The organism is Micromonospora cynarisoli, from assembly GCF_030518815.1.
Taxonomy (GTDB): domain Bacteria; phylum Actinomycetota; class Actinomycetes; order Mycobacteriales; family Micromonosporaceae; genus Micromonospora; species Micromonospora wenchangensis.
This window is the reverse complement of sequence record NZ_CP130426.1, coordinates 5833415-5889154: the sequence shown is the minus strand read 5'-3', so window position 1 is coordinate 5889154 and position 55740 is coordinate 5833415. Positions and strand designations below refer to the sequence as shown.

Genomic DNA, 55740 nt, shown 5'->3' with positions numbered 1-55740 from the left:
TGGTGTCGTGCAGGTGCGCCTGGCCGGTGAACAGGGCGTCCAGCAGATCCCGTTCGGCGATCGAGCCGGCCACCTCACCGGTCACCACAGGCGGCTCGGCCTTGAGCACCGGGAGCTGGGAGACGCCGTACTCGCGCATGTAGTCGATGGCGTCGCGGACCGTCTCGGTCGGGTGCACGTGCACCAGTTCGGGCAGGCCGCCCGGCTTGCCCGCCAGCGCGTCGGCGACGGTCGGCTCGGTGCCGGAGTGGTCGAGGAAGCCGTACCGGGCCATCCACCGGTCGTTGAAGATCTTGGACAGGTAGCCCTTGCCGCTGTCCGGCAGCAGCACCACGACCACGTCGTCCGGGCCGGCGGCACGGGCCACCTCCAGCGCCGCCACCACGGCCATCCCGCAGGAGCCGCCGACCAGCAGGCCCTCCTCCCGGGCCAGCCGCCGGGTCATCTCGAAGGACGCCTTGTCGGAGACCTCGACGATCTCGTCGGCGATTCCCCTGTCGTACGTCTCGGGCCAGAAGTCCTCACCGACCCCCTCGACCAGGTACGGCCGGCCGGTGCCGCCGGAGTAGACCGAACCCTCCGGGTCCGCCCCGATCACCCTGACCCGTCCCTCGGACGCCTCCTTGAGGTAGCGCCCGATGCCGGAGATGGTGCCACCGGTGCCGACCCCGGCCACGAAGTGGGTGAGCGCGCCCCCGGTCTGCTTCCACAGCTCCGGGCCGGTGGTCTCGTAGTGCGAGCGCGGGTTGGCCGGGTTGCTGTACTGGTCGGGCTTCCACGCGCCGGGGATCTCCCGGGCCAGCCGGTCGGAGACGTTGTAGTACGACCGGGGGTCCTCCGGGGCGACGGCGGTCGGGCAGACCACCACCTCGGCCCCGTACGCCCGCAGCACGTCCTGCTTGTCCTGGCTGACCTTGTCGGGGCAGACGAAGACGCAGTGGTAGCCCTTGAGCTGGGCCACCAGGGCCAGCCCGACACCGGTGTTGCCGCTGGTCGGCTCGACGATGGTGCCACCGGGCCGGAGAATCCCGGCGGCCTCGGCGTCCTCCACCATCCGCAGCGCGATCCGGTCCTTCACCGAGCCGCCCGGGTTGAGGTACTCCACCTTGGCCAGCACGGTCGCCCGGATGCCCGCGGTGACGTTGCGCAGCCGCACCAGCGGGGTGTTACCGATCAGGTCGACGACGTTGTCGTAGTACTGCACCTCGTTGTGCCCTTCGTTGCGGCGCCGGCGACGGCGGCCTGGCAGACGGTCCTTCGTCGCTCAGCGTACGTGCCCTCAGAGCGCCACATGACCGGGGATGACGGAGGCCCGGCGGGCCTCCCACTCCAGGAAACGCTCGGTCTCCGACAGCACGCTGCCGGCCAACCAGGTGACCATGACCGCGTCGTCCACCAGACCGAGGACGGTCAGGAACAGCTCCGGGACCAGGTCGACAGGCGACACGACGTAGACCGTCGCCGCCGTCATCATCGCCAGCCGGAGGCCGCCGTCGTACTCGCCCCGGGCGGTGGCCCGGATCATCCGGGGCAGCGCCGCCAGCCGGGTGCCCAACGACGGACCGCCCCGGGCGCCGGCCGCCAGCGACCGGGCCAGCGCCGTGAAGGCCGCGGTGCGCTTCAATGTCCTACCCATCTCATCCAGCCCCTCTCCACCGACCAGCGTGACTGGCCCGCGCAAGCCGTCGCCACCTGCGGCGGGGCGCTCACGGGTGACCCCGCCACCCGACCAGGTACCCAGAACCGTCGCCGCCCAGCCCGAAAACCGGCCGTCCTGACGGAGGCGGGGTGACGCTGCGGCGCGATAATGTCGCTGTATGGGGGTGGCAGGTTCCGTCGTACCGGTCGGTCCGCGCTGGCACCGCGCCCGGCAGGTGGTCCGGCTGGCGGCGATCGGCACGGGTGCCACCGCGGCGGCCGTCGCCGCGACCGGCGGCGTGCTGCTCGGGCAGGCCCGGCAGGCCCGACGCACCATTCCGATGGCGGAGGCCCCGCCCCCGCGATGCGACGGCGTCTACGGCGCCAAGATCCCCGGCCCGCCGCTGACCATGGTGATCCTCGGTGACTCCTCCGCCGCCAGCTACGGGGCGGCGCGGCGACGCGAGACCCTGGGCGCGCTGCTGGCCACCGGGCTGTCCCGGCGGCTGCACCGGGCCGTACGGGTGCACCGCTTCGCCGTGGTCGGCGCGCTCTCCGCCGGGCTGCGCCCGCAGGTCGAGGCGGCCCTGGACTGCGCACCGGACGTCGCGGTGATCCTGGTCGGCGGCAACGACATCACCAACCGCACGCCGTACCCCGTCGCCGTCCGCCACCTGGTCGACGCGGTCCGCACGCTGCGCGCCGCCGGTTGTGAGGTGGTCGTCGGGACCTGCCCCGACCTGGGGGCGATCCGGCCGATCCAGCCCCCGTTGCGCTGGCTGGCCCGGCGGTGGAGCCGGCAGCTCGCCACCGCCCAGACCGTCGCGGTGGTCGAGGCGGGCGGTTGGACGGTCTCCCTCGGTGACCTGCTCGGCCCCCGGTTCGCCGCCGAGCCGACCCGGATGTTCGCCTGGGACCGGTTCCACCCCTCCGCCGAGGGCTACGCGATGGCCGCCGCCGCGCTCCTGCCGACCGTGCTGTCGGCGCTCGGGAGCGGGGAGCGTCGGCCGACGCTGGCTCCGGGCGAGGGCGTACGGTCGCTCCCCCGGGCCGCCCACGAGGCCGCCCGCAACGCCGGCACGGAGGTCAGCGGCACGCAGGTCCGGGGCCGGGACCACGGCCCGGCCGGTCGCTGGGCGCAGCTGCGGCGGCGGGCATTCTTCGGCGTCGCCCCGGTGCCGCAACCCGGCACCGCCGCCGACTCACCCCAACTGGAGGGACTGGCATGAGCGAGCGCAGCGAGCGAACCACCGGGTGCCGCAGATGCCCCGCCGGGCCGGTCACCACCGCCGTGGGCCCCCGGGCGGTGACACCGTGACGGGCCGCTCCCTCGGCGGCGAGCTGGCCGTACGGCTCGGCAAGGCCGCGGCGGTCTCCCTGGTCGCCGGGACGATCGGTGGTGCGGCGGTGCTGGCCGGTCAGGCGGTGGCGGCCCGTAACCGCGACTACGCCCAGCCGGAGCTGGGGCTGGCGCTGCGGGCCACGGTCGGCCGGGTCGGCGCCCCGCTGCTGCGGCTGGTGCTGCTCGGTGACTCCTCGGCGCTCGGCGTCGGGGTGGCCCGCTTCGACGAGACGGTCGGCGGTCAGCTCGCCCACCTGCTGACCGAGGGGCCGGCCGGGCGGCGGGTGCACCTGTCCAGCGTCGGGGTCTCCGGGTCCCGCTCCACCGACCTGGCGACCCAGGTGGCCCGGGCGCTGCTGGGTGACCGGCCGGACGTCGCGGTGGTGCTGATCGGGGCGAACGACGCCACGGCCATGCGGCGGCCGGCGGAGGCGGCGGCCTACCTCGCCTCGGCGGTGCGCCGGCTGCGGGAGGCCCGGGTCGAGGTCGTCGTCGGCACCTGCCCGGACCTGGGCGCGGTGCGCGCGGTGGCCCCGCCGCTGCGGCAGGTGATCGGCTGGTCGGGCCGGCGGGTCGCGCGGGCGCAGACCGCGGCCGTGTTGGAGGCCGGCGGCACGGTCGTCGACCTGGGCACGGAGACCGGGCCGGTGTTCCGGGCCGACGCCGGGACGCTCTGCCACGACGGCTTCCACCCGTCCGCCGACGGTTACCGGGTCTGGGCGCACGCCCTGTTGCCGGCGGTCGTCGCCGCCGCGAACGTCGCCTCCCGACACTGACCGACGTCGATCACTTTCCGCCTGCTGCGCCGTGTCGCGGCCGGCGGGCGGGTCCGGCCGGCCGGCACGGGTGACATTTCCCGCTGGTCGGCGTCCTTCCGCGTCAAGTTTCCGTCAAGTTAACGTTGGTTCATGCCGATTGAGTCGTCCCGCGACGCCGTCATCGTCGCCACCGCCCGGTCCCCCATCGGCCGCGCGTTCAAGGGTTCCCTGCGTGAGGTCCGCCCGGACGACCTCGCCGCCACCATCGTCCAGGCCGCGCTGGACAAGGTCCCCGGGCTCGACCCCACCACCATCGACGACCTCTACGTCGGGTGCGGGCTGCCCGGCGGCGAGCAGGGCTTCAACCTGGCCCGGGTGGTCGCCACCCTGATGGGCCTGGACGGGCTGCCCGGGGCCACGCTGACCCGCTACTGCGCGTCGTCGTTGCAGACCACCCGGATGGCGATGCACGCGATCCGGGCCGGGGAGGGCGACGTCTTCGTCTCCGCCGGGGTCGAGATGGTCTCCCGGTACGCCCGGGGCAACTCCGACACCCTCCCGCCCGAGGCGCAGGCGCTCGTCGGCGGCGGTTGGGAGAACCCGCGCTTCGCCGGGGCGCAGCAGCGGTCGGCGGCCCGCGCGCAGGGCGACGCCGAGGTGTGGACCGACCCGCGCGAGGCCGGTCAGCTCCCCGACATCTACCTGGCGATGGGGCAGACGGCGGAGAACCTGGCCCAGGTGTACGACATCACCCGGGAGGAGATGGACGCGTTCGGCGTCCGCAGCCAGAACCTCGCCGAGAAGGCCATCGCCGACGGCTTCTGGGCCCGCGAGATCACCCCGGTCACCACCCCCGACGGCAGCGTGGTCGACACCGACGACGGGCCGCGCGCCGGGGTCACCCCGGAGGCGGTGGCCGGGCTGAAACCGGTGTTCCGCCCGGACGGCCGGATCACCGCCGGCAACTGCTGCCCGCTCAACGACGGTGCCGCCGCCGTGGTGGTGATGAGCGCCCAGCGGGCCGACGAGCTGGGGCTGACCCCGCTGGCCCGGATCGTCTCCACCGGCGTCACCGCCCTGTCGCCGGAGATCATGGGCCTCGGCCCGGTCGAGGCGTCCCGGCAGGCGCTGCGTCGGGCCGGGATGACCGTCGACGACGTCGACCTGGTCGAGATCAACGAGGCGTTCGCCGCCCAGGTGATCCCGTCGTACCGGCAGCTCGGCGTCCCGGAGGAGAAGGTCAACGTGATGGGTGGGGCGATCGCCGTCGGCCACCCGTTCGGGATGACCGGTGCCCGGATCACCGGCACCCTGCTCAACGCCCTCCAGTGGCACGACGCGACGATCGGCCTGGAGACCATGTGTGTCGGTGGCGGTCAGGGCATGGCGATGGTGCTCGAACGGCTCAGCTGAGCCCTACAGCGCGCCGCGGGTCGCCGCCACCAGGGCGGCGGCCCCGGCCAGCACCGCCTCGGGCGGGCCGGCGGCCACCAGGTCCGCCGCGACCACCCGGAGCTGGTCGGGCAGCGCCATCGGATGCGCCAACCGGGGTACGTCCCGCCGCGGTCCGCCCTCGGCGTCGGCCGCCAGGTCGGCGATCTCCTGCACCAGCTTGTGCACCAGGTCGGCCCGGGACACGTTGCCGCCCGCGGCGACCGCCGCCCAGCGCGGCTGCTGCCAGTGGCCCACCTGACGGACCAGCGACGTCACCGCCCGGTCCAACTCCGCTGCGCTCATCGTCGGCGAGTCTAGCCACCCCGGCCGCCTGCGGAGACGACGACGCCCGCCGCCGCGGGGTCGCGGCGGCGGGCGTCGGGTGCGAGAACCGTCAGTCGTCGCCCTGGAAGTAGCTGATCAGGCGGAGCATCTCCAGGTAGAGCCAGACCAGGCTCACCACGATGCCGAACGCGGCCGTCCAGGAGTAGCGGGCCGGCAGCCCCATCCGGACGCCGTCCTCGACCTCCTTGAAGCTGAGCACGAAGCTCAGCGAGGCGACCACGATGCAGACCAGGCTGAACCCGATGGCCAGCGGGCTGCCGTCGCGCAGGCCGGTGTTCACGCCGAACAGCGCGAGCACCAGGTTGATCAGCATGACGGCGAACAGGCCGGCCATCACGGCGATCATGCCCTTGACGAACTTGGGGGTGGCCCGGATGACGCGCGCCTTGTAGAGCATCGTCATCACGAAGAAGACGCCGAAGGTGGCGACCACGGCCTGGAGCACGATGCCCTGGTAGGCCGTCTCGTAGACCTTGCTGACCAGGCCGACGAACGCGCCCTCGACGATCGCGTACGCGACGACCAGGGCCGGGTTGGCGACCCGGGAGAACGAGATGATCAGGCCGAGGACCAGGCCGACCATCGCGGCGCCGATCCAGGCGACGCCGAGCACCGAATCCGGCACCACGATCCAGGCGGCGGCGGCGGAGACGCCGAGGATGGCCAGGAGCGCGACGGTCTTGACGACGACGTCGTCGACGGTCATCGTGCCGGACACCGTCGGGGCGACCGGGGAGCCCGGCTGGCCCGGGTACTGCTGTGGAATACCGGGCTGTCCGTAACCGTACGGCCCGGGCTGGGCGTACCCGGCGGAACGCTCCCGCTCGGCCGCCTGGCCGAGCCGGGCGAGCACCGGGTTCGAGGTCTTCACTGTCTCAGGCCTCCCTCAGGGGGTCAGTCGCACGCAAACGTGCCCTTCCAGGGTAAACGGCGGGGCCCGACCGTCGCCGGTCGGGAGGCTGTGGGAAAGCTGAGAGTGTGGTGCCCGGGGCGGGTCTCGAACCCGCACGCCTTGCGGCAGCCGCTTTTAAGGCGGCCGTGTCTGCCGTTCCACCACCCGGGCGGGGGCGCGTCACGTCGATGCGCGACTGTGCAGTCTCACGGTAGCCGTTCCGCGTCGCCCCGGCGTACCCTGTCCGCCCGTGCCGGACGGCGAACGCCTGTCGCCCCCGCCCGGGAGCGGGCGGGGGCGACAGGCGGTTCGTAGCGGCGGTCAGGCCGCCCTGCTGGTGATCGGGATCGGCTGCGACGCCTCGGCGAACTCCTCGCGCGGGTCGTGCAGCTGGCCGAGCGCGACCACCTCACGCTTGAGGAAGAAGGCGAGCGACCAGTCCACCACGACCCGGACCTTGCGGTTGAACGACGGGATCCGGCTCATGTGGTACGTCCGGTGCATGAACCAGGCCGGCCAGCCCTTCATCTTGATGCCGTACACCTGGGCGACGCCCTTGTGCAGGCCGAGGCTGGCGACGCTGCCGGCGTGCTTGTGCTTGTAGTCGACAGGCTCCCGGCCCCGCACCACGAGCGCGATGTTGTCGGCCATCCGGGCGGCCTGCCGCACGGCGTGCTGGGCGCTCGGCGAGCAGTAGTTGCCCGGTTCCTTGGTGAGGTCCGGTACGGCGGCGCAGTCGCCGGCGCTCCACGCCCCCTCCACCACCCGGTCGCCGTCGACGACCTGGAGGGTGGGCAGGCAGGTGACCCGACGCCGCTCGTCGCGGGGGAAGTCGGTGCGGTCCAGCATCGGCGACGGCTTCACGCCGGCCGTCCAGACGATGGTGTCGGAGCGGAAGCTGTCGCCGTCGGAGAGCTTGACCACACCGTCGATGCAGGACTCCAGCCGGGTGTCCAGCCGGATGTCCATGTTCCGCTTCAGCAACTGCTGCACCGTGTACGCGCCCATGTCCCGGTCGACCTCGGGCAGCACCCGCTGGGTCGCCTCGACCAGCACCCAGCGCATGTCGTCCGGCTTCAGCTCGGGGTAGTAGCGCAGCGCGTCCCGGGCCATGTCCTCCATCTCGGCCAACGCCTCGATGCCGGCGTAGCCGCCGCCGACGAAGGTGAAGGTCAACGCGGAGCGGCGGACGTCGGCATCCGGCGTGGCGGCGGCCACGTCGAGCCGGTCCAGCACGTGGTTGCGCAGGTAGATGGCCTCGCCGATGGTCTTGAACCCGATCCCGTGCTCGTGCAGGCCGGGGATCGGCAGGGTGCGGGACACCGAGCCGGGGGCCACCACCACGTGGTCGTAGGCGATCTCCCGGGGCGGGCCGGAGATCGGCTGCACCACGGCGGTCCTGCGGCTGTGGTCGATCCGGGTCACCGTGCCCGCGACGACCTTGCACCGCCGCAGCTCGCGCCGCAGCGGCACCACGGAGTGCCGGGGAGAGATGTTGCCGGCCGCCGCCTCGGGCAGGAACGGCTGGTACGTCATGTGCGGCTGCGGGTCGACCACGACGACCTCGGCCTCACGGGAGCTCAGCTTCTTGGACAGGCGCAGAGCGGCGTACAGGCCCACGTGCCCGGCACCCACGACAAGGATCCGCTTCGGATTCACGTCATCCATCTTTCCCCGGGCGGCTCCGGTAATACCCCGCGAGACCCCCATCTGTGACGGAGCACAACACCTGTGAGCTGCACAACGTCGCGCTATCTGCGACGCAGCAGCCAGCCCAGCAACCCGGTCAGACCCACCGCCACCAGCAGCCCCACCACGGTGGCGACCTGGAAACCGTCATCCGGGCCGAGTTGCCCCGAGCGGGTCAGCAGCACCCCGATCACCGCCGACGCCAGCACCACCGCGGCGGCCCGGGTGAGCCAGCGCAGCACGACGTCCGGGTCGATCGCCCCGTCGTAGGGCAGCACGGCCAGCAGGGCGCAGAGGGTGTGTCCGAGGTAGAGCAGGGTCGCCACCGCCAGCAACCGCCACAACGTGATCGGCCGGTCGTAACCGGCCGACGCGAACACCCAACCGCCCATCGTGACCAGCGCGGCGAAGGTCGGCCAGATCCGGCGCGGAGCCACCGCCGGCAGCAGGGCCACCACCGTCAGCGCGAGCAGCGACCGGGCCTGGAACAGCTCCACCGGGTACGCCAGCAGCAGCCCGGCCAACACCACCAGGAAGACCAGACCACGCACCAGCAACGGCAGCAGGGCGACCCGGCGCACCGCCGTGCGCGCCGCCCGGACCCGTTCCCGGGCCGCGTCGACCGGGCTCACCGGCCACCCACCCGGGGTGCGGTCGCCAACCGGGCGACGTCGCGCAGCACCTGATCCAGGCTGCCCGCGCCCGCCCACCCCACCACCGGCACGCCGTGCTCCCGCAGTTGCGTGATCATCGTGTCCCGGTCCAGCCGCCACAACCGGTACGCCACCGGCGCCCAGCCCCGGTCACCGGGCGGGGCGAGATCGGTCGGCAGGGTGTCCACCGCCACCACGAACCGGCCGCCCCGGGCCAGCCGGGCCAGCATCTGCGCGGACCGCTCGTCGAGCAGCGGGGTGAGCACCACCACCAGCGCGTCGGCGGAGAGCACCTGCGGGCCGAAGACCTGGTCGTACGGCTCGTGCGGGGAGGACTCGGCGTGCACGTCGAGCAGCCACTCCAGCACGGTCAGGTACTGCCGGCGTCCGGTGGCGGGACGCAGCCGACGGGCCGCCGGACCGTACTCCAGCAGGGCCACCCGGTCGCCCCGGTGCAGGTAGTGCTCGGCGATCGCGGCGGCGGCCCGGACCGTGGTGTCCAACACGGACGCCGCCCCGGCGACCCCGCCGGACCGCCCCGCCTCGGCCAGCACGTCGAGCAGGACGACCACCTCGGCGTCCCGGTCGGACAGGGTCGACGCCACGTGCAACTGCCGGGTCCGCAGCGACACCCGCCAGTCGATCCGGCGCAACCGGTCCCCCGGCCCGAAGACGCGTACCCCGGCCAGTTCGCCGCCCTCCCCCGGCCGCCGCGAGTGGTGCGCGCCGACCAGCCCGGCGGCCCGGGGCATCGCCTCCACCGCCTCGAACGGTTCGGTCTTCGGGTACACCCGCATCCGCACCGGTTCGGCGAGCACCGCGCGGGAGACCAGCAGCCCGTCGGCGGCGGCGGCGCGGGCACCGGCCGGCCCGATCGGGTGCCGCCCCCAACGCAGCGCGGTGCCGGTCAGTTCCAGGTCGACGGCGGTGCCCCGGGACAGCGCGGCGACGAACGGGCGGTCGGCCCCGCCGGCGCGGCTGACGTCCAGGCCGATCCCGCCGAAGCCGGCCCGGCGCACCGACAGCCACGGCGAGATCCGGGTCCGGACCACCACCACGTCGTACGGCACGGTGTCCGGGTTGCCCACCACCACCGCGCCGGCCAGTTCGCCCCCCTCGACCAGTTGGGCGTCCCCGGCGGTGATCTCCAACTGCGGGACGGCGGTGGGCCGGCGGCGCAGCGCGTACGCGGTGCCGAGCGCGAACGGGGTCGCCAGCACGACCAGGTCGACCCGGCCGAGCAGCACCCCGGCGATCAGCAGCAGCCCGGTGAGCAGCACCGCCCGGCCGAGCGCCCAGGTGGGCGACCAGCCCGGCGTCGGCTCCTGACGGTCAGGCACGACGATCAGCGCCCGGCCTGGCCGGCCGCGTAACTGGGCAGCGCGCCGCTGGCCGGGGCCGGGGTCTGCTCCAGCACCTCGCCGACCACGAACGACGGGTCGACCCGGCGCAGCCACATCTCCGGACGCAACGTGATCCGGTGCGCCAACGCCGGGGCCGCCACCTCCTTGACGTCCTCCGGCACCACGTAGTCGCGGCCGGCGAGGACGGCCCGGACCCGGGCCAGCAGCAGCAGCGCCAGCGAACCCCGGGGGGACGCCCCGACCAGCACCGACGGGTGTTCCCGGGTGGCCGCGGTGAGGTCCACTATGTACTTGCCGACGGAGTCCTCGACCACCACGTCCTCCAGCGCGGCCTGCATCGCCCGCAGGGTGCCGGCGTCGACCACCGGCTCGATCTGCGCCTCCTCGCGACGGCGGTCCATCCGGCGACGCAGCACCTCCCACTCCTCGTCGCGCTGCGGGTAGCCGAACGACACCCGCAGCAGGAACCGGTCGAGCTGCGCCTCCGGCAGCGGGTACGTCCCCTCGTACTCGATGGGGTTGGCGGTGGCCAGGACGTGGAACGGCTCGTCGAGCCGGTAGGTGACGCCCTCGACGGAGACCTGCTTCTCCTGCATCGCCTCCAGCAGCGCCGACTGGGTCTTCGGCGGCGTCCGGTTGATCTCGTCGGCGAGCAGCAGGTTGGTGAAGAGCGGGCCGGCCCGGAAGGAGAAGTCGCCGCTGCGCTGGTCGTAGAGGAACGAGCCGGTGACGTCGGCGGGCAGCAGGTCGGGGGTGAACTGGAGTCGGCGGAAGTCCAGCCCGAGGGCCTGGGCGAAGGACCGCGCGGTCAGCGTCTTGCCCAGCCCCGGCAGGTCCTCCAGCAGCACGTGCCCGCCGGCCAGGATGCCGGCGAGCACCAGTTCCAGGGCCTCCCGCTTGCCCACCACGACCGTGCCGACCGCGTCCAGCACCGCCCGCGCCAGGTGGCCGACCTCCGTGGCGGGAATGCTGCGGTCCACGTCGTTCATCAGATCTTCTCCAGTTCGGCGACGATCGCCGCGAGGTCGCGCGGCGACGGGGGACGGCGGGAGGGGGTGTCGAGGAAACTCCACAGCGGCTCCCCGAGCAGGGCCCGGGCCCGGGTCGGGTCGGATTCCCGGGTCAGGCCGTGGCGTTGGCGCAGCCGCTCGTCGGCCAACTCGCCGAGGCGGGGCAGGATGCGGTCGGTGAACCGTTCCTGGTTGCCCGAGGACCAGTCCAGCGGGCGTTCCCAGCCGTTGATGGCGGCCCGCAGCGCGTCCCGGGCCGCCCAGTTGTAGGTGCCCGGCTCCTCGCCGGCGGGGGCGCGGGCACCGCCCCGGGGCGGGGGCGGCGGGGCCAGCGCGGCGGTGACCCGGCGGACGACGAGCACCGCCAGCACCCCGGCCACCACGATGCCGAGCGACAGTCGCAGGCCTACCGCGCGCAGCCCGACCAGGACCACGGCGGTCACCCCGGCGGCGGTCAGCAGCAGCCGGAACGCCTGCCGGGCGTGTCCACCCCGGGTCCGGCCGGTGCGGGGCGGCGGTTCCTCCTCGAAGGAGAACAGGTCGTCCAGGCCTGTCGACTCGCTCATCCCGGCACCTCACCGGGTGCGGTGCGGCGGGCGGTCACGCCGGCACCTGCGGGTCGGCCAGGGCGGTGAGTTCGCCGCGCAGCCGGCGCAGCGCCCCCCGGGCCTGGTCCCGCATCCGGGCGTCGACGGCCCGGGTGGCGTAGCGGGCCTCGCGGTAGACGTGGGCGAAGCCGTCCAGCACGTCGGCGCTGGCGATGGCGGGCACCCCGGCCGCCGGGTCGCCGCGCAGCAGCCGGGTCACCAGGTCGGTCGGGGTGTCCCCGGTCCGCCGTGGCACGCCGGCCTCGGTGGCGGCCTCCTCCAGCCGTACCCAGCAGGCGATGACTGCGGTACGCGGGTCGGTGTCGGCGTCGTCCAGTTCCTCCAGGCCGGCGTCGAGCGCGGCCACCACCTCCCGCGCGGTGCCCTCGGCGGTACGCCGGGCCCGCGCCACGGGGACCGCCCGGGTGGTCCGGCGCAGCGCGCCGCGCAGCAGGGTGAAGGCCAGGTAGCCCAGGGCGGCCAGGATCGCCGTGGCGAGCAGCACGATCGCCGCCGTGGCGATCCACTGCGGGACGCTCGGCCGGGTCTGCGCGGCCTCGGTACGCGGCTCGACCGGGATCGACCGGGCCGGTTCGGCGGAGGGGTAGTCCGGCACGTAGGGGATGTTGTCGGCGGCCGGCGGGATGCGACTGGCCCCGATCGACGAGTGCCCGGCGGCGAGCGCGGCGGCGAGCAGCAGCAGCGTCACCAGGGCGACGGGCCACCATCTGCGCAGTACGCCGAGGTCCATCGCCACCGCCCCACGCTGCTCAGTCCGCCCCCGCGAGCTGTTTCGCCCGGGCGAACACATCGTCCAGCATCTGTGTGGTCAACCGCCCGGTGAAGGTGTTCTGCTGGCTGACGTGGTAGCAACCGAGCAGATCGGGAACGGCCGACCCGGACCAGTGTGCCCCATGGCCGAAGACCGGTCGCGGGCTGGGCGGCCGGACGCCGTACACCTGGCGTAGCACCGGCCACCACGCGGCCCAGGCGAACGCGCCCAGGGCGACGACCACCCGCAGGGTGGGTCGGATCAGCGACACCTCCCGGTGCACCCAGGGGGCGCAGGTGTCCCGCTCGGCCGGGGTGGGCTTGTTGTCCGGCGGGGCGCAGCGCACGGCGGCGAAGATCCGGACGCCGGTGAGGGTGAGGCCGTCGTCGGCGGCGACGCTGGTGGGCTGGTTGGCCAGCCCGGCGCGGTGCAGGGCGGCGAAGAGCACGTCGCCGGAGCGGTCGCCGGTGAAGACCCGTCCGGTCCGGTTGCCGCCGTGCGCGGCCGGGGCCAGGCCGAGGATGCCCATCCGGGCGTCGGACACCGGGCCGGGTGGGGTGGCCGGTGGGCCCGCGCCGCCGCGCCCGGTGCGGTTGTCAGGCGCGCCGAAGCCGGGCACCGGGCGGCCCCAGTAGTCCTGGTCGCGGAACGCGGCCCGTTTCGTCCGGGCGACCTCCTCCCGCCAGTCGACCAGGCGCGGGCAGGCGAAACAGTCGCTGACCGCGGCGTCGAGGTCGGCCAGGTCGGTCGCCCGCGCGGCGCGGGCGACCACCTCGGCGGGGGTACGGGACTCAGCCAAGCTTGGCCCGGAACAGTTCGAGGGTGCGGGCCCAGGCGGTGGCGGCGGCCCGCTGGTCGAAGTTCTCCGGCCGGTCCTCGTTGAAGAACGCGTGCGCGGTGCCCGGGTAGTCGTACGTCTGGCAGGTGCCCCCGGCGTTCTCGACGGCCCGACGCACCGTCTGTACGCCGTCGGCGGCGGACAGCCCGTCGGCCTCGGAGCAGTGCACGACCGCCGCCTTGCCCGCGTAGTCGGCCCACTCGGTGGGCATCCCGTCCCACGGCAGCCGGGGGTAGAAGGCGGCGGTGGCGACGATCCGCTCGGCCCGGGTGGCCGCCCACAACGCCAGGCTGGCCCCGGCGCAGAAGCCGGCGCAGCCCACCTTGCCGGTCACCTCGGCCCGGCCGGCGAGGTACTCCGCCGCCACGGCGATGTCGGCCGCCGCCTCGTCCATCTGGACGCTGTTGAGCATCTGCCGGGGCTCGCTCGGCTTGCTGGCGGGCTGGCCGTGCCGGAAGTCGGGGGCCAGCGCGACGAAGCCGGCGTCGGCGAACCTGTCCACCACCGAACGGATGTGCGGGACGAGACCCCACCAGTCCTGGATGACGATGACCGCCGGGCTGGCCGTGCCGCTGGACGGTATCGCGAGATACCCTTCGCCGGTCCCCGCGTCGCGGCGGTAACGCACCATCTCGCCCATCGGCCCGTCCTCCTGTCGGTCAGTCATCGTTGGCTGGTCGCAGGGCGTTCCTACGTGTCGGTAGCCTGCCACGCCGTACGCGTGCCGGGAAGATGCCGGAACAGTGGCATATACCTCGCGGTTACCTGACGGTGGCGTGCAACACGCCGACGGCGGCGCGGGATTGCCGCGCCGCCGTCGGCGGATCGTCGTCCGGTCGGGCCGTCCGTGCCCGGCCCTGCCCGCTCGGGCCTTCTTGGTCAGACCTTCTCGCTCAGGCCTTCTTGGTCAGGCAGAGCAGGTAGCCCTTGCCGCCCGGGGCGATGTTGTAGAAGACGTAGCCGTCCTCACCCTCCTTGATGTACTGCTCGCACGCCTTGCCGGTCTTGGCCTGCGCCTCGGTCTGCTCCTCCACCCGGCCGACCACGTTGTAGACGGCCTCGGTCGAGGTGCACGTGACCACCTTGGCGTCGCTCACCGACTTCTCCTGCGTGCCGGTCACCTCCGGCAGTTCGGCGATGCAGTCGCCGGCCTTCGCCTCGGCCGTCTCGTCGGGGTTGAGGAGGTTGCCGATGGCACTGGCGACGCCGAACTTCAGCGCCGCGATCACCAGGAAGGCGACGATCGCGCCGATGATGCCGAGCGCCTTCTTCGCGCCGCCACCCTTCGGCTCCTCCGGCTGCGCGGCGGGGACCGGGGTGACCGGTTCGGGCTGGGCCACCTGCTCGGCCTGCGGCGCGGGGGACGATGCGACCTGCTCTGACACTGAATTTCCTTCCGAGGGGTGAATGAGCAGACGACAACGTAGCGACGAAGATCAGCGTGTGCTGCCCCGCTCCCATCGTCCGTTCAGCCATTTCCCAGGAACGACAGGTCAACCGGTGGTGGTGGGCGCGGGCGTGACCGCCGGGGCGGACACCGACGGCGACGCCGCCGGCACCGATCCGGTAGGTGCGGGGGTGTCCGACACGGTGGCCGTCGGCACCACCGCCGGCCCGGTCGGCGACGGTGACCCGCCGGAGCCGGGCGGCAGCGGGGCGACGGCCGGCGGGCGCGGCCGGAACGGCGCCTGCTGCGGGCAGTACGGGTAGCCGCGCTGCACCGGGTTGACGTCGGGCAGGGCGGGATCGTCGCAGGTCGGCCAGCCCAGCCGGATCGGGGTGCCGTTCTGGTCGAAGAGCCGGGCGTTCTCCACCAACCGCCCCTCGCTGTCGTAGACGTAGACGTCCTGCACCTCGTCGTACGGGTTGTCCACCGAGGTCGACTCGTAGCCGTAGTCGTAACCGGAACGGGCGTGGTCGTCCACGTTCGCCACCGCGCCGATCGCGAACATCGCCAGCACCGCCGAACTGGCGTGCAACGCCCAGCGCCGCCACGATCGCAGCTCGGGGGAGCGCCGACCCAACCAGACGGAGCCGTAGAGCAGGCCGACGAACATCAGCAGGCCGACGAACCCGTTGCCGTCGAGCCGGGGCAGCAGACCGAGCGGACCGTGGGTGCTGATTCCGGTGACCAGCATCGCGGCCAGGTAGGCGCGGGCCACCCACCACGCCGGGCGCAGCAGCCGCAGGAACTCTCCCGCCGTGGCGTGGCCGAACACGGGGCCGAACCGGGCGTCGAGCCGGTCGATCCGGGCGCGGGCCCGCCCCAGCACGGTGGCGATCCGCTGTTCCAGGACCCGCCGGCCGGCCGCCGGGTCACCCGCCCCGGCGGCGGCGCGCAGCTCAGCCGCGTACGCCTCGGGGGTGCCGAGCCGGTCGACCAGCGAACCGTCGGTCTCGGCGGCGACCTCGGCGAGGTGTTCCGGAAGATCCTCGGTCAGCTCCTCGCGGACCTGCGGTGGCAGATCGGCCAGCGCGGCCCGCACCCGCTCGACGTAGTCAGTTATCTCCTGCCCAGTGACGGTCATGCCGCCATCCCCCGATCGTCGAGCAGCTGGTCCATCGTCGTGGCGAACGCGCGCCAGGTCTTGCCGGAGCGGGTGAGCTGGTCACGGCCGGCGGCGTTGAGCGCGTAGTACTTGCGGTGCGGGCCGGCCTCGCTCGGCACGACGTAGGTGGTGAGTAGGCCGGCGGCGAAGAGCCGACGCAGGGTGCCGTAGACCGAGGCGTCGCCGACCTCGTCCAGGCCGGCCTCGCGGAGCCGGCGGAGGATGTCGTAGCCGTAGCCGTCGGCATCCCGCAGCACGGCCAGCACGGCCAGATCGAGCACACCCTTGAGCAGTTGTGTGGTGTCCACGCACTCCACGCTACTGTGCAATGCGCACTACCGTCAACAACGCAACACCAAGCCCCGACTCCCGCCCTGCCCGTCGATCACCCCACCCCCGCCCCGGTGATCAAGAGGTTTACGTCATCCGTCGGGCGGAAGCTGACGCAAACTTCTTGATCACGGGGCCGCGAGGGTGAGGCGGAGGCGGCGGGCGGGCCCCACCGGCACCGTCAGACGGGTTGCTGGCTCCAGGCGATGCCGTCGAGGATGTCGTGTTCGGAGGCGACCACCGCGGCCATCCCGGCCCGCTCCATGATCACCTTGAGCACCAGCGCGCCCGCCCCGATCACGTCCGCCCGGCCCGGGTGCATCACCGGGATCGCCAACCGCTGCGCGGCGCTCTTCCCCAGCAGGTCGGCGGTCACTCCGGCCACCCGCTCGTACGGCACCCGGGCGTGGTGGATGCGCTCGGGGTCGTACTCCTGGAGGTCCTGGGCGATGGCGACGACGGTGGTGACCGAACCGGCGAGCCCGACCAGCGTGGCGGCCTCCCGGCCGGGGACGACGGCGAGCGCCCGGTCGACGGCGGCGGCGATGTCGGCCTGCGCGGCGGCGACCTCGTCGGCGGTCGGCGGGTCACCGTGCAGGTGCCGTTCGGTCATCCGGACGCAGCCGATGTCGACCGAGATCGTCGCCTGCACCCCGCCGTCGCGGGTGCCCACCACGAACTCGGTCGAGCCGCCGCCGATGTCGACCACCAGGTACGGCGGCTCCGCGTCGGCGGGCAGCCCGCGGACCGCGCCGGTGAACGACAGCCGGGCCTCCTCGTCGCCGCTGACCACCTCGGGCGCGACCCCGAGGGTCTGCTCGACCATGGCCCGGAAGTCGGCCGCGTTGCTGGCGTCCCGGGACGCCGAGGTGGCGCACATCCGCACCCGGTCGACGTCCAGCTTGTCGATCTCGGCGGCGTACCCGGCCAGCGCCACCCGGGTCCGTTCGATCGCCTCCGGGGCCAGCCGGCCGGTCCGGTCGACGCCCTGACCCAGCCGGACGATCTCCATCCGGCGGGCCAGGTCGACAAGCGGGGCCTGCGGCCCGGCCGACGGGTCGGGCAGGTCGGCGACCAGCAGCCGGATGGAGTTGGTCCCGCAGTCGATGGCGGCCACACGCGTCGTCACGGCTGCAACCCTACGGCAGCCGCCGGCCGCCCACGGCAGCACCGACCGCGCACGCACAGCCGCCGACCGGCACCGACGGGCGGGGGTCACCGACGCCGGGCCAGCCGCCGCAGCAGCAGCCACGGCACCCAGGCCAGCACGGCGAGCAGCACCAGCAGGGTCACCAGCGGCGTCCGCCACCACGGGTCCACCGTCGCCGGTGGCGGGTCGGCGGGTGCGGAGACCCACGGGCGGGCGGTCTTCGACCAGGCCAGGAAGGCGTCACCGATCGGGAGCAGGCCGAAGGCGTACCGCCGGGTGTGCGGGGTGTCCAACGGAAAGCCGACCAGTTCGCCGTAGTTGGCAAGCGCCCCGGCCAGCGCGTCGTCGCCCTGCACCTGGGCCGCGCCGAGGGTCACCACGGTGGCGGAGAAGCTCACCCCGAGCGGCAGCGGCCCCGAGTCGACGTCCCCCGGGCCGTCCAGACCGCGCGGGTACTCCCGCACGGCCGGGCCGAGCCCCAGCGGCGACACCACGAACCCGGTGCGGAAGCGCAGGTACTGCTCGCGGGCGAAGGTCGGGTCGATCTCCGGCAGGAACCGCTGGACGACGCTCTGCGAGGTGCCCCGGGCCACCTCGGCCGGCGCGCCGGTGCCCGGGTCGACCCGGTGCGGCAGCAGGCCGGTACGCGGGTCGAGCCGCTGGCGTACCCCGTCCAGCCAGCGTGCCGTGGTCCGGTCGAACCGGGGCGGCAGCAGGTGGTCGTGCAGCCGCAGCGAGGCCACCGCCACCGTCGAGTCGACAGGCCACGCCTGCCCCGGATAGGCGGTGAGGTACGGCGTGGCCGAGGCGTCGAACGCGGCGGCCAGCGCGGCCGACGCCTCGGCGAACCGGCGTACCTCGGTCGGGTCCCGCCCCGACGCCGGTTGCAGGGCGAGCACCCCGCCGCGCAGCCAGTTCGTCCAGCCGGCGTGGAAGACGCCGTACGCCGGGGTCAGGTCGGGGCTGAACGGGGCCGTGCCGGCCGGGGACTCCAGCCGGGCCAGCGCCCACCGGGCCTCCCGCAGCGCCCCGTCGCGCCCCTGCGGTGGTTGCCGCAGGCCGGTCTCCACCCGGGCCAGCCCGTACAGCGCGTGGGCGAAGAACCAGCCCTCCGGGAACGTCGCCTGGGCGTCCTCGCCGGCACCGTCGTCCAGTTCGGCCCGCAGGTAGTCGAGTTGCCTGTCCACCCCGGGCGGCTGGCGGTCGACGCCACCGGTGGCCGGTGCGATCAGCCGGGCCACGCCGACCAGCGCGAACAGGGTCACCAGGGCGGCGGGCAGGGCAACCAACCGGCGCAGGATCGTCACCCGACCCAGGGTGCCGGGCCGGGTCAAGACACCGGACCCGCCGACCGGGCTAGAGGCGCAGCAGCATCCGGGTGTTGCCCAGCGTGTTCGGCTTGACCCGTTCCAGGTCGAGGAACTCGGCGACGCCCTCGTCGTAGGAGCGCAGCAGCTGCTCGTAGACGGGCTGCGGCACCGGGGCACCGTCGATCTCGGTGAACCCGAACGCGCCGAAGAACGCCGTCTCGAAGGTGAGCACGAAGATCCGGGCGATGCCCAGTTCCCGGGCGGCGTCGATCAGCTCGGTGACGATCCGGTGCCCGAGCCGCCGCCCCCGGCAGGCCGGGTCGACGGCCACGGTACGGATCTCGGCGAGGTCCTCCCACATCACGTGCAGCGCGCCGCAGCCGACCACCCGCCCGTCGCCGGTCACCGCGACCCGGAACTCCTGCACGTCCTCGTAGAGGGTGACGGTGGCCTTGCTGAGCAGCCGCCGGTCGTCGGTGTAGGTGTCGACCAGCCGGCGGATGCCGCGTACGTCGCCGGTGCGGGCCCGGCGGACCACGATCTCGTCGGTCATCGCACCCAGGGCGTCGGCACGTCCACGCAGGGCCCGGCCGCCCACCACTTCTCCACCAGGGCGAGCGTCTCGTCGCCGAACGGGTTGACCCCCGGGCCGGCACCGAGCGCGTGGCCCAGGTGCACGTGCAGGCACTTCACCCGGCCGGGCATCCCACCTGCGGAGATGCCGGCGATCTCCGGCACCTCGCCGATCGCGGCCCGGCGGGCCAGGTAGTCCTCGTGCGCGGCCCGGTACCTGTCGGCCAACTCCGGGTCCTCGGCGAGCCGCTCGGCCATCTCCTTCATCAGCCCGGCCGACTCCAGCCGGCTGCACGCCGCCGTCGCCCGGGGGCAGGTGAGATAGAACAGCGTCGGGAAGGGGGTGCCGTCGGCGAGCCGGGGGGTGGTCTCGACCACGTCGGGCAGGCCGCACGGGCAGCGGTGGGCCACCGCCCGGGTGCCCCGGGGCGGGCGTCCGAGCTGCGCGGCCACCGCGGCCAGGTCGGCCTCGGTGGCCGGCTGGTGCTCCGGCGGGGGTACGGAGTCCGCCGCCGGCTCCTGCGGTGGTACGACAGTCACGGTGCCCATCTCTCGTTCGGTACGCGGGTGCTGCTCACTGGTCGGCGGCTTCGCCGTTCGCCGCCCGGACGCTCGACCACAGGGTGTCGTACCAGGGGGCGGGGGCCTTGGGTGCGGCCGGCGGCCGGCCGCCGTTGGCGTCGCGGGCCGCTCCGTCGGCGTCGTTGAGCACGATCACCGGGGTCTCGCCCGGGGCCACCATGTAGAACCGTTCCCGCGCCTTGATCTTGATGTATTCGGGGTCCTGCCACTTCGCCGCCTGGGCGGACAACTCGGCGATCTCCTCGCGCTGGGCGGCCTGGCTGGCCTCCATCCGCTCGATGTCCACCTGCTGGTCGAGGTAGACCCGGACCGGGTAGGTGTATGCCAGGGCGAGCGCGAGCAGCACCGCGAACAGGACGGTGGCCCGCCCGGTGAACCGTCGGGGGTGGGGTGCGGCGAGCCGCCGGATGGTGCCGCCGGCCGCCGTCCGGCGGGCCGCCGCCGGGCGGTTCGCCGACCGGACACCGTCGACGCCGCGCGAGCGGGCGGCGGTGGTCCGCGTCTCGGCGCGGACCCCGCCGTCGCGCAGCGGCGTGCGGGCGCCCCGGGCCCCGCCCGGCCGACCGGTCGGCCGGCGGGCCGGGCGTTGGCCACCCGGTGTGCGGCGCTGCTGCATCGTCACACCCCTCCCCCCGAGGTTCGCCCGGGTCAGGCCGAACGGTAACGCGGGAACGCGCCGACGCCGGCGTACCGCGCCGCGTCGCCCAACTCCTCCTCGATCCGCAGGAGCTGGTTGTACTTGGCGACCCGGTCGGACCGGGCCGGCGCACCGGTCTTGATCTGGCCGCAGCCGGTGGCGACGGCCAGGTCGGCGATGGTGGTGTCCTCGGTCTCGCCGGAGCGGTGGCTCATCATGCACTTGAAGCCGGCCCGGTGGGCCAGGTCCACGGCGTCCAGGGTCTCGGTCAGCGAACCGATCTGGTTGACCTTGACGAGCACCGCGTTGGCGGCCTTCTCGGTGATGCCCCGGGCGATGCGCTGCGGGTTGGTGACGAACAGGTCGTCGCCGACGATCTGGATCCGGTCGCCGACGGCGGCGGTCAGGGTGGCCCAGCCGCTCCAGTCGTCCTCGGCCAGCGGGTCCTCGATGGAGACGATCGGGTAGTCGCCGATGAGCTTGGTGTAGTAGTTGCTCATCTCCTCGGCGCTCTTGGCCGCGCTCTCGAACGTGTAGGTGCCGTTGTCGAAGAACTCGGTGGCGGCGACGTCGAGGGCGAAGACGATGTCGGTGCCGAGCCGGTAGCCGGCCTTCTCGACCGCCTCGGCGATCAGGTCCAGGGCGGCGGCGTTGCTGGGCAGGTTGGGGGCGAAGCCGCCCTCGTCGCCCAGGCCGGTGGAGAGGTCCTTCTTCTTGAGCACCGACTTCAGCGCGTGGTAGACCTCGGCCCCGGAGCGCAGCGCCTCGCGGAAGCTGGACGCCCCGATCGGCGCGATCATGAACTCCTGCACGTCGACGTTCGAGTCGGCGTGTGCCCCACCGTTGAGGATGTTCATCATCGGCACCGGCAGCAGGTGGGCGTTGGGGCCGCCCAGGTAGCGGAACAGGCTCAGCTCGGCGCTGCCGGCCGCGGCCTTGGCCACCGCCAGCGAGACCCCGAGGATCGCGTTCGCGCCCAGCTCACCCTTGTTGTCGGAGCCGTCGAGGTCGAGCATCTTCTGGTCGATCAGCCGCTGCTCGCTGGCCTCGTAGCCGATGAGCTGGTCGACGATCTTGTCCTCGATGTTGGCGACCGCGTTTTCGACGCCCTTGCCCAGGTAGCGGCCCTTGTCACCGTCGCGCAGTTCGACCGCTTCGAAGGCGCCGGTGGAGGCGCCGGAGGGTACGGCGGCGCGGGCGATCGTGCCGTCGTCCAGCCCTACCTCGACCTCGACCGTGGGGTTGCCCCGCGAGTCGAGAATCTCCCGGGCGACGATTCCCTCGATGGTTGCCACTGAGTCGCTCCTCGTTCGTGTGTGCGAATCCGGTTCGGGCCGCGACGGTGCGGCTGAGGCAGGTGTGTTGAACGCAGCGTATCGGGCGGCGTCGGGCCGCACGGCGTCCGGGGACACGTAGCCCACCCCTAATCGGTACGCCGGGACGGACATTCCCGGATTCTCACCCCTGAACCGGCAACCGGTTTGCGCCGGGTGGACCCGATCGACCACGCTGGTCGCCATGCCCGCCGTCTCGACCACCCTCCGCGTGCTCGCCGTGTCGGTCATCGCGTCGCTCACCGTCACCGGCTGTCAGACCCTCGACGACGCCGGACGCACCCTCGGCCGCGCCGATCTGATCAACGATCTCGCCACCCGACTCGACGAGTCGCTGGTACGGACCTGGACCGCCGAGTACCGGCTCGCCGGTGGCCGCAACTTCACCATCGCCCAGACGAAGGAGCCGGCCCGTTCCGCGTACACCTGGACCGCCGGCAAGATCACCGTCTCCGAGCAGGCCATCACCAGGTGCGGGACCGCTGCCGGGCGGACCACCTGCACTGTCGAACCGCCGGTGCTGATGTCCGGCAAGGCCGCCGTGCCGCTGTTCGCCGAGGCCCGCAAGGCCGGCCTGGTCACCCCGCCGGCGGTGATCGGCCTGCTCACCGAGGCCGCCCTCGACCCGGCGGCCCAGGTCAAGCAGACCGACACCACGATCACCGGGCACCACGCCACCTGTGTCGAGGTCCGGCGGGCCGCCGGGAACTTCGACACCTGCGTCACCAGCGAGGGTGTGCTCGGCAGCTTCACCGGGGTCCTCGACGGCCAACCCGTCGAACTGACCCTGGACCGCTACACCGACTCGGTGACACCGACAGCGTTCGACCTGCCCGCCGGCGCCGGGGTGACCGACCGCCGGCCGGCGACGTCGTGACCGTCCCCCCACCCGCAGACCCCACCCCCGCCGTCGACCCGTCGCCCACCCCCGGCGACCTGGGGCTGCTGGTGGCCGGCCACCGGCTCCTCACCACCCCCGACGGGGGCCTGCCCCGGGTCGGGGAGCTGCCGGCCGGGACCGGTTGGGTGCCGGTGGGCACCCTCGACGGGGTGCCCGCCTGGGCGGCGGCACCGGACGGGGCGACCCGGCCGGCCGGGCGCTGGCGCAGTTGGCGGGCGCTCGCCGCCGAGCTGCCCGAACCGCTCGCCACGCTCGCCGGGCGGGCGGTGGCCGTGGTCACCTTCCGGCGTACCCACCGCTGGTGCGGGGCCTGCCGGGCGGAGCTGGCCGACGTGCCCGGCGAGACGGCCCGGCGCTGCCCCGCCTGCGACCTGTACGTGCCGCTGCGGCTCTCCCCGGCGGTGCTGGCGGCGATCACCCGCCCCGGCCCGGCCGGTGGCCCCACCGAGCTGCTGCTGGTGCGGCACGCGTCCGGCCCGACCGGGTTGTGGGCGCTGGTCGCCGGCTTCGTGGAGGCCGGCGAGTCGTTGGAGACGGCGGTCCGCCGCGAGGTCACCGAGGAGGTCGGGCTGACCCTCGGCAGCGTCGACTACTTCGGCAGCCAGCCCTGGGCGATCTCCGGGCCGGGGGTGCTGCTCGCCGGCTTCTTCGCCACCGCCGCCGACCCCACCGCCGAGCCGGAGGTGGACGGGCGGGAGCTGGTGCGGGCCCGCTGGTTCCCGGTGGACGCGCTGCCGGCCGAGCTGCCACCGGCGTACTCGATCTCCCGCTGGCTGGTCGACGCGGTCGCCGCCCGGGGCTGAACCCGGCCGACTCAGACGCCGAGCAGGGTACGCAGGTGGCGCGGGGGCGGGCAGTCGTGGGCGAGCATCGCGTCGTGCCACAGGCGTAGCGGCACCCCGGCCGGGCGGGCGGCGGCGATGTCGGCCATCTCGCTGTAGCCGACGAAGTACGTGGAGAGCTGGGTCGAGGTGAGCAGCGCCCGCCGCCACTTGCCGGCCGCCTCGCCCTCCTCCTGGAAGCCGCGTCCGGTCATCAGCGCCAACGCGTCCGCCTCGGTCATCTGGTCACAGTGGACCAGCTGGTCGAGCAGGGCGTTGATGGTCATCCGGAGCTGCATCTTGAGCTGCTGGAGGCGGACCGGCAGGCCACCGTAGCCGAGCCCGGCCATCAGCTCCTCGGTGTAGACCGCCCAGCCCTCGATGAACACCCCCGACTCGGTCAGCGCCCGGACCCGGGTGGGGCCAGCGTACCGGCGGGCGTGGGCGAGCTGGAGGAAGTGTCCCGGCATCGCCTCGTGCACGGTCAGGTTGCGGATCATGTGGTCGTTGTACTCGCGGTAGAACGAGTCGACCCGGTGCGCCGGCCAGTCCGCCGGGGTGGGCGCGATGCAGTAGAAGGTGGGCAGGTCGGCCGGCTCCAGCGGGCCGGGCGAGTCGCAGTAGGCCACCGCGACGCCCCGGGCGAACTCCGGCATCTCCTGGATCACGCACGGGTCGTCGACCAGGCTGACCAGGTCGTGCGCCCGGACGAAGTCGACGGCCTCGTCGAGGGTGACCGCGGCGAGGTCCACGATGGAGTGGTCGTCGGGGTGCTCGGCGGCGAGCAGGTCCAGCGCCCGGCGTACCGTCTCGTCGTCGGCCGGGCCACCGACCAGCTCGACGGCGGCGGCGCGGATCTCGGCGGTGACCCGGTCCAGGTTGGCCCAGGCGCGGCGCTGCACCTCGGCCGCGCCCAGCTCGGTGTCGAGGGTGTGCCAGAGCCGGGCCTCCCAGCGGCGGCCCAGCCGGGGGTCACGGCCCGGCCCGGCGTCGGCCGCCAGCCCGGCGCGCAGCCAGCCGACGAACTCGTCGAGCGCGGCGATCGCCGCCGTCGACGCCGGCTGCACCGCGCCGGCCAGCGCGGGGGCCTGGGCGAGCAGCAGCGGCACCTCGTCGCGGATCAGCGCGGCGCTGCCGGCGAACTGCCCGACCGCCGTCTCGGCGTGCACCCGGGGCATGTCCCGCAGCGTCGCCCGCGCGGTCGCCAACGCGTCGGGTACGGCGGTCAGCCGCCCGACCAGGTGGGTCAGGCGCTCCTCCACCGGCGCGTACGGGCGGGCGAGCAGGGCGTGCAGCAGCGGGCCGGGGTTGTGCGCCAGCGGGTCCCACTCGAAGGCCCGGATCTCGCTCAGCTCGAACAGTTCCCGGTCGACCCGGGCGCTGAGGAGCGCGTGGTCGACCTGCTCCTCGACGTCGAGCGAATCCGCGTCGACCTCGGCGAGCGCGTCGGCGGCCTCCTTCAGCATCGCCCGGTCCGCGTCGACCGCCTCGGCGGAGAGGTCGGGCAGCCGGTCGTCGTACCGGTGGTCACCGGCGGAGGTGGCGAGCCCGGGGCGGCTCTCCAGCAGGGCGTCGACGATCCGCTCGGCGAGGGGCACGAAGGAGGACATCCGCCGACCCTACCCACCTTCCGCGTAGCCCGGAGCGGTCAAGCCCCGATCAGACTGGACCGCTCCACCGCGTTCTACGCCCGGTGGGCCGCCCATGCGTCGGTCCAGGCCGCGAGATCGTGCACCCAGCGCTCGGTGCCCTGGCGTGACTTGGCAGCCCACTTCGAGGCGTTCATCGCTGCGAAGTCGTCCACGACCACGCGGTCAGCTCCGGCCCAGGCGGGAAACTGGGCCAGCCAGTCCTCCGCCTGCGCCGGGGTGTGGTCGTTGCCGATCAACCATGGGACGAGCAATGCCAGCTCGACCCACGGTGCCGCCTTGGTCGCGTACGCCCAGTCGACGATCCGAAGTCCGGCCGACGTCAGGATCAGGTTGGCCGGGTTCAGGTCGGAGTGCACGAGGGAATCGCCGTCCATCGCCGGGTGCGCGAAGCCGAGCCGCCCCTGCGGAGTGAACAGCGGCACGCCCGGGGCTGGGGTCTCCTGAAGTTCCTTCACCGTCACGGCGAACGCATCGAGATCACGGCTACCGGGCGACAGGTCGGGGTGGGGGCCGTCAAGGCGTTCGGCCCCCACCACCAACCAGCCGTCGAACTCGAAGTCCCACAGAATCGCGGGCGGATACCTGCCGATGACTTTGGTTACCGCCAGTTCGTGGCGCAGTGACCGGACGCCCAGGCCGGAGGAGGCGGCCTTGACGAAGACCGTGCCGGTTGAGCCGACGACGGTCGACGCGATCTCCGCGTGGTCACCAGTCGGAGCCGGGTACACGCCGACTATGCCGCCGACTCGGTCGGCAACTGCCGCCCCCACGGCTTCGGGCAGGGCGGACCACTCACTGCGCATGTTTCCCTCTCGCCGTTACCTGCCGCTGAAGTCCGGCTCCCCGGGCGGGCAGCACGATTCCGCCTCACCGTGCCAGAACTCCATGTCGACCCGGTACCCGGTGGCGTGCAGCGCCGTGAGCGTGAAGGTGACGGCGGTACCGTCCATCATCCCCTCGGTCCGGCTGGGGATGTGGTGGACGAAACCCCCGGCGATCTGCTCGCAGGCGGCGGCGTAGGGCACGGTGTGCTGCAACACGGAATGCCACACCGCGTCGACCGGGAGGGTCGGCACGACACGGCCGACCGACCCGTCCGGCAGCGGCATCCCGAAGTCAGGGTTGCCGACGTTGTCGGCGTGCGCCTTGAGGAACACGCAGAACTGCTCGACGGCCCGCTCCGCGTAGGCGCGGGTGACGTGCCGGTCGGCGGCGAAGTAGTCGACCAGTTTGCCGAACACCTCCGACGTGACGAGGGTTCGGGGATCGAGCGCGGTCGTGTTCGTGGTCGGTTCCTTGGCAGTGACAGTCATGACTTCTCCTTGCACCTGTGCAGTCAGCGGTGCTGGTTCGCACCGTGTGCGGGGTCAGTGCCCGCGTTCCTGGCCATCGGCGAAGCGATCATGAAGTACGGGTGACTCGCGGCGAGGCTGCTGCGGAGGTCCCCTCACCCTCGGCATGGCCCTCATCCTCGGGCCCTCGCCCAGGCGACGAAGCGGTCTGCCATGTCCGGACGCCGGTCGGGGTTGAGCTGGGTGAGCTGGCTCGTCGCCTCCTGCATCAGGGTGCCGAGGTAGACAAGCAGGGCGGTCCGGTTCTCCCGATACTCGGTGAGCAACGCGAGCTTGGCCGGCTGGCAGGGCCACTCCCTGCCGCAGTTGCGGCAACGCCACAGCGGGCGCATGGCGACGTGCGGGACGGGCGGGCGGACCACCGCCATCACCGCACTGTCGCGGCGCTGGTACGCGCCTCGTCGTCGGTCAGGTCCAGGAACCACAGGAACCGCTTGACGATCTCGTGCGGCTCCGGCCCCTCCGCATCGTTCTTGCCGGTCACCAGCAGCCCCCGTTCGCGCGCCACTCCCCAGCCAAGGTCATCAGGGGCTGCTCGGAGGTCCACACCGAGGGAACCAACATGGTGGGCTGGTAAGCCCAGAGCGGGCGGACCGACCCGATCGCCCGGCAGGGCGGAGTCTTCCTGGCCATCCACCGCCTGATCATGCGGATCATCTCGACCTCCCTTGGAATTGGAAGGGGGCCGCTCCCGCCCCCCGGACGGGAGCGGCCCCACCGCGAAGCCAGCCCCAACACCGTCCCGTTCGAGCCGGCCCGCCTAAGTGACAGTCTTGTAAGGACGTAGCTACTGTCGGAAGACATAGAGGCTGGTCGCGGCGAGGGTCTGGGAGTCCCGGCGGAGGGCTGGCGCACGTCTGGCGATCTTGACGGATATCTGGAGGAGCCTTGGAAGATGAACGGACTGCGGACCTGATTCGCGCCCAGCTCCGCCGACAGCGGGCCCTGGCAGGATGGAACCAGGAGGAGCTGGGGAGGCGGACGAACTACTCGGCGTCGACCATCTCGGCCGTCGAGACCGGCACCCGTGCGATGGACTTGCCCTTCGCCACCAGGGCGGACGAGGTGCTGGAGACTGGCGGCCTGTTCGTGTCCCTGCTGGGGATGGCCGCACGGAACCGCCAGCCCTCGTGGTTCAAGCCGTGGCTGGAGGCTGAGCGCTTCGCCCAGCAACTCCGCTACTTCAACCCGACGCTGGTCCCGGGTCTGCTCCAGACCGCCAACTACGCCCGCGCGGTTCTGCGCTTCGACGACACCAGGCCGGAGGACGAGGTCGAAGAGCAGGTCGGCTTCCGCATGGAGCGGCAAGAGATCCTGACCAAGGCCCGTCCGCCGCAGGTCGTTGCGGTGATCGATGAGTCCGCCCTCCGACGCCGCGATGCGATCATGGGCGAACAGCTCGCGCACCTGCTGAAGATGGCCGAGCTGCCACACATCCACGTCCACGTCATCCCGGCCGACGCCGGCCTGCACGTCGGGCTGTCCGGCCCGCTGGCCCTGGCGAGATCGGCGGACGGCAACTGGGTGGGGCATCTGGAGAACCAGCTTGCGGGGCTTGTCGTCGATGGCGAGGATGGGATGGCTACTCTTCTGGCGAGATGGGAGATCGTGAGGGGCGTCGCCCTCCCGCAAGCCCTGTCAGTCGCCCTGGTGAAGGAAGTCGAGAGCCAACATGGACCTCAGTAACGCTCAGTGGAAGAAGTCGACCCGCAGCGGAACGAGCGGGGGCGACTGCATCGAGGTGGCCGACAACCTGCCCGGCATCGTGGCCGTCCGCGACAGCAAGGACCCGTCCGGCCCGGCCCTAGCCTTCGAGCCCGCGAACTGGCAGGCGTTCGTCGGCCTCGCCAAGCAGTCCTGACGCAACGCCAAGCGGCCCCTCAGCCATCGCGCTGAGGGGCCGCCCCGTGTGCGATGCGTTCTCAGCAGACGCCGCCCCGCCCCTGCCTCGCGTCCAGGAGACCGGTGATCACGAGGTTCGCGGCATGGATGCGGGCGAGCCCGACGCAAGCCTCTCGATCAACTTGACGGGGTGGGGCTCGGCGGGGCTTCGGCGGTGCGGAGGGCGGTGGCGTGAGTCAGGGTGGCGCGGCGGAGCGCGGCCTCCGGGTCCAGGCCGGCCCGGCGGGCCTCGGCGACCAGGGCCAGCAGGGTGGCACCGAGGCGGGACTCCGGGTCGGGCCCGGCGTCGGAGGGTGGGAGCGGAGCGGTCAGGCCGGCCCGGCCGGCCCGGTCCAGGATCTTGGCGGCCAGGGCCAGGGCGGGCTGACTCAGCGCGATGCCGTCGAGCACCGACGCGCGGGCCTTCTCGGCCTGCTTGATCCGCTCCCAGTTCGCCTCGATCTCGGCGAGCGAACCCGCCTCGGCACCGGAGAACACGTGCGGGTTGCGGCGGACCATCTTGTCGACCAGGGTGCCGGCCACGTCGTCGACGCTCCACCGCTCGTCCTCGGGCAGGTTCTCCGCGAGGCGGGCGTGCAGCAGCACCTGAAGCAGCACGTCGCCCAGTTCCTCGCGCAGCGCGTCGGTGTCGCCGTCGCTGATCGCGTCGTACGCCTCGTAGCACTCCTCGATCAGGAAACCGGCGAGGCTACGGTGGGTCTGCGCCCGCTTCCACGGGTCACCGCCCGGCGAGGCGAGCCGGTCCATCACCTCGACCGCGTCGAGCAGCCGGGCCCCCGGCGGGTCCCACGAGCCGTACATCAGCTCCAGCTCGGCCAGCCCCGGCTGCCGGGCCAGCCGCAGCCCCACCTCCCGGGCCAGGGACTCGTCGCCGGTCGGGCCGGCCAGCCAGACCGCCGTACCGTGCGCCGCCGCCGCGTCGAGCAACGCGTCGCCCGCCCCGCCGGACACGACGGTGACCTCGACGCCGGCCGCGCGTACCGCAGTGACCTGGGCGCCCGGTGCGCCGGTCAGCACCGGCGCGGAGCGCAGCGTGTCCCAGGCGGCGGCGGTCAGCAGACCGGCGGGCAACCGGGGCGAGGTGACCAGCAGGACGATCCGGTCGGACATGCTCAGGAGGCCGCCGGCCCCTGATCCGGGGTCGGGCTGGCGACCGGCTCGGGCGTCGACACGTCGGTCACCGGGCCGCTCGCGTCGATGTACGGCAGCGCGTAGAAGACCAGCTCCTGACCCTTGTTGACCCAGGCGGGAACGCCGAGCGGCCGGTACCGGGGGTTGACCTCGACGTCGACCTTGTCGGCCTGCTCGCCCAGCGCGGCGCTCAACGCCGAGGAACTGCGGACGAAGCCGCCGTCGCCGAAGAGCTGCCGCACCTGCGCCACCGACAGCCCCCGGTCGATGCCGCCGGTCTTCTCGATCGCGTGGTAGACCGCCATCACCGACTCGTCGCTCAGGTCGGCCGGCGGCAACTGCTGGCTGAGCACGACGAACAGGTCGGCCCACTCGCCCCACAGCTTCGCGAACTCCGCCTGCGGCGGCATCTGGAGCTGCTGGGCCAACTGGTCCGGGGTGATCTGGTCGGGGACCTGGAGGTTCTTCTCGGCCGCGACCCGCTTGCCCAGGTCGATGCTGACCAGCAGGTTGACCACGTCCTGCCGGGTCAGCCCGGCCCGCAACTGCTCCGGGCCGGGGGTCTGACCGGACTGGGCCGCGCTCTGCCGCACCGCCTCGGCGTACCTCGTCTGCGCGTCGGTGTAGATCGCGTCCACCCGGGCCACCGAGTAGCGACTGTCGCCGATGTATGCGGCCACATCCGGAGATGCCTTGCCGCAGGCGGTGAGGGAGAGGACACCCAGGGCCGCGACGCTGGCGGCGGCGATGAGACGGCGTGCACGCATGACGGTCACTCTCTCATGCCTGCCTGTGTACGGTGACGCCGCCCACCGTGCGCTGCGGCCCCCCGCCCGACGCCCCGGGCCGCGCTGCGCACCGGGCGGGCGACGGACCGCTCATCCCCGCGCCCCCGCCAACGCGGCCGGTTCACCGAGGACGTCGGCGAGGAGTTGGGCGCACCACTGGAGCAGCGCCTGGTCGCGCAGCGGCTCGCCGCCGACCCGGCGGGTGCTCGGCCGGGGCACGCTGACCTGGTCGGTGGCCTGCTTGTAGACCGAGTCCGGGTGGTAGCGCTTGAGCCGCAACTGCTTCGAGTCGGGCAGCGGCAGCGGGCCGAACCGGAGGTGCCTGCCCTGCATGCTGACGTCGGTCAGGCCGTACCGGCGGGCCAGCAGCCGGAACCGGGCCACCGCGACCAGGTTCTGCACCGGGGCGGGCGGCTCGCCGTACCGGTCGGTCATCTCGGCCACCACCTCGCGCAGCCGCTCGTCGTCGCGCGCCTCGGCGAGCTTGCGGTACATCTCCAGCCGCAGCCGTTCCACGCCGACGTAGTCGTGCGGCAGGTGGGCGTCGATCGGGAGGTCGATCTTGACGTCGGTCGCCAGGTCGTCGGACTCGGTGCTCTCCCCCTTGAACGCCGACACCGCCTCGCCGACCATCCGGACGTACAGGTCGAATCCGACGCCCTCGATGTGCCCGGACTGTTCGCCGCCGAGCAGGTTGCCGGCACCCCGGATCTCCAGGTCCTTCATCGCCACGTACATGCCCGCGCCCAGCTCGGTGTGCTGCGCGATGGTGGCCAGCCGCTCGTGCGCGTGCTCGGTGAGCGGCTTCTCCGGCGGGTAGAGGAAGTACGCGTACGCCCGCTCCCGGCCCCGGCCCACCCGGCCCCGGATCTGGTGCAGCTGGGCCAGGCCGAGCAGGTCGGCCCGCTCCACGATCAGCGTGTTGGCGTTCGGGATGTCGATGCCGGACTCGACGATGGTGGTGCAGACCAGGACGTCGAACTCCTTCTCCCAGAAGCCGACCATCACCTTCTCCAGGGACTCCTCGCCCATCTGCCCGTGCGCCACCGCCACCCGCGCCTCGGGCACCAGCTCGCGCAGCCTCCGGGCGGTCCGGTCGATCGACTCGACCCGGTTGTGCAGGTAGAAGACCTGCCCGTCGCGGAGCAGCTCCCGGTGGATCGACGCGGCCACCTGCCGGTCGTCGTACGCCCCGACGAAGGTCAGCACCGGATGCCGCTCCTCCGGCGGAGTGGCGATGGTCGACATCTCGCGGATGCCGGTGATCGCCATCTCCAGCGTCCGCGGGATCGGGGTGGCCGACATGCTCAGTACGTCGACCGAGGCGCGCAGCGTCTTGAGGTGCTCCTTGTGCTCGACGCCGAACCGCTGCTCCTCGTCGATGATCACCATGCCGAGGGACTTGAACCGGGTGGCCGTCTGGAGCAGCCGGTGGGTGCCGATGACGATGTCGACGGTGCCGTCGGCGACCATCTCCAGCGTCCGTTCGCTCTCCTTGGCCGTTTGGAACCGGGAGAGCTGGCGGATGGTCACCGGGAACTGGTTCATCCGTTCGGCGAACGTGTTGTAGTGCTGCTGCACCAGCAACGTCGTCGGTACCAGCACCGCCACCTGCTTGCCGTCCTGCACCGCCTTGAACGCCGCCCGGACGGCGATCTCGGTCTTGCCGTAGCCGACGTCGCCGCAGATCAGCCGGTCCATCGGAACGGTCTGCTCCATGTCCCGCTTGACCTCCTCGATGGCGGCCATCTGGTCGGGCGTCTCCTGCCACGGGAAGGCGTCCTCCAGTTCCCGCTGCCACGGGGAGTCCGGGGCGAACGCGTGCCCCTTGGACGCCTTGCGGGCGGCGTAGAGCTGGATGAGCTGGGCGGCGATCTCGCGGACCGCCTTGCGGGCGCGGGCCTTGGACTTCTGCCAGTCCGAGCCGCCCATCTTGTGCAGGGTGGGCTGCTCGCCGCCGACGTAGCGGGAAAGCTGGTCGAGCTGGTCGGTGGGGACGAACAGCCGGTCGCCGGGCTGGCCGCGCTTGCTGGCCGCGTACTCGATGACGAGGTATTCCCGGGACGCGCCGTTGACGGTGCGCTGCACCAGCTCGACGTACCGGCCGATGCCGTGCTGCTCGTGCACGACGAAGTCGCCGGCCTTCAGCTCCAGCGGGTCGATGGTGTTGCGCCGCCGGCTCGGCATCCGACGCATGTCCCGGGTGGTGGCCCCCCGGCCGCCGGTGACGTCGTTGCCGGTGAGCAGCACGAACCTCGACGCCTCGTCGACGAAGCCGGCGGTCAGGCAGCCGCAGGAGACCAGCACCTCGCCGGGGGCGGGCGCGGCGGGCACCTGCTCGGTGAGCCGGGCGCCCAACCCGGCGTCGCGGAGCACCTCGACGGCCCGCTGGGCGGGACCGTGCCCCTCGAAGACCAGCGCCACCGACCAGCCCTCGCCGGTCCAGCGCTTCAGGTCGTCGACCAGCCGGTCGGTCTCACCGTGGTAGAGCGGGGCCGGCTGGGCGGCCAGGCTCACCGCGATCGCGTCGTCGGGGGTCACGTCCGCCCCGGTCGGCACGTCCTCCCAGGGCTGCCGGGCCGGTGCGGCGGCGTCCGCCTCGACCAGCCCGAACGGGGCGAGGGTCCACCAGGGCTGGCGCAGGGCGCGGGCTGCGGCGCGTACCTCGGCCAGGGACTTGAAGGCGGCGGCGCCGAGGTCGACCGGGGCCTGGCCACCGACGGCGGCCGCGGCCCAGCTCGCCTGGAGGAACTCCGCCGAGGTACGCACCAGGTCGTGCGCCCGGGTGCGGATCCGCTCCGGATCGCAGAGCAGCACGTGGGTGCCGGCCGGCATGGTGTCCACCAGCAGTTCCAGGCTGTCGCTGCCGATCAGCGCCGGGGCCAGCGACTCCATCCCCTCGACCGGGATGCCCTCGGCGAGCTTGTCGAGGATCTCGGCCAGCTCCGGGTGTTCCCCGGCGAGCGCGGCGGCCCGCCGGCGCACCGCCGGGGTCAGCAGCAGTTCCCGGCACGGCGGGGCCCACAGCTGCGGTACGCCTTCGATGGTGCGCTGGTCGGCGACGGCGAAGGTGCGGATCTCCTCCACCTCGTCGCCCCAGAACTCGACCCGGGACGGGTGCTCGTCGGTGGGCGGGAAGACGTCCAGGATGCCGCCGCGTACCGCGAACTCGCCGCGCTTGGTGACCAGGTCGACCCGGGCGTACGCCAGGTCGGTGAGCCGGCGGGCGACCTCCTCCAGGTCGGCCTCCGCACCGGCGGCGAGCTGCACCGGTTCCAGGTCGCCGAGGCCCTTGAGCTGCGGTTGCAGCAGCGAGCGGACGGGTGCCACCACCACCCGCAGCGGCCCGGCGTCGGCGTCGGCCCGGACGGTGTGCGGGCCCGGCGCGTCCGGGTGGGCGAGGCGGCGCAGCACGGCCAGCCGACGGCCGACGGTGTCGGAACGGGGCGAGAGCCGCTCGTGCGGCAGCGTCTCCCAGGACGGGAAGACGGCGACCTGACCGGCCGGGAGCAGGCTGCCCAGCGCGGCGGCCAGGTCGTCGGCCTCCCGGCTGGTGGCGGTCACGGCCAGCACCGGCCGGCCCGCCCCACCGACCGCCGGGTCGGCGGCGACGGCGGCCACGGCGAACGGGCGCAGCGCGGTCGGGGCGGTCAGGTCCAGCCCGTCGACCTGGGCGGCACCGGAGCGCGCCAGGTCACGCGCCCGGGTCAGCCCGGGGTCGGCCAGGGCGGCGGAGAAGAGTCCGGTGAGCATCAGTGATCACTTCCAGGGAGTCGACGCGCACGACTGCTGCCCCTCGTCCGGCCGGACGGGGGGTGCACGCCGACCAGCCTATCCCCGCCCACCGCCGCACACGCCCGCTCCCCGCCCGGCCGGGCCGGCCTCAAGATCATCGCAATGTCGCGGAGGTAGCGGTGTCCACGGGCGGGGATACCGCTACGTCCGCGACATTGCGGCCTACCGCCCGTCTCCACCGGTTTTCACCCGACAAAACCCCACAGCTCAGGCATTACCGGCCATAGGCTGAGCCGGTGGACGAGGAGCCGCGGACCCGGGACTGGCTGCCCCGCACGGCGGCGCTGCTGGTCGGCACGCTGGCGCTGGCCACCGCCTTCATCGCGGCCTACGTCGGCGCGCTGCACCAGCCGCACCCCCGGGACGTGCCGGTCGGCGTGGTGACCGGCGACCGACGCGCCGAGTCGCTGCTGACCGCCGTACGGGCCCGCACCGACGCCGTCGAGCCCGTCGGGTACGCCGACCCGGGCGCGGCCGACGACGCCCTCACCGCCCGCCAGGTGTACGCCGTGCTCACCTCCGCCCCCGACGGCACGCTCACCCTGGCCACCGCCAGCGCCTCCGCCCCGGCCGCCACCGAACTGGTCACCGGGATCCTCACCCCGGCCGCCCGGCAGGCCGAGGTGCCGCTCACCGTCACCGACCAGGTGCCCGTCTCCCCCGACGACCCGCGTGGCCTGGTGCCGTTCTACCTGGCCGTCGGGCTGGTGCTCGGCGGCTACCTGGCCTCGACCGCGCTCGGCGTCTCGCTCGGCACCGCCCCGCGCGGGCTGCGCCGGGCCGGGCTGCGGATCGGTTCGCTGGCCGTGCACGCGGTGCTGCTCGGGACCATCGGGGCGGTGCTGGTCGGCCCGGTCCTCGACGTCTGGGACCACGACCTGGTCACCGTGGCGGCGGTCGGGATGCTCACCGTCTTCACCGCCGCGATGGTCGCCGCCGCCGTGCAGGGCTGGCTGGGTCTGCTCGGCACCGGGCTGGTGATCCTGCTGCTGGTGGTGCTCGGCAACCCCGGCTCGGGCGGCATCTACGCCCCCGAGTTCCTGCCCGCCGCGCTGCGCGGCATGCACCGCTGGAACGTCCCCGGCCTCGCCACCGACCTACTCAAATCGGCCGTCTACTTCGACTGGCGGTCGGCCCGCTGGCCGCTGGCCGGGCTGCTGGTCTGGACCGTCCTGGGGCTGTCCGGCCTGCTCACCGCCGCCCTGTTCCGGGGACGCCGGGCCGGTCGGGCACGGGTCGGGGGCGGCGCGCGGTGATCGTGGGGAAGGTGACACACCGAACCCCTTCCTACCGGACCGGGCCGCGCAGATACCATCCAGGGAGTCGGACAGCGCTGTCCTTCGTACTCACGTAAGGAGCGCACGGTGACCGACCAGCATGATCACGACGGGCCCGACGCCGCACTGCGGGCCGACATCCGTCGGCTCGGCACCCTGCTCGGCCAGACCCTCGCCCGGCAGGAGGGTCGACCGCTGCTCGACCTGGTCGAGGAGATCCGCGCCCAGGTCCGCTCCGACGCACCCGCCGCCGCGCAGCGCCTCGGCGGGCTGGACGTGACCACCGGCACCAAGCTGGCCCGCGCCTTCTCCACCTACTTCCACCTGGCCAACATCACCGAGCAGGTGCACCGGGCCCGCGACCTGCGCCGCCGCCGGGCGATCCAGGGCGGCTGGCTGGACCAGGCGGCCAAGATGATCGCCGAGCGCGGGGTGCCGGCCGAGGAGATCGCCGCCGCCGCCCGCCGCCTCGCGGTACGCCCGGTCTTCACCGCCCACCCCACCGAGGCGGCCCGCCGGTCGATCCTGTCCAAGCTGCGCGCCATCGCCGACGAGCTGGACGCCGAGACCGCCAACGCCATCCTCTACGGCGCCAGCGACGAGGCCCCGGCCAACCGTCGCCTCGCCGAACTGCTCGACCTGATGTGGCAGACCGACGAGCTGCGCCTCGACCGGCCCGACCCGACCGACGAGGCCCGCAACGCCATCTACTACCTGCGCGACCTGTACGCCGAGGCCGCCCCGCAGGTGCTCGACGACCTGGCCGACACGCTGCGCACCCTCGGCGTGGAGACCTCGCCGACGTCGCGCCCGCTGACCTTCGGCACCTGGATCGGCGGCGACCGGGACGGCAACCCGTTCGTCACCCCCGTGGTCACCCGGGAGGTGCTGCGCATCCAGCACGAGCACGGCATCACCGCCACCGAGGCGGCGATGGAGCACCTGGTCAACGAGGTCTCCGTCTCCCGCCGGCTGCGCGCCGTGTCGCTGGACCTGTCGGCCAGCCTCGCCGCCGACCTGGACGCGCTGCCCGAGGTGGCCCCCCGGTTCCGCCGGGTCAACGCCGAGGAGCCCTACCGGCTCAAGGCCCGCTGCGTGAAGGCGAAGCTGGCCAACACCCGGGAGCGGCTGCGCGCCGGCACCCCGCACGTGCCGGGCCGGGACTACCAGGGCTCCGGCGAGCTGATCGCCGACCTGGAGCTGCTGCGCGCCTCGCTGGCCCGCAACTCCGGGCAGCTCACCGCCGTCGGCCGGCTCGCCTCGACCATCCGTACCGTCTCCGCGTTCGGCCTGCACCTGGCCACCATGGACGTCCGGGAACACGCCGAGAAGCACCACGAGGTACTCACCCAGCTCTACGCGGCGGTCGGCGAGGTGTCGGACTACCCGGCGCTGACCCGGCTCGAACGCACCAAGCTGCTCGCCGACGAGCTGACCGGCCGCCGGCCGCTGTCCGCCCTGGACACCCCGTTGACCGAGGCGGCGCGCAAGACGTTCGACGTGTTCGGGACCATCCGCGAGGCGCAGGACCGGTTCGGCGGCGAGGTCATCGAGTCGTACATCATCTCGATGACCCTCGGCGTGGACGACGTGCTTGCGGCGGTGGTGCTGGCCCGGGAGGCCGGCCTGGTCGACGTGCACACCGGGCGGGCCCGGATCGGCTTCGTCCCGCTGCTGGAGACCCCGGCCGAGCTGAACGCCGGCGGCGAGATGCTCAACGAACTGCTCTCCCTGCCGGCCTACCGGGCGCTGGTCGCGGCCCGGGGCGACGTGCAGGAGGTGATGCTGGGCTACTCCGACTCCAACAAGGAGGCCGGCATCACCACCAGCCAGTGGTCCATCCACCGGGCCCAGCGGGCGCTGCGGGACGTGGCCGCCCAGCACGGCGTGCACCTGCGGTTGTTCCACGGCCGGGGCGGCACCGTCGGGCGCGGCGGCGGCCCCACCCACGAGGCGATCCTGGCCCAGCCGTACGGCACCCTGGACGGCGCGATCAAGGTGACCGAGCAGGGTGAGGTCATCTCCGACAAGTACACCCTGCCGGCGCTGGCCCGGGAGAACCTGGAGCTGACCGTGGCCGCGGTGCTCCAGGCGACGCTGCTGCACACCGCCCCCCGGCAGCCCGCCGAGCAGTTGGAACGCTGGGACGCGGCGATGGACGTGGTCTCCGAGTCGGCCTTCCGGTCGTACCGGGGACTGGTGGAGGACCCGGACCTGCCGGCGTACTTCTGGGCGTCCACGCCGACGGAACTGCTCGGCGCGTTGAACATCGGCTCCCGGCCGGCGAAGCGGCCGAACACCGGGGCCGGGCTGGGCGGCCTGCGGGCCATCCCGTGGGTGTTCGGCTGGACGCAGACCCGGCAGATCGTGCCCGGCTGGTTCGGGGTCGGCTCCGGCCTCGCCGCCGCCCGCGCGGCCGGCCTGGCGGACGTGCTGGCCGAGATGCACCGCAACTGGCACTTCTTCCGCACGTTCCTGTCGAACGTGGAGATGATGCTGACCAAGACCGACCTCAGCATCGCCCGCCGGTACGTCGAGACGCTGGTCCCCGAGGAGTTGCACCCGATCTTCGACAAGATCCAGCAGGAGTACGAGCTGACCAAGCAGGAGGTGCTGGCGGTCACCTCGTCGCCGGCCCTGCTGGAGAACTCGCCTGTGCTCCAGCGCACCCTGGCGGTGCGTGACACCTACCTGGAGCCGCTGCACCACCTCCAGGTGGCGCTGCTGCGGCAGTACCGGGACTCCGGTGCCGCCGGCCGGGCGGTCATCACCGCGCCTGGCGGCCGACGCGCCCCCAGCGACGGTACGGCCCTGGAACGCGCCCTGCTCACCACGGTCAACGGCATCGCCGCCGGGATGCGCAACACCGGCTGACGGACGCCACCCCTGCCGCCGCCCCGGCGGTGGCAGGGGTCGGCCGGGCCGGGAACCGCACCCGTACGGGCGGGTTGCCGGCCGGCCGGCGGCACCGGATCAGAAGTCGCCGCCCCCGAAGTCACCACCGCCGAAGTCGCCCCCACCGAAGTCACCACCGCCGAACCCGCCGCCACCGAAGTCACCACCGCCGAAGTCACCGGCGGTACCGAAATCGCCCCCGGCGGTGCCGAAGTCGCCGCCGAAGTCCGCGCCATCGCCGAAACCCTCCTGGTAGCCGGCGTCGTAACCCGGATCGGCGAAAGCCGGCGAGAAGAGCGCGTCGGCGATCAGCATCCCGCCGACCACACCGACGCCCGCCCCCAGCGCGGTCTTCCACCACGGCGTCGAGTACCAGCCGGCCGGCACCGGCCGCCCCTGGTAACGCCCGCCCGGGTAGTAGTACGGGGTGTCCCGGCCGGGCTGCGGGCCGGCCCTGAACGTCTGCCCCTGCACGTCCACCTGACGCTCCCGGGTGATCTCCCCGGCCCCCTGCGCGGCGGCCAGCGGGGGCAGTTCCGGGCCCGGGTCCAGGCCGAGCGCCACCCGGGCCGCCCGCGCGTAGGCGAGCCCCTCCAACGCGGTCTCCCGGGCCAGCCGGAACTGGTGCACCGTACGGGCCTGCTCCAGCTGGCTGCCCGCCGCGTTGTACCGCTCACCGGCGTCGACAAGCGCCTGGCGTACCGCCGGGTCGTCGCCGTGCAGGTTCATCACCTGGCCGCCGAGGCGTTCGTACCAGCGTTGGGCGTCGGCGCGCACGTCGGCGAGGCTGCGCGCCTCCCGGGCCGCCTTCTCCCGCCGCCACCAGACGAAACCACCGGCCAGCATGGCGACCAGGATGAGCACGAGCAGAAATTCCATTCTCCGAACGTACCCGGGGGCGTCGAGTCGTACCCGTTTGGCAAGCTCTGGTGATGGACTTCTCGACGCTGGCCGTGGTGGTGGTGTGCCTCGCCGCCGGCGGGGCGGTCGGCTGGTACGCCGCCCGCTCCCGGTCGGCCACCGAGATCGCCCGGCTGGAGGCCACCCTCGCCGCCACCCGGGAGGGCGAGGGCCGGCTGGAACAGTCGATGCGGGCGCTGAGCTACGAGGCGACCGCCCAGTCACAGGAGGCGGTGGCCCGCGCGGTGGCCCCGCTGCACGACACCCTGCGCCGCTACGAGCAACGGGTCGGCGAGCTGGAACGCGACCGCGTCGACGCCTACGCCGAGCTGCGCGAACAGGTCCGTTCCATGGGTGCCGTCTCCGGTGAGCTGCGCACCGAGACCAAGCAGTTGGTCGCCGCGCTGCGCGCCCCGCAGGTACGCGGACGCTGGGGCGAGCACCAGCTCCGCCGGATCGTCGAGGCGGCCGGCATGCTGGAGCACTGCGACTTCAGCGAGCAGGTCACCGCCGCCACCGACCACCAGGGGGTCCGCCCCGACCTGGTGGTCCGGCTGCACGGCGGGCGGACGGTGGTGGTGGACGCCAAGGCGCCCTTCGACGCCTACCTGACGGCGATGGAGGCACGCGACGAACGCGGCCGGGACACCCACCTCGACAGGCACGCCAAGCACCTGCGCGGGCACGTCGACGCGCTGGCCGCCAAGACCTACTGGGCCGCGTTCGACGACAGCCCGGAGTTCGTGGTGCTGTTCGTGCCGGCCGACCCGTTCCTGGACGTGGCGTTGCAGCGCGACCCGACGCTGCTGGAACACGCGTTCGCCCGCAACGTGGTGCTCGCCACCCCGGCCACCCTGGTCGCGCTGCTGCGTACGGTGGCGTACTCGTGGCGGCAGGAGGCGTTGGCCCGCAACGCGGTGGCGGTGCACGCGCTCGCCCGCGAGCTGTACGGCCGGCTGTCCACCCTGGGCGATCACGTCGGCAGGCTCGGCAGTTCGCTCGGCGGCGCGGTGACGGCGTACAACCGGGCGGTCGGTTCGCTGGAGGCCCGGGTCCTGGTCAGCGCGCGCAAACTGGCCGAGCTGGGCGTCTCCGACCAGGAGTTGGCCGTCCCGGCCCAGGTCGAGCTGGCCCCCCGCCAACCCCAGGCCCCCGAACTCCTCGACGACCGCCCCTGACCGGGCCGGGCGGGCGGCGGCGGGCGCAATGTCGGCTCAATGGCGGTATCGGAACGGCCGGATACCGCCAAGTCGGCGAAAGTGCGGACCCGGCGGGCCCCGGACGGGCGCGGGCGGCCAGGCAGGCGGGTAGGAGGATGGTCAGGAGCGGCGGGCGGATTCCACCAGGAACGGGACGCCCTGCTGACAGGTGCTCATCAGGTCGGGTTGGGCCCGGCCGGTGACGGTGACCCGGGCTCCCTTCACGAGCACGTCTTTCGGGCCGCCGACCAGTTGGTGACCGTCGAGCAGCAGGCAGCCCGGCTCGATCCCCGCCTCGACGGTGCCGGTCAGCTCAGTCGCGCCCGGACCGGGCGGTAGCCGTGGGCCGCCGGGTGGCGGCTTCAGTCCGCCGGGCGGCACCGAACCGGCGGGCGGCGTCGAACCGGCGGACGGGGCCACCGAGGCTGGCGACGCCGACGGTGGCGCGGTGTCCGACGCGGTGGCCGTGGGCGTCGGGGTGGCCGTGGGCGTCGGGGAACTGGTCGGCGTGGCCGGCGGGCCGGTGACGTCGGCACCGTCACCACAGCCGGCGAGCGCCATACCGGCGGCCAGCAGCACGACGACCGCCATCCGAGGAGTTCTCATACCCACTGGGACGCGCTCCACCCGTGATCCGTTCCGTCCGCCGGGAACCCGCCGACGACGGACGCCGATGTCGGCAGGCCATTGACGGACACGCCGACGCCGGTCCCGGTCGGCGCACCGCCCCCGTGCCGGGTCAGCGCGGCGAGGACGATCCCCGCCCGCCCCGGCCCGGGGTCAGCCGCCTGCGGCGGCCTTCATGTCGCGCTTGAGTTCCTGCGGCAGCGAGAAGGTCAGCCGCTCGTTGGCGGTGACCACCTCGTCGACGTCGGTGAAGCCCCGCGCGGCCAGGTGGGCCAGCACCTCGTGGACCAGTTCGTCGGGCACGCTCGCGCCGGAGGTCAGCCCCACCGTCCGCGCGTCGGCCAGCCAGGCGTCGTCGATCTCGTGGGCGAAGTCGACCAGGTGCCCGGCGCGGGCCCCGGCGTCCAGGGCCACCTCGACCAGGCGTACCGAGTTGGACGAGTTACGCGAGCCGACCACGATCACCACGTCGCAGTCGGGGGCGATCTCCTTGACCACGTGCTGCCGGTTGGAGGTGGCGTAGCAGATGTCGTCGCTGGGCGGCGACTGGAGCAGCGGCAGCCGGGTCTTGAGCCGGGCCACCGTCTCCAGCGTCTCGTCCACCGACAGCGTGGTCTGGGAGAGCCAGACGACCTTGTTCGGGTCGCGCACGGTGATCCGGTCGACGTCGTCGGGGCCGTCGACGAGCTGGATGTGGGCGGGGGCCTCCCCGGCGGTGCCGATGACCTCCTCGTGCCCCTCGTGCCCGATCAGCAGGATGTCGTAGTCCTCGGCGGCGAACCGCTTGGCCTCTTGGTGCACCTTGGTCACCAGCGGGCAGGTCGCGTCGATCGCCCGCAACGACCGGGCCCTGGCCTGCTCGTAGACCTCGGGGGCGACGCCGTGCGCGGAGAAGATGACGGTGGCGCCCTCGGGCACCTCCTCGTTCTCCTCCACGAAGATCGCGCCCTGCGCCTCCAGGGTCTGCACCACGTGCTTGTTGTGCACGATCTGCTTGCGGACGTAGATCGGCGCACCGTAGAGCTTCAACGCCTCCTCGACGGTCTGCACCGCCCGGTCCACCCCGGCGCAGTAGCCGCGGGGCTTGGCCAGGAGCACGCGCTTGCCGGTCTTGGGGGTCGCCTCAGCCTCGGTCACCCGCCCATCGTACGTGTCGACATCGCCACCGGCAGGAGCTGCGACCCGTACCACAGCGGGGGTACGGGTCGTGGCGGGCGGCCCGGCAGCGTCGGGTCGTCGGGGGCGGACCGTAGGGTGGGCGGGTGACCGACGCCCCCCGCAGCACCCCCGAGGAACCCTGGCCGGTCCGGGTGGTCAGCCAGAAGGTCGGCGCGTGGATCGCCAAGCTCGGCTGGGTCTGGGTCGACGGCCAGGTGGCGCAGATCAGCCGCCGCCCGGGGGCGGGCACGGTCTTCCTCACCCTGCGTGACCCGTCGGCCGACCTCAGCCTCACCGTCACCACCAACCGGGACGTCCTCGACTCGGGTGCGCCGGAGCTGCGCGAGGGGGCCCGGGTGGTGCTGCACGCCAAGCCGGAGTTCTACGCCGCGCGGGGCACGCTGAGCCTGCGCGCCGACGAGATCCGCCAGGTGGGGCTCGGTGAGCTGCTGGCCCGGCTGGAGAAGCTCAAGAAGCTGCTCGCCGCCGAGGGGCTGTTCGACCGGGCTCGCAAGCGCCGGCCGCCGTTCCTGCCGCAGCGGATCGGCCTGGTGACCGGCCGGGCGTCCGCCGCCGAGCGGGACGTGTTGACCAATGCCAGGCGGCGCTGGCCGGCGGTGGAGTTCCGCACGGTCAACGTGGCGGTGCAGGGGCCGGGGGCGGTGTCGCAGATCGTCGACGCGCTGCGGGTCCTCGACGCCGACGAGAGCATCGACGTGATCATCCTGGCCCGGGGTGGCGGCGGCATCGAGGATCTGCTGCCCTTCTCCGACGAGGCGCTGTGCCGGGCGGTCTTCGCCTGCCGTACCCCGGTGGTGAGCGCGATCGGCCACGAGACGGACGCCCCGCTGGTCGACTACGTGGCCGACGTCCGCGCCTCCACCCCGACGGACGCCGCCAAGCGGGTCGTGCCCGACCTGGCCGACGAGGTACGGCTGATCGGCCAGGCCCGCTCCCGGCTGGAGCGGGCGGTCCGCAACCTGGTCGACCGGGAGTCGCACCGGCTGACCCTGCTGCGGTCCCGGCCGGTGCTGGCCCGGCCGCAGGTGATGGTCGAGCAGCGGGCGGCCGAGGTGTCCGCGTTGCGGGACCGGGCGGGGCGCAGCCTCGACCACCGGCTCGACGCGGCCACCACCGACCTGCGGCACACCCTGGCCCGGCTGCGGGCGCTCTCCCCCGCCGCCACCCTCGACCGGGGCTACGCCATCGTGCAGCGGGCCGACGGGCACGTGGTCCGGGCGGCCGGCGAGGTGGCCGGCGGCGACCCGCTGCGGATACGCCTCGCCGAGGGCGAGCTGGCCGCGACCGTCGAGCGATGAGGAGGACGAGATGAGCGACCGGAAACCCGACGAGCAGCTCAGCTACGAGCAGGCCCGGGCCGAGTTGGCCCAGGTGGTGGAGCGGTTGGAGGCCGGCGGCACGTCGCTGGAGGAGTCGCTGGCGCTGTGGGAGCGCGGCGAGCGGCTCGCCGCCGCCTGCCAACGCTCCCTCGACGGTGCCCGCGCCCGGATCGACGCCGCCCGGCCGGCCGCCGACGCCTGACCCGGGTCAGCTGACCAGGCGGATGCGGACCCGGCGGTTCTGCTTGCCCTTGCTCTCCACCTTGACCACCTGGATCCGCCCGACCTGCCCGATGGACGCGACGTGGGTGCCGCCGTCGGCCTGCACGTCGAGCCCCTCGATGTCGACGATCCGGACCTCCTGCTCGTCCGGCGGGATGAGGTTGGTCTGGGTGCGGACGATGTCCGGGATGGCCAGCGCCTCGTCGCGGGGCAGCACCCGGACGGAGACCCGCCGGTCGGTGGCCAACTCCTTGTTGACCGCCTCTTCGAGCAGGCCCTTGAAGCCCTCGGGGGGCTGCGGCAGGTTGAAGTCCATCCGGGCCTCGCCCGGCTCCATGTTGCCGCCGGTCACCAGCGCGCCGAAGTCGCGGAACACCACGCCGCAGAGCACGTGCAGCCCGGAGTGGGTGCGCATCAGGGTGAACCGGCGCTCGTCCTCGATCGCGCCCCGGACCTCGGTGCCGACCGGCGGCACCGGGTCGCCCTCGGCGGGGATCAGGTAGAGGTCGTCACCCTTGTGCGTGCCGACGATCCGGGTCTGCACCCCCTGCCACAACAGCACCCCGTGGTCCGGCGGCTGGCCGCCGCCACCGGGGTAGAAGGCGGATCGGTCCAGCACGATGCCGCGTTCGGGATCGACGTGCACGACTCGGCAGGTCCACTCGCGCAGGGACGGGTCGGCGAGGTCGAGACGTTCGGTGCGTCCGTGGTGGGAGATGCCCATGGGGGCGCAGCGTACTACCGATCGTCGCGCACCGTGAGACTAGCCACGCCCGGCCTCGGCCCAGTAGCCGGCCAGCCGCTTGACCACCTCGACCAGCTCTCCCTCGTCGAGGGTGAAGGGCAGGCGGACGTGGTCCAGGTAGGAGCGTGCCCCCACGGCGAAGTGCGAGCCGAGCATCAACTGCATGCCGTGGTGCTGGGCGACGTGGTTGAGCTGTTGCAGCGGCCGGGGGGTGGCGCACCAGACGCTGAGCCCACCGTGGGGTGACTCGTGCCGCCACTGCGGCAGGTGTTCGGCGAGGGCGGCGAGCAGGGTGTCGCGGCGGCCGAGCAGTTCCCGCTGCCGTTCGAGGCGGATCTGCGGCAGGTCGTCGAGGAGTTCGGCGGCGAGCAGTTGGGTGGGCAGCGGGCAGCCCAGGTCGTACATGGCCCGTAGGTGCACGATCCGTTGCAGCTCGCGGCGGGGGCCGATCAGCCAGCCGATCCGCAGCCCCGGCCAGCAGACCTTGCTGAGGCTGCCCACGGTGTAGATCTGCGCGCCGGGGGCGTACGCGCCGATCGGGGGTGGCGGGAGCGGGCCGTCGATCCGGGTGTCGGCGAGGGTGAGGTCCTCCACCAGCGGCACCCCGTACCGGCGGGCGATGGAGGCCAGGGCCGCACGCCGACGCTCGGTCATCGTCCACCCGGTCGGGTTGTGGTATGTCGGGATGACATAGATGAACGAGGGTTCGTACCGGCGGACGGCCGCCTCGACCGCCTGCGGGTCGGCGCCCTCCCGCTCGATCGGCACGACGACCAGCCGCAACCCGGCGGTCCGCAGCGACGCCAGCACGGTGGGGCAGGTCAACTCCTCGACCAGCACGGTGTCGCCCCGCCGGGTCAGCACCCCCGCCAGCAGGGACAGCGCCTGGGTCGCGCCGTTGGTGACGATCACCTCCTCGGCGGCCGTGACCCGGCCGTCGGTGGTCAGCTTGCCGGCGATCCGGTCCCGCAGCGCGGGGTAGCCGGCCGGCTCGTACACCCGGCCGGGCAGCGCGGCGGCGGCCAGGGCGGGCAGCCGGGCCATCGCCGTCATCAGCCACGGGCCGGGCGGGGGCGACGGGACCGTCAGGTCGACGGTACGCACCCGGTCGCGGACGACGTCGGCGATGAAGCCGCTCGCCGCCGCACCGTAGTCGGCGGGGGGCGCGACGGCGGGTTGGGCGTGCGCCACCCGGGTCCCGCTGCCCTGGAGGCTGACCAGCCAGCCCTCGTCCTTGAGCAGGCTGTACGCCTGGGCGATGGTCGTCCGGCTGACGGCCAGCGCCACGGCGAGCCGGCGTTCCGGGGGCAGTTCGCTGCCCGGGGGCAGCGATCCGAGCCGGATCAGCAGTCGCAGCTGCTCGGCCAGGCCACGGTAGAGCCGGATCTGGTCGTCCTTCCACGCACCGAGCTGAGCGGCCAACTCTTCCGCGTTCATGCTCTCCCCCCAATGGACTGAGGATTGGCTATTTCCCTCAGCCACTGACTTGAGCAATATTCCATCGTCACGTTAGCGGGGGGCTGTGACTACGATCTGGCATCGCACCTGCCCGCTCTGCGGCCAGGTCCGCTTCCGAGGCGTGACGCCGCACCGAGTGTCACCTCACTCGAGCCGCCGAAGGAGACGGTTCCAAGCAGAACGGGGAGCGGGAGCCGCATGGAGTCGTCGTTGCACGCAACCGCGGGCTCGAACGGCACGGGGCAGCGCGTACCGGCCCCCCGCGCCGCGTCCGGACCGGCCACTCCCCCGGGCGGCACACCGCCGCCGGCCGACCCGGCGGCGACCGAGGCCCTGGGGCCGCTGCTGCGGCAGGAGGTCGTCCGCCTCGTCGAGGCCGAGGCGTCCTCGGCGGTCACCCAGACACTGTTGACCCCGCAACGGCTGCGCGCCATCTGTGAACTCGCCACGGAGGACCTGCTGGCGCTGGCCCGCCGGGACCCGGCCGCCGGCGAGTCGTGGCAGTACGTCTGGGACAGCTACGTCGCCTACCGGGCGACCCTCGCCTACCGGGTGGCGCACGCCGTCCACCGGGCCGGGGACACCCCGCTGGGCCCGGACGTCCGACTCGCCGTGGCCCGCCGGGTCTCCGAGGCCGCCAAGGTCCGCACCGGCGTGGAGATCCACCCGGCCGCCAGCATCGGGCGACGACTGATCATCGACCACGGGCTCGGCACGGTGATCGGCGAGACCGCCGAGATCGGCGACGACGCGTACATCCTCCAGGGGGTCGTGCTCGGCGCGCGGGGTATCGCCGACAACCCCAGCGGCCGGCGGCACCCCCGGCTCGGCGACCGGGTCGAGGTCGGCGCGTTCGCCCGCATCCTCGGCGCGGTGACGGTCGGCGACGACGTGCTGATCGGTCCCGGGATCATCGTCACCACCGACGTGCCGAGCCACCGCCGGGTCCGGCTGCTCAACCAGTACCAGGGCACCTCCGGCGAGTGCAACGTCCGGGTCTTCGGCGTCGTGCCGGTCTGCGAGGGCGTGGTCGAGGTACACGGCACCGGCCTCGCCTCGATCGAGGTCGACCTGGTGACCAGCACCGGCCAGCACCGGCCGGTGCTGGTCCTGGAGCGTGACGACCGGCGGGTCCGGTGCGCGGTGAACCGTCCCGGCACCGACGAGCGGCTCCGGATCATCGACACCTGCGGGAACGAGACGGTCCTCTACAACCTCCAGCAACTCTGGCGGGCGCTCGACGAGTTCGGCTTCGCGTGACCAGGAGATGACATGACGAACCACCCCGGCGCCCGCGCCGGCCGCTGGCAGCTCGGGCTGCTCTACCTGCTGGTGTGCCTGATCTGGGGCACCACCTGGTACGGCATGAAGATGAGTGTGGAGACGCTGCCGCCGATCACCGCGGCCGGGTTGCGCTTCCTGGTGGCCTTCCCGTTCCTGCTCGCCGTCTGCCTCGCCGCGCCGGGGGTGTCGCTGCTGCCGCCGCCGGGCCGGCGCTGGGTGGTGCCGTTCATCGCGGTGGTCTACATCGCCGTCCCGTACGCGCTGATCAACTACGGCGAGCAGCACATCAGCTCCGGCCTGGCGGCGTTGATCTTCTCGTCGGTCGTGGTCTTCCTGCTGCTCTTCTCGGTGCTGATCTCGCGGATCTCGGTGAGCTGGACGCAGTGGGCAGGCGTGGTGGTCGGGCTCGGCTGCCTGGTCGGCATCGTCCAGCTGACCGCCGGGATCAGCGCCCGGGGCGTGCTGGCACCCGCCGCCGTGCTGCTCGCCGCGGTGATGCACGCCCTGACGTACGCGGTGATGGCCCGCTACGGCGGCACCGTGCACGTGCTCACCCAGGAGACCCTGCCGATCGGGCTCGGCGCGGTGGGGCTGGTGGTGCTCGGGGCGTTCGTCGAGCGGCCCGACCTGGGCGCGATCTCCGGCCGCTCGCTGACCGGCGTGCTCTACCTCGGCCTGGTCGGCTCGGTGATCGGCTTCGCCGCCTACTTCTACCTGCTCCAGCACGTCGACGCGGTCCTGGTGTCGTACGTCTTCGTGCTCTTCCCGGTGGTGGCGCTGTTCGGGTCGGCGCTGCTGGAGAACGCCACGCTGCCGGCCCTGGCGGTGGCCCTCGCGGTGGTCATGCTCGCCGCGTTCGGGCTGACCAAGAAGGCCAGCGGGGGCGGGTCGGCGACGACGCCCGCGCCGGTGACCCCGGACGACGGGGCGACCCTCGACGGGTCCACCCTCGGCACGATCTACGAGCACGCCCGGGTCGCCTACCCGGGCGAGGCGTGCGGTTTCGTGCACGCCAGCGGGCGGGTGCACGCGGCCCGCAACACGGCCGACGAGATGCACCGTAAGGACCCGGTCCGGTTCCCGCGCACCGCCACCACCGGCTACGTGCTGGCCCCGGCCGACCTGACGTACCTGGAGGACAACCTCGACGTGGACGACCCGGTGGTGGTGCTCTACCACTCGCACCCCAACGGGCGGGCCTACTTCAGCGACGAGGACCGGCGCAACGCCCTGGTCGACGGGGTGCCGCTCTATCCGACGCTGGAGCAGTTGGTGGTCGGCATCGACGACACCGGCGTCCGGGAGGCCCGGTTGTTCCGGTGCGTCGACGGTGAGTACACCGAGCTGCGCTTCCTGACCGGCCCGGACCGGCGGACGGCGGAGGTGGGCTGAGATGGGCATCAGTGACTCGATCCTGGACACCGTGGGGGGCACCCCGCTGGTGCGGCTCAGCCGGCTCACCGCCGACCTGCCCGGGGAGATCCTGCTCAAGCTGGAGCTGAACAACCCGGGCGGCAGCCACAAGATGCGCATCGCGTTGAACATGATCCGGGCGGCGGAGCGGGAGGGTCTGCTCAAGCCGGGCTCCGGGCAGACCATCCTGGAGCCGACCGGGGGCAACACCGGGATGGGGATCGCGATCGCCGCCGCGGTGCTCGGCTACCGGGTGGTGCTGGTCATCCCGGACAACTACAGCGAGTCGAAGCGTCGCCTGCTGGCCAGTTTCGGGGTGGAGGTCCGGCTCTCGGACAGCACCCGGGGCAACAACTCGCACGGTGAGCTGGCCACCGAGATCCAGTTCGAGCACCCCGAGTACGTGATGCTCAACCAGGCCGCCAACCCGGCCAACCCGGAGATCCACCGGCTGACCACCGTCCGCGAGATCATCGCCGACCTGGACGGCACCCGGGTGGACGCCTACGTGGCAGGCATCGGCACCGGCGGTCACCTGACCGGTGTCGGCGAGGTGCTCCGGCAGCACCAGGGCGGGCTGCGCATCCTCGGCGTGCAGCCGGAGGGGTGCGACATGTTCGCCGACGTGTTCGTCCCGCACCGCATCCAGGGGCTGTCCATCGGCATGATCCCACCGGTGCTCAACACCGGGATCATCGACGAGATGGTCACGGTGAGCGAGGCGGACGCGATCGACGGGATGCGCCGGCTGATGGAGTCCGAGGGAATCGGCGCGGGACCGTCGACCGGCGCGAACATCGCCGTGTGCCGCCGGCTGCTGGCCGCGTCGCCCGAGCCGCTGACGCTGCTGACGGTGGCCTACGACCGGGTCAACGACTACCTGGAAATGCTCTGAGCCGGTGCTGACCGCAGCGCGCGGCCCGGGGCGGACACGACGACGGCGGGGCGGCCCGGGGGCGGCCCCGCCGTCGGTGCACCGGCTCAGCTGAACAGGTTGTAGAACTCCTGCGGCGCCTCGACCACCTGGTCGGCGGCGGGCTTCTGGGCGGCGGTGGCGTTGCCGTAGTCCGAGTAGGTGATCTTGATGTCCTGCGCGACGCTCTGGCCGGCCGCCGGGATCCGGACCACCAGTTCACTGAGCCGGCCCTGCGGGTCCAGCTTGGCGGTGAACGGCACCGACTGCGCCTGCGCGCCCAGCGCGCTGATCACCGTCTGGTCGACGGAACCGGCCTCGGCGGCCTTCGACACGTCCAGGGTGCCGGCGTAGCTGCCCTCGCCGGTCTGCCGGACCTCGGTGATGCCCTGGGTCAGCACGGCGCTGCCGGCCGGGTCGACCTTGTCGAAGTCGAACCCGAGGGACTTGTTGCCCTTGATCCGGGTCTGGTCGAGGTGCTGGTACTTGCCGAGGTTGAGCTTCTGCGCCCCCGGGATGCTGCCGGCGGACCTGCCGCCCAGGTCGAGCTTGACCCAGCTGTCCGGCTTGGCGTGGATCAGGTCCAGGTTCATCATCAGGTCCGACGACGCGTCACCGATGCTCAGCTTCATCTGGGCGCTCTGGCTGGGCTGGTGCACCTGTCCCTCGGCGGTCGACCCCACCCCGCTCATGGTGAACCGGAAGTTGCCGTTGCGGATCTCGTTGGTGGAGTTCAGCAGGGCCTGCTTGGCCTCGGAGGTGCCGGGCGAGGCGCTGCCCGGGGCGACGCTGCCGGAGACCGACGGGGACGCCGAGGTCCCCGCCTCGCCGGTGCCGGAGTTGTTACAGGCGGCCAGGCCGGGGGTGAGCAGCGCTGCGGCGAAGACCGCCGTACTGAAACGTCGAATGGTCACGTCAGGTTCTCCAGTCGGGTCGTCCGGCCCCCGGCGGGCACCGGAGGCGTGCCGGCGCGGGCGTGACACTTCCCGCGGGGCGCACGGTCCCCGCCCGGTCGGACCGGCCCGGGGTCGCGTCCCTTCTGTTCCCGGACGTCGCCTTCCGCAATCCCCCCGGCCCGGTCCACCCGTGCCGCCGCCGGTCAGCGCAGCGCGCCGGCCAGCTCACGCAGCTCGTTGTCGCGGGCGTCGCCCACCACGATCACCGTACGGTTCGGTTCGAGCAGCACCAGGGCCTGCTCGTTGCCCCGCCCGGTGTACCGCTGCCAGTTCGCCCCGCCCAGGTCGGCCGGCCCCTGCGGCTGCCCCTCGGCGGTCAGCTCGGCGGGGATCAGCCGCTCCGGCGGCACGGTGCTCTGCACCAGCTGGGCGCCCCGCCCCTCCGGGGTGAGATACCCCACCCGCAGGGTCGCGCCGCCGTCGACGGTACGGAAGCTGGCGCTCACCGTACGCCAGCCGTCGCCGAGCCCGGTCGGCTCGGCGACCGGGAAGACGTTCGCGGCGCGGGCCTGCTCGTAGGCGGGGGCGGCGTCGACCGTGGTGGGCTGCTCGCCGCCGAGGAAGCCCCGGTAGAAGGCGAGCAGCAGGGCGATCGGCACCAGCAGCACCAGCAGCGACAGGGCCATGTCCCTGGGCGAACGCTCGGAACGGGGCCGCTCCGGACGCCCGGGACGCGCCGTCGCCGCCCGGTCCGACGCCCCGTCCCCGGCGACCAGCGCCGGCTCGGGCACCCCGGCGACGAGCCCCGGCTCCGGGCCGCCGCCGGCGACGAGGGCTGGCTCGGGCTCGCCGCCGGCCGGCGTACCCGCGTCGCCGCCGGGGGCGGACCCGGTGGGCGCGTCGTCGGCGGCCGGGGGCACCCGCGGCCGGCCGGCCGGCGGGGTCGGGTCGGCGGGTACGCGGTCGGCAGGCTGGGCGGCTTCCACCGGCCCATTCTCGCAGCCGCCCGGTGGGGCGATCCCGGCCACCATCGCCCCGCCCCGTCCCCGGACCTGGCATCGTGTGAGGATCAGCGACACAGCCGGCAGGGGGCGACCTGCGTCCCGCCGGCCCACCCCGCACCGTCGCGAGGAGGAAGCCGCCATGACGAACACCAGGACGCGGGTCCCACAGGATCTCGACCGTAACCTCGCCCTCGACCTGGTCCGGGTCACCGAGGCCGCGGCGATGGCCGCCGGCCGGTGGGTCGGCCGGGGCGACAAGGAGGGTGGCGACGGGGCAGCCGTCGACGCCATGCGCAAGCTGATCAACTCGATCCAGATGCGCGGCGTCGTGGTGATCGGCGAGGGCGAGAAGGACAACGCGCCGATGCTGTTCAACGGCGAACAGGTGGGCGACGGCACCGGCCCCGAGGTGGACGTGGCGGTGGACCCGGTCGACGGCACCACGCTGATGAGCAAGGGCATGCCGAACGCGCTCGCCGTGCTGGCCGTCTCGGAACGCGGGGCGATGTTCGACCCGAGCGCCGTCTTCTACATGGAGAAGCTGGCCGTCGGCCCGGAGTACGCCGACGTGGTGGACATCGAGGCCGGCCCGGCGGAGAACATCCGCCGGATCGCCAAGGTCAAGGGCACCGAGGTCGCCGAGGTCACCGTCTGCGTGCTGGACCGGTCCCGGCACGACGACCTGGTCGGGCAGATCCGGCGCACCGGTGCGGGCATCCGGTTCATCTCCGACGGCGACATCGCCGGGTCGATCGCCGCCGCCCGGGGCGAGTCGGGCGTCGACGTGCTGATGGGCATCGGCGGCACCCCGGAGGGAATCATCTCGGCGTGCGCGCTCAAGTGCATGGGCGGGGCGATGCAGGCCAAGCTCTGGCCGCAGGACGCGCAGGAGCGGGAGAAGGCGCTCGCCGCCGGGCACGACCTGGACCGGGTGCTCGGCACCGACGACCTGGTCACCGGGGACAACTGCTTCTTCGTGGCGACCGGGGTGACCTCCGGTGACCTGCTGCGCGGGGTGCGGTACCAGGCCGGTGGGGCGTACACCCAGTCGATCGTGATGCGGTCCAAGAGCGGCACGATCCGGGTGATCGACTCGTACCACCGGTTGGAGAAGCTGGCCCTCTACTCGGCGGTGGACTTCGACGGCAGGCCCCTGGCAGAGCAGGAGTGACCGCGACCGACACGGCGGTTCTCCCCGTCCTGCCCGCCGCCCGTCGGATCGCCGGGATCGGGCTGGCGACCGCCGCCGGGGTCGGGGTGGCCGTCCAGTCCCGGATCAACGGCGAGCTTGGTGTACGTCTGGCCGACGGCATCGCCGCCGCGGTGGTCTCCTTCGGCCTGGGGCTGGTGGTGCTGCTGGTGCTGGTCCCGGCCCTGCCCGGGGGGCGGCGCGGGCTGGCCGACCTGCGCGGGGCGCTGCGGTCCGGGGCGCTGCGCCCCTGGCAGTTGCTGGGCGGGGTGTGCGGGGCGTTCCTGGTCGCCACCCAGGGGCTCACCATCGGGGCGCTCGGCGTGGCGGTGTTCACCGTGGCGGTCGTCGCCGGGCAGTCGGCCAGCAGCCTGGCGGTGGACCGGGCGGGCATCGGGCCGGGCGGGCGGCAGCCGGTGACCCTCTCCCGGCTGGCCGGTGCGGTGCTGACCGTGCTGGCCGTGCTGCTGGCGGTCGGTGACCGGCTCGGCGACCCGGGCACCCTGGCGCTGGCCCTGCTGCCGTTGCTGGCCGGGTTGGGGCTGGCCTGGCAGCAGGCGGTCAACGGGCTGGTCCGGGCGGCGTCGAACAGTGCGCTCGTCGCCACCGGAGTCAACTTCACCGTCGGTACGGTGGCCCTGCTGGTCACCTTCGGTGTGGACCTGGCGGTCCGGGGTGCTCCCGGTGGCGCGCTGCCGACCGAGCCGTGGCTCTATCTGGGCGGCCCGATCGGCATCGTCTTCATCACGGTCGCGGCGGCGATCGTCCGGTTCACCGGGGTCCTGCTGCTGGGGCTGGCCACCATCGCCGGGCAGGTCGTGGGGGCCGTCGTGCTGGACGTGGTGCTGCCGACGTCGGCGTCGCACCCGGGCCCGGCCACCCTGGCCGGCGCGCTGCTGACCCTGGTCGCGGTGCTGGTGGCGGCGCTGGGCCCGGCACCGCGCCGCTGACCCGACCGGGCCGTCCGCACGGGCGGACCGCCGGTGGCCCGGGGCGCGGTCAGTGGGCCGCACCCGCCGGGGTGGGCGTCCCGGGGGTGGTGGTGAGGGTCCGGACGGTGGCGGTCAGCGCCTCGTCCAGCGGGGTCGGGGTGATGCCGAGGACGGCGGTGGCCCGGGTCGAGTCCATCACGAACGGCCTGGCGAACTGGTGCGCGGTCTCCCGCAGCTCGCGGGCGAACGGGTCGGTCAGCCCGCCGAGCCAGAGCAGCGGGTAGGGCATCCGGGCCAGCTTCGGCGGCGGGGCGTCGGCCAACTCGGCCGCCCGGACGGCCAGCTCACGGACGCTGGTCGGCGGGTCGCTCGGCACGTGCCAGGCGTGTCCCCAGGCCCGCTCGTCGGTCGCGGCGGCGACCAGGGTACGCACCACGTCCCCGACGTACGTCCAGGTGTGCGGGGCGTCCCAGTTCACCGGCAGGAGGACCCGCTGGCCGGCGAGCACCTTCGGCAGCACCAGCGGCAGCAGGGAGTTGCCCTCGGCACCGAGGTAGTCCGAGCCGCGTACCTCGGTGGTCCGGGCCCGGCCGGCGCGGTGGGCGGCGAGCGCCTCGGTCCACATCCGGTTGCGGACCCGTCCCTTGGTGCCGGTGGCGGCGAGCGGGGTGTCCTCGGTCATCGGCGCGTCGACAGGTCCGTAGCCGTAGAGGCAGCCGACGGCGGCGAGCACCGCGCCGGTGCGCTCGGCGGTGGTGAGCAGCGCGTCGGCCAGCGGCGGCCAGTCGGTGGCCCACCGGTGGTAGGCGGGGTTGGCGCAGTTGTAGAGCGCGACCGCCCCGTCGGTGAGGGCGGTCAGCCGGTCGGTGTCGGCGGCGTCGGCGGCGATCCGCTCGATCGCCGGGTCGACGGGGCCGGTGCCCCGCCGGGTGACGAGCCGGACCTGCTCGCCCCGCCCGGCGAGGTGGTGTGCGGTGGCGGTGCCGACCGGGCCGGCACCGACGATCACGTGCAGCGACATGGGAGAACCTTTCGAAGCAGTAGACTGAATCGAGAGCACTGCTCTCGTTGAGCTGCGTCCAGCATGACCGGACCGACCCGCAGAGTCAAGAGCAGTGCTCTCTATTTTGATTGGCGCTCTGAAGCGTGGCAGAGTAGCCGTATGCCGGCTTCCTCGATCCGCGCCCGGGTCCGTGCCGAGATGATCGACGAGATCAAGGCGGTGGCCCGCCGCCACCTCGCCAGCGACGGGGCCGACCTGTCACTGCGGGCGGTCGCCCGGGACATGGGAATGGTCTCGTCCGCGATCTACCGCTACTTCCCCAGCCGGGACGACCTGCTCACCGCGCTGATCATCGAGGCGTACCAGGCGCTCGGCGACGCGGTGGAGGCCGCCGACACCGCCGTCGCCCGGGCCGACCTGCGCGGACGCTGGCACGCCGCCTGCCGGGCCGCCCGCACCTGGGCGCTGGCCCACCCCGCCGAGTACGCCCTGCTCTACGGCAGCCCGGTGCCCGGGTACGCCGCCCCCGTCGACACCGTGCTCCCCGCGCAGCGCCCGCCGCTGACCCTGCTCGGCATCCTCCGCGACGGGGTGGCCACCGGCCGGATCACCCCGCCCGACGACGACCTGCCCGAGCCGGTCCGGGCCGACCTGGCCGAGATCGCCGCCGGCCTCTTCCCCGGACTGCCCGAGGCCCTGCTCGCCCGGGGCATGGCCGGCTGGACCCAGCTCTTCGGGCTGATCAGCTTCGACCTCTTCGGCCGCCTCGACCCGGTCGTCCCGCACCGGGACGCCTACTTCGACCACCAGACCGCCCTGATGGCCGACCTCGTCGGCCTGCCCTGACCCGGCTCGCCGGGCCACCACCCCGGGCCGGGGTCACACCGCAGCCCGGCCGCGCGCAGCGGACCGGCCGGGGCGGCGCGCGGTGGCCATCGCGCTGTCCACCACGACGTGCCGGCGGTCCAGCCGCAACCCCCACTCGGCCAGCGGCCCCGGGTCGGCGGTGAAGCCGAGCGCCGCGGTCGCCCGCTCAGGGCGTCAGGGTGGACTCCACCCGGTACTCCCGGTACGGGTCGTACGGGCGGCGACGCCGGAACAGGATCGCCGCGACCACCCCGCCGAGCAGCCCGAACAGGTGCCCCTGCCAGGAGAT

56 protein-coding genes, 1 tRNA gene and 1 pseudogene (2 of these 58 only partly in view) are annotated in these 55740 nt (G+C 73.4%); 18 read left to right on the top strand and 40 right to left on the bottom strand.

Translation table 11 applies throughout. The features are described 5' to 3' along the window. On the bottom strand, positions 1-1204 hold the 5' portion of the coding sequence (locus Q2K16_RS25980; protein WP_302740781.1) for a cystathionine beta-synthase. The gene continues 167 nt to the left of window position 1, outside the view; the window shows 1204 of its 1371 coding nt (coding positions 1-1204); it begins with the start codon at positions 1202-1204; the stop codon falls past the left edge of the window. Positions 1205-1279: 75 nt separating this feature from the next. After that, positions 1280-1636, bottom strand: coding sequence for a YkvA family protein (locus tag Q2K16_RS25975; protein ID WP_302740780.1), 357 nt, complete (start codon positions 1634-1636; stop codon positions 1280-1282). Between the two features lie 181 nt (positions 1637-1817). On the opposite strand from Q2K16_RS25975, the gene Q2K16_RS25970 reads away from it, so the two are divergent. The 3 genes from Q2K16_RS25970 (at position 1818) to Q2K16_RS25960 (ending at position 5151) form a co-directional block, all read left to right on the top strand. Then, entirely contained in the window at positions 1818-2867 is a 1050-nt protein-coding gene (locus Q2K16_RS25970) for an SGNH/GDSL hydrolase family protein (RefSeq protein WP_302740779.1), read from the top strand. Between the two features lie 85 nt (positions 2868-2952). Beyond that, entirely contained in the window at positions 2953-3756 is an 804-nt protein-coding gene (locus Q2K16_RS25965) for an SGNH/GDSL hydrolase family protein (protein ID WP_302740778.1), read from the top strand. Between the two features lie 132 nt (positions 3757-3888). Then, positions 3889-5151 carry an acetyl-CoA C-acetyltransferase gene (locus Q2K16_RS25960; RefSeq protein WP_302740777.1) on the top strand — a complete coding sequence of 421 codons (1263 nt, stop codon included), beginning with the start codon at positions 3889-3891 and terminating at the stop codon, positions 5149-5151. A gap of 3 nt (positions 5152-5154) precedes the next feature. Here the strand turns inward: Q2K16_RS25960 and Q2K16_RS25955 are convergent, their stop codons facing one another. The 20 genes from Q2K16_RS25955 to eno form a co-directional block, all read right to left on the bottom strand. Continuing rightward, positions 5155-5475 (bottom strand): hypothetical protein, encoded by a 321-nt coding sequence (locus Q2K16_RS25955; RefSeq protein WP_302740776.1) that lies wholly within the window; start codon positions 5473-5475, stop codon positions 5155-5157. A gap of 91 nt (positions 5476-5566) precedes the next feature. After that, entirely contained in the window at positions 5567-6388 is an 822-nt protein-coding gene (locus Q2K16_RS25950) for a Bax inhibitor-1/YccA family protein (protein ID WP_088642890.1), read from the bottom strand. Positions 6389-6496: 108 nt separating this feature from the next. Next, positions 6497-6580 (bottom strand) — tRNA-Leu (locus Q2K16_RS25945). A 150-nt stretch (positions 6581-6730) separates the two neighbouring features. Then, on the bottom strand, positions 6731-8068 hold the full coding sequence (locus tag Q2K16_RS25940) for an NAD(P)/FAD-dependent oxidoreductase (RefSeq protein ID WP_302740775.1): 1338 nt from the start codon (positions 8066-8068) through the stop codon (positions 6731-6733). Positions 8069-8160: 92 nt separating this feature from the next. Beyond that, positions 8161-8730, bottom strand: a complete 570-nt coding sequence (locus tag Q2K16_RS25935) for a hypothetical protein (RefSeq protein WP_302740774.1) — start codon at positions 8728-8730, stop codon at positions 8161-8163. Further along, positions 8727-10091 carry a DUF58 domain-containing protein gene (locus Q2K16_RS25930; RefSeq protein WP_302740773.1) on the bottom strand — a complete coding sequence of 455 codons (1365 nt, stop codon included), beginning with the start codon at positions 10089-10091 and terminating at the stop codon, positions 8727-8729. Before Q2K16_RS25930 ends, Q2K16_RS25935 begins: the two co-directional genes overlap by 4 nt. A gap of 5 nt (positions 10092-10096) precedes the next feature. Further along, positions 10097-11104, bottom strand: a complete 1008-nt coding sequence (locus Q2K16_RS25925; RefSeq protein WP_302740772.1) for an AAA family ATPase — start codon at positions 11102-11104, stop codon at positions 10097-10099. Beyond that, on the bottom strand, positions 11104-11691 hold the full coding sequence (locus Q2K16_RS25920; RefSeq protein ID WP_302740771.1) for a hypothetical protein: 588 nt from the start codon (positions 11689-11691) through the stop codon (positions 11104-11106). The genes Q2K16_RS25925 and Q2K16_RS25920 overlap by 1 nt, the downstream gene beginning before the upstream one ends. A gap of 34 nt (positions 11692-11725) precedes the next feature. Further along, the gene (locus Q2K16_RS25915) at positions 11726-12463 is read right to left on the bottom strand and encodes a DUF4129 domain-containing protein (protein WP_302746617.1); all 738 of its coding nucleotides are present in this window, start codon (positions 12461-12463) and stop codon (positions 11726-11728) included. Positions 12464-12482: 19 nt separating this feature from the next. Next, a complete protein-coding gene (locus Q2K16_RS25910; protein WP_368052513.1) occupies positions 12483-13283 on the bottom strand; it encodes a uracil-DNA glycosylase in 801 nt (266 codons plus the stop codon). After that, positions 13276-13962, bottom strand: coding sequence for a dienelactone hydrolase family protein (locus tag Q2K16_RS25905; protein ID WP_302746615.1), 687 nt, complete (start codon positions 13960-13962; stop codon positions 13276-13278). Before Q2K16_RS25905 ends, Q2K16_RS25910 begins: the two co-directional genes overlap by 8 nt. A gap of 253 nt (positions 13963-14215) precedes the next feature. Next, the gene (locus Q2K16_RS25900) at positions 14216-14707 is read right to left on the bottom strand and encodes an LppU/SCO3897 family protein (protein WP_302740770.1); all 492 of its coding nucleotides are present in this window, start codon (positions 14705-14707) and stop codon (positions 14216-14218) included. Between the two features lie 108 nt (positions 14708-14815). Beyond that, positions 14816-15850 (bottom strand): HAAS signaling domain-containing protein, encoded by a 1035-nt coding sequence (locus tag Q2K16_RS25895; protein WP_302740769.1) that lies wholly within the window; start codon positions 15848-15850, stop codon positions 14816-14818. Next, on the bottom strand, positions 15847-16179 hold the full coding sequence (locus Q2K16_RS25890; protein ID WP_302740768.1) for a PadR family transcriptional regulator: 333 nt from the start codon (positions 16177-16179) through the stop codon (positions 15847-15849). Before Q2K16_RS25890 ends, Q2K16_RS25895 begins: the two co-directional genes overlap by 4 nt. A gap of 203 nt (positions 16180-16382) precedes the next feature. Then, positions 16383-17318, bottom strand: coding sequence for a Ppx/GppA phosphatase family protein (locus Q2K16_RS25885; protein WP_302746614.1), 936 nt, complete (start codon positions 17316-17318; stop codon positions 16383-16385). A 98-nt stretch (positions 17319-17416) separates the two neighbouring features. Next, entirely contained in the window at positions 17417-18658 is a 1242-nt protein-coding gene (locus Q2K16_RS25880) for a hypothetical protein (protein WP_302740767.1), read from the bottom strand. A 49-nt stretch (positions 18659-18707) separates the two neighbouring features. Further along, positions 18708-19214, bottom strand: coding sequence for an amino-acid N-acetyltransferase (locus tag Q2K16_RS25875; protein ID WP_302740766.1), 507 nt, complete (start codon positions 19212-19214; stop codon positions 18708-18710). After that, positions 19211-19774: a DUF501 domain-containing protein gene (locus tag Q2K16_RS25870; RefSeq protein WP_302746613.1), complete on the bottom strand. Its 564-nt coding sequence runs from the start codon at positions 19772-19774 to the stop codon at positions 19211-19213. The genes Q2K16_RS25875 and Q2K16_RS25870 overlap by 4 nt, the downstream gene beginning before the upstream one ends. A gap of 34 nt (positions 19775-19808) precedes the next feature. Beyond that, complete coding sequence (locus Q2K16_RS25865) at positions 19809-20432, bottom strand: septum formation initiator family protein (RefSeq protein WP_302740765.1); 624 nt, start codon at positions 20430-20432, stop codon at positions 19809-19811. A gap of 32 nt (positions 20433-20464) precedes the next feature. Next, entirely contained in the window at positions 20465-21748 is a 1284-nt protein-coding gene (gene eno / locus Q2K16_RS25860; protein WP_194821928.1) for a phosphopyruvate hydratase, read from the bottom strand. A gap of 223 nt (positions 21749-21971) precedes the next feature. Here eno and Q2K16_RS25855 point away from each other — a divergent pair, with 223 nt between their 5' ends. Both Q2K16_RS25855 and nudC read left to right on the top strand, forming a co-directional pair. Beyond that, entirely contained in the window at positions 21972-22664 is a 693-nt protein-coding gene (locus Q2K16_RS25855) for a hypothetical protein (RefSeq protein WP_302740764.1), read from the top strand. Beyond that, a complete protein-coding gene (nudC, locus tag Q2K16_RS25850) occupies positions 22661-23491 on the top strand; it encodes an NAD(+) diphosphatase (RefSeq protein WP_302740763.1) in 831 nt (276 codons plus the stop codon). Before Q2K16_RS25855 ends, nudC begins: the two co-directional genes overlap by 4 nt. A gap of 11 nt (positions 23492-23502) precedes the next feature. Here nudC and Q2K16_RS25845 read toward each other — a convergent pair whose 3' ends face one another. From Q2K16_RS25845 to Q2K16_RS25825, 5 genes are all read right to left on the bottom strand, one after another. Next, on the bottom strand, positions 23503-25119 hold the full coding sequence (locus Q2K16_RS25845) for a DUF885 domain-containing protein (RefSeq protein ID WP_302740762.1): 1617 nt from the start codon (positions 25117-25119) through the stop codon (positions 23503-23505). 74 nt (positions 25120-25193) lie between these two features. Beyond that, on the bottom strand, positions 25194-25964 hold the full coding sequence (locus Q2K16_RS25840) for a phosphotransferase (RefSeq protein WP_302740761.1): 771 nt from the start codon (positions 25962-25964) through the stop codon (positions 25194-25196). Positions 25965-25979: 15 nt separating this feature from the next. Continuing rightward, entirely contained in the window at positions 25980-26474 is a 495-nt protein-coding gene (locus tag Q2K16_RS25835) for a glycine-rich domain-containing protein (RefSeq protein WP_302740760.1), read from the bottom strand. Positions 26475-26626: 152 nt separating this feature from the next. Then, on the bottom strand, positions 26627-26881 hold the full coding sequence (locus Q2K16_RS25830; RefSeq protein WP_302740759.1) for a flavin reductase: 255 nt from the start codon (positions 26879-26881) through the stop codon (positions 26627-26629). Continuing rightward, the gene (locus Q2K16_RS25825) at positions 26881-27021 is read right to left on the bottom strand and encodes a hypothetical protein (RefSeq protein WP_302740758.1); all 141 of its coding nucleotides are present in this window, start codon (positions 27019-27021) and stop codon (positions 26881-26883) included. Before Q2K16_RS25825 ends, Q2K16_RS25830 begins: the two co-directional genes overlap by 1 nt. 380 nt (positions 27022-27401) lie before the next feature. Here Q2K16_RS25825 and Q2K16_RS25820 point away from each other — a divergent pair, with 380 nt between their 5' ends. After that, entirely contained in the window at positions 27402-28199 is a 798-nt protein-coding gene (locus Q2K16_RS25820; protein WP_302740757.1) for a helix-turn-helix domain-containing protein, read from the top strand. Beyond that, positions 28186-28374: a DUF397 domain-containing protein gene (locus tag Q2K16_RS25815; protein ID WP_302740756.1), complete on the top strand. Its 189-nt coding sequence runs from the start codon at positions 28186-28188 to the stop codon at positions 28372-28374. The genes Q2K16_RS25820 and Q2K16_RS25815 overlap by 14 nt, the downstream gene beginning before the upstream one ends. Positions 28375-28532: 158 nt before the next feature. Here the strand turns inward: Q2K16_RS25815 and Q2K16_RS25810 are convergent, their stop codons facing one another. The 3 genes from Q2K16_RS25810 to mfd form a co-directional block, all read right to left on the bottom strand. Further along, complete coding sequence (locus tag Q2K16_RS25810; protein WP_302740755.1) at positions 28533-29525, bottom strand: nucleoside triphosphate pyrophosphohydrolase; 993 nt, start codon at positions 29523-29525, stop codon at positions 28533-28535. 2 nt (positions 29526-29527) lie between these two features. Continuing rightward, complete coding sequence (locus Q2K16_RS25805) at positions 29528-30313, bottom strand: hypothetical protein (RefSeq protein ID WP_302740754.1); 786 nt, start codon at positions 30311-30313, stop codon at positions 29528-29530. A gap of 111 nt (positions 30314-30424) precedes the next feature. Then, positions 30425-34087: a transcription-repair coupling factor gene (gene mfd / locus Q2K16_RS25800; protein WP_302740753.1), complete on the bottom strand. Its 3663-nt coding sequence runs from the start codon at positions 34085-34087 to the stop codon at positions 30425-30427. Between the two features lie 278 nt (positions 34088-34365). Between mfd and Q2K16_RS25795 the strand changes: the two genes are divergently transcribed. Continuing rightward, positions 34366-35385 carry a hypothetical protein gene (locus Q2K16_RS25795; protein WP_302740752.1) on the top strand — a complete coding sequence of 340 codons (1020 nt, stop codon included), beginning with the start codon at positions 34366-34368 and terminating at the stop codon, positions 35383-35385. Positions 35386-35493: 108 nt separating this feature from the next. Further along, a complete protein-coding gene (gene ppc / locus Q2K16_RS25790; RefSeq protein ID WP_302740751.1) occupies positions 35494-38280 on the top strand; it encodes a phosphoenolpyruvate carboxylase in 2787 nt (928 codons plus the stop codon). Positions 38281-38379: 99 nt separating this feature from the next. Here the strand turns inward: ppc and Q2K16_RS25785 are convergent, their stop codons facing one another. Then, complete coding sequence (locus Q2K16_RS25785; RefSeq protein ID WP_302740750.1) at positions 38380-39180, bottom strand: hypothetical protein; 801 nt, start codon at positions 39178-39180, stop codon at positions 38380-38382. Positions 39181-39233: 53 nt separating this feature from the next. Here Q2K16_RS25785 and Q2K16_RS25780 point away from each other — a divergent pair, with 53 nt between their 5' ends. Further along, entirely contained in the window at positions 39234-40379 is a 1146-nt protein-coding gene (locus Q2K16_RS25780) for a DNA recombination protein RmuC (RefSeq protein WP_302740749.1), read from the top strand. Positions 40380-40520: 141 nt separating this feature from the next. Here the strand turns inward: Q2K16_RS25780 and Q2K16_RS25775 are convergent, their stop codons facing one another. Continuing rightward, the gene (locus Q2K16_RS25775; RefSeq protein WP_302740748.1) at positions 40521-41006 is read right to left on the bottom strand and encodes a hypothetical protein; all 486 of its coding nucleotides are present in this window, start codon (positions 41004-41006) and stop codon (positions 40521-40523) included. A 174-nt stretch (positions 41007-41180) separates the two neighbouring features. Then, positions 41181-42164 (bottom strand): 4-hydroxy-3-methylbut-2-enyl diphosphate reductase, encoded by a 984-nt coding sequence (locus Q2K16_RS25770; protein ID WP_302740747.1) that lies wholly within the window; start codon positions 42162-42164, stop codon positions 41181-41183. 125 nt (positions 42165-42289) lie between these two features. Between Q2K16_RS25770 and xseA the strand changes: the two genes are divergently transcribed. Further along, positions 42290-43504, top strand: coding sequence for an exodeoxyribonuclease VII large subunit (gene xseA / locus Q2K16_RS25765; RefSeq protein ID WP_302740746.1), 1215 nt, complete (start codon positions 42290-42292; stop codon positions 43502-43504). Positions 43505-43514: 10 nt separating this feature from the next. Beyond that, positions 43515-43727, top strand: coding sequence for an exodeoxyribonuclease VII small subunit (locus Q2K16_RS25760; protein WP_302740745.1), 213 nt, complete (start codon positions 43515-43517; stop codon positions 43725-43727). A gap of 6 nt (positions 43728-43733) precedes the next feature. Here Q2K16_RS25760 and Q2K16_RS25755 read toward each other — a convergent pair whose 3' ends face one another. Both Q2K16_RS25755 and Q2K16_RS25750 read right to left on the bottom strand, forming a co-directional pair. Next, complete coding sequence (locus Q2K16_RS25755) at positions 43734-44471, bottom strand: alanyl-tRNA editing protein (RefSeq protein WP_302740744.1); 738 nt, start codon at positions 44469-44471, stop codon at positions 43734-43736. A 39-nt stretch (positions 44472-44510) separates the two neighbouring features. Further along, entirely contained in the window at positions 44511-45929 is a 1419-nt protein-coding gene (locus Q2K16_RS25750; protein WP_302740743.1) for an aminotransferase-like domain-containing protein, read from the bottom strand. Positions 45930-46160: 231 nt separating this feature from the next. Between Q2K16_RS25750 and Q2K16_RS25745 the strand changes: the two genes are divergently transcribed. From Q2K16_RS25745 to Q2K16_RS25735, 3 genes are read left to right on the top strand one after another with little or no spacing between them, the layout of a single operon-like run. Beyond that, a complete protein-coding gene (locus Q2K16_RS25745; protein WP_302740742.1) occupies positions 46161-47210 on the top strand; it encodes a serine O-acetyltransferase in 1050 nt (349 codons plus the stop codon). Positions 47211-47222: 12 nt separating this feature from the next. Next, on the top strand, positions 47223-48626 hold the full coding sequence (locus Q2K16_RS25740; protein ID WP_302740741.1) for an EamA family transporter: 1404 nt from the start codon (positions 47223-47225) through the stop codon (positions 48624-48626). A 1-nt stretch (position 48627) separates the two neighbouring features. Next, positions 48628-49542: a PLP-dependent cysteine synthase family protein gene (locus Q2K16_RS25735; RefSeq protein WP_302740740.1), complete on the top strand. Its 915-nt coding sequence runs from the start codon at positions 48628-48630 to the stop codon at positions 49540-49542. 86 nt (positions 49543-49628) lie between these two features. Here Q2K16_RS25735 and Q2K16_RS25730 read toward each other — a convergent pair whose 3' ends face one another. Further along, the gene (locus tag Q2K16_RS25730; protein ID WP_302740739.1) at positions 49629-50474 is read right to left on the bottom strand and encodes a hypothetical protein; all 846 of its coding nucleotides are present in this window, start codon (positions 50472-50474) and stop codon (positions 49629-49631) included. A 185-nt stretch (positions 50475-50659) separates the two neighbouring features. Further along, on the bottom strand, positions 50660-51442 hold the full coding sequence (locus Q2K16_RS25725) for a DUF4245 domain-containing protein (protein ID WP_302740738.1): 783 nt from the start codon (positions 51440-51442) through the stop codon (positions 50660-50662). A gap of 157 nt (positions 51443-51599) precedes the next feature. Between Q2K16_RS25725 and glpX the strand changes: the two genes are divergently transcribed. Beyond that, positions 51600-52631, top strand: coding sequence for a class II fructose-bisphosphatase (gene glpX / locus Q2K16_RS25720; RefSeq protein ID WP_302740737.1), 1032 nt, complete (start codon positions 51600-51602; stop codon positions 52629-52631). Further along, positions 52628-53599: a DMT family transporter gene (locus Q2K16_RS25715; RefSeq protein WP_302740736.1), complete on the top strand. Its 972-nt coding sequence runs from the start codon at positions 52628-52630 to the stop codon at positions 53597-53599. Before glpX ends, Q2K16_RS25715 begins: the two co-directional genes overlap by 4 nt. A 49-nt stretch (positions 53600-53648) precedes the next feature. Here Q2K16_RS25715 and Q2K16_RS25710 read toward each other — a convergent pair whose 3' ends face one another. Then, complete coding sequence (locus tag Q2K16_RS25710; RefSeq protein ID WP_302740735.1) at positions 53649-54602, bottom strand: NAD-dependent epimerase/dehydratase family protein; 954 nt, start codon at positions 54600-54602, stop codon at positions 53649-53651. 141 nt (positions 54603-54743) lie between these two features. Between Q2K16_RS25710 and Q2K16_RS25705 the strand changes: the two genes are divergently transcribed. Continuing rightward, entirely contained in the window at positions 54744-55430 is a 687-nt protein-coding gene (locus Q2K16_RS25705; protein ID WP_302740734.1) for a TetR/AcrR family transcriptional regulator, read from the top strand. 81 nt (positions 55431-55511) lie between these two features. On the opposite strand, the pseudogene Q2K16_RS33300 reads toward Q2K16_RS25705, so the two are convergent. Together Q2K16_RS33300 and Q2K16_RS25700 are read right to left on the bottom strand one after the other, a co-directional pair. Continuing rightward, positions 55512-55619 (bottom strand): annotated as a pseudogene (locus tag Q2K16_RS33300) (ferredoxin--NADP(+) reductase); the annotation flags it as partial. After that, positions 55618-55740: the end of a rhomboid family intramembrane serine protease gene (locus tag Q2K16_RS25700; protein ID WP_302740733.1), read on the bottom strand. It continues 531 nt past the right edge of the window; only the last 123 of its 654 coding nucleotides appear in the window; the start codon falls outside the window, past its right edge; its stop codon occupies positions 55618-55620. The pseudogene Q2K16_RS33300 and the gene Q2K16_RS25700, both read right to left, overlap by 2 nt.

What these genes read in the sequence shown, in the direction of transcription:
- Q2K16_RS25855 (WP_302740764.1), top strand. Translation starts at nt 21,972, where the DNA reads ATGCCCGCCGTCTCGACCACCCTCCGCGTGCTCGCCGTGTCGGTCATC.
- Q2K16_RS25955 (WP_302740776.1), bottom strand. Translation starts at nt 5,475, where the DNA reads ATGAGCGCAGCGGAGTTGGACCGGGCGGTGACGTCGCTGGTCCGTCAG.
- Q2K16_RS25915 (WP_302746617.1), bottom strand. Translation starts at nt 12,463, where the DNA reads ATGGACCTCGGCGTACTGCGCAGATGGTGGCCCGTCGCCCTGGTGACG.
- Q2K16_RS25780 (WP_302740749.1), top strand. Translation starts at nt 39,234, where the DNA reads ATGGACTTCTCGACGCTGGCCGTGGTGGTGGTGTGCCTCGCCGCCGGC.
- Q2K16_RS25735 (WP_302740740.1), top strand. Translation starts at nt 48,628, where the DNA reads ATGGGCATCAGTGACTCGATCCTGGACACCGTGGGGGGCACCCCGCTG.
- Q2K16_RS25805 (WP_302740754.1), bottom strand. Translation starts at nt 30,313, where the DNA reads ATGCGTGCACGCCGTCTCATCGCCGCCGCCAGCGTCGCGGCCCTGGGT.
- Q2K16_RS25845 (WP_302740762.1), bottom strand. Translation starts at nt 25,119, where the DNA reads ATGTCCTCCTTCGTGCCCCTCGCCGAGCGGATCGTCGACGCCCTGCTG.
- Q2K16_RS25865 (WP_302740765.1), bottom strand. Translation starts at nt 20,432, where the DNA reads ATGCAGCAGCGCCGCACACCGGGTGGCCAACGCCCGGCCCGCCGGCCG.
- Q2K16_RS25810 (WP_302740755.1), bottom strand. Translation starts at nt 29,525, where the DNA reads ATGTCCGACCGGATCGTCCTGCTGGTCACCTCGCCCCGGTTGCCCGCC.
- Q2K16_RS25875 (WP_302740766.1), bottom strand. Translation starts at nt 19,214, where the DNA reads ATGACCGACGAGATCGTGGTCCGCCGGGCCCGCACCGGCGACGTACGC.
- Q2K16_RS25760 (WP_302740745.1), top strand. Translation starts at nt 43,515, where the DNA reads ATGAGCGACCGGAAACCCGACGAGCAGCTCAGCTACGAGCAGGCCCGG.
- Q2K16_RS25840 (WP_302740761.1), bottom strand. Translation starts at nt 25,964, where the DNA reads ATGCGCAGTGAGTGGTCCGCCCTGCCCGAAGCCGTGGGGGCGGCAGTT.
- Q2K16_RS25970 (WP_302740779.1), top strand. Translation starts at nt 1,818, where the DNA reads ATGGGGGTGGCAGGTTCCGTCGTACCGGTCGGTCCGCGCTGGCACCGC.
- Q2K16_RS25905 (WP_302746615.1), bottom strand. Translation starts at nt 13,962, where the DNA reads ATGGGCGAGATGGTGCGTTACCGCCGCGACGCGGGGACCGGCGAAGGG.
- Q2K16_RS25815 (WP_302740756.1), top strand. Translation starts at nt 28,186, where the DNA reads ATGGACCTCAGTAACGCTCAGTGGAAGAAGTCGACCCGCAGCGGAACG.
- Q2K16_RS25750 (WP_302740743.1), bottom strand. Translation starts at nt 45,929, where the DNA reads ATGAACGCGGAAGAGTTGGCCGCTCAGCTCGGTGCGTGGAAGGACGAC.
- Q2K16_RS25895 (WP_302740769.1), bottom strand. Translation starts at nt 15,850, where the DNA reads ATGACCGTCACTGGGCAGGAGATAACTGACTACGTCGAGCGGGTGCGG.
- Q2K16_RS25835 (WP_302740760.1), bottom strand. Translation starts at nt 26,474, where the DNA reads ATGACTGTCACTGCCAAGGAACCGACCACGAACACGACCGCGCTCGAT.
- Q2K16_RS25920 (WP_302740771.1), bottom strand. Translation starts at nt 11,691, where the DNA reads ATGAGCGAGTCGACAGGCCTGGACGACCTGTTCTCCTTCGAGGAGGAA.
- Q2K16_RS25925 (WP_302740772.1), bottom strand. Translation starts at nt 11,104, where the DNA reads ATGAACGACGTGGACCGCAGCATTCCCGCCACGGAGGTCGGCCACCTG.
- Q2K16_RS25775 (WP_302740748.1), bottom strand. Translation starts at nt 41,006, where the DNA reads ATGAGAACTCCTCGGATGGCGGTCGTCGTGCTGCTGGCCGCCGGTATG.
- Q2K16_RS25705 (WP_302740734.1), top strand. Translation starts at nt 54,744, where the DNA reads ATGCCGGCTTCCTCGATCCGCGCCCGGGTCCGTGCCGAGATGATCGAC.
- glpX (WP_302740737.1), top strand. Translation starts at nt 51,600, where the DNA reads ATGACGAACACCAGGACGCGGGTCCCACAGGATCTCGACCGTAACCTC.
- Q2K16_RS25975 (WP_302740780.1), bottom strand. Translation starts at nt 1,636, where the DNA reads ATGGGTAGGACATTGAAGCGCACCGCGGCCTTCACGGCGCTGGCCCGG.
- Q2K16_RS25740 (WP_302740741.1), top strand. Translation starts at nt 47,223, where the DNA reads ATGACGAACCACCCCGGCGCCCGCGCCGGCCGCTGGCAGCTCGGGCTG.
- Q2K16_RS25710 (WP_302740735.1), bottom strand. Translation starts at nt 54,602, where the DNA reads ATGTCGCTGCACGTGATCGTCGGTGCCGGCCCGGTCGGCACCGCCACC.
- Q2K16_RS25785 (WP_302740750.1), bottom strand. Translation starts at nt 39,180, where the DNA reads ATGGAATTTCTGCTCGTGCTCATCCTGGTCGCCATGCTGGCCGGTGGT.
- Q2K16_RS25960 (WP_302740777.1), top strand. Translation starts at nt 3,889, where the DNA reads ATGCCGATTGAGTCGTCCCGCGACGCCGTCATCGTCGCCACCGCCCGG.
- Q2K16_RS25755 (WP_302740744.1), bottom strand. Translation starts at nt 44,471, where the DNA reads ATGGGCATCTCCCACCACGGACGCACCGAACGTCTCGACCTCGCCGAC.
- Q2K16_RS25830 (WP_302740759.1), bottom strand. Translation starts at nt 26,881, where the DNA reads ATGGCGGTGGTCCGCCCGCCCGTCCCGCACGTCGCCATGCGCCCGCTG.
- mfd (WP_302740753.1), bottom strand. Translation starts at nt 34,087, where the DNA reads ATGCTCACCGGACTCTTCTCCGCCGCCCTGGCCGACCCCGGGCTGACC.